At 36.8% G+C, this 57,671-nt stretch carries 51 protein-coding genes and 2 riboswitches (2 of these 53 running past the window's edge); of the genes, 7 read left to right on the forward strand and 44 right to left on the reverse strand.

Annotated elements, in window-relative coordinates; translation table 11 throughout:
• The 20 genes from BN3004_RS01140 to BN3004_RS01235 all read right to left on the reverse strand — a co-directional run.
• Nucleotides 1–545: the 5' portion of an ABC transporter permease gene (locus tag BN3004_RS01140; protein WP_058259452.1), read on the reverse strand. Its footprint begins 421 nt before the window's first position; 545 of the gene's 966 nt are visible here — the first part of the coding sequence; it begins with the start codon at nt 543–545; the stop codon falls past the left edge of the window.
• Nucleotides 526–1,596 carry an ATP-binding cassette domain-containing protein gene (locus BN3004_RS01145; RefSeq protein WP_058259453.1) on the reverse strand — a complete coding sequence of 357 codons (1,071 nt, stop codon included), beginning with the start codon at nt 1,594–1,596 and terminating at the stop codon, nt 526–528. The genes BN3004_RS01140 and BN3004_RS01145 overlap by 20 nt, the downstream gene beginning before the upstream one ends.
• On the reverse strand, nt 1,589–2,650 hold the full coding sequence (locus tag BN3004_RS01150; RefSeq protein WP_058259454.1) for a BMP family ABC transporter substrate-binding protein: 1,062 nt from the start codon (nt 2,648–2,650) through the stop codon (nt 1,589–1,591). Before BN3004_RS01150 ends, BN3004_RS01145 begins: the two co-directional genes overlap by 8 nt.
• Nucleotide 2,651: 1 nt before the next feature.
• Nucleotides 2,652–3,098: a GNAT family N-acetyltransferase gene (locus BN3004_RS01155; RefSeq protein WP_058259455.1), complete on the reverse strand. Its 447-nt coding sequence runs from the start codon at nt 3,096–3,098 to the stop codon at nt 2,652–2,654.
• Entirely contained in the window at nt 3,098–4,282 is a 1,185-nt protein-coding gene (locus BN3004_RS01160) for a cation:proton antiporter (protein ID WP_058259456.1), read from the reverse strand. The genes BN3004_RS01155 and BN3004_RS01160 overlap by 1 nt, the downstream gene beginning before the upstream one ends.
• A gap of 1 nt (nt 4,283) precedes the next feature.
• On the reverse strand, nt 4,284–4,622 hold the full coding sequence (locus tag BN3004_RS01165; RefSeq protein WP_058259457.1) for a hypothetical protein: 339 nt from the start codon (nt 4,620–4,622) through the stop codon (nt 4,284–4,286).
• A 59-nt stretch (nt 4,623–4,681) separates the two neighbouring features.
• Nucleotides 4,682–5,818 (reverse strand): D-serine ammonia-lyase, encoded by a 1,137-nt coding sequence (gene dsdA, locus BN3004_RS01170; protein WP_196792450.1) that lies wholly within the window; start codon nt 5,816–5,818, stop codon nt 4,682–4,684.
• A gap of 57 nt (nt 5,819–5,875) precedes the next feature.
• Entirely contained in the window at nt 5,876–6,976 is a 1,101-nt protein-coding gene (locus tag BN3004_RS01175; protein ID WP_058259459.1) for a hypothetical protein, read from the reverse strand.
• A gap of 11 nt (nt 6,977–6,987) precedes the next feature.
• Nucleotides 6,988–7,530 carry an ImmA/IrrE family metallo-endopeptidase gene (locus BN3004_RS01180; RefSeq protein WP_058259460.1) on the reverse strand — a complete coding sequence of 181 codons (543 nt, stop codon included), beginning with the start codon at nt 7,528–7,530 and terminating at the stop codon, nt 6,988–6,990.
• Complete coding sequence (locus tag BN3004_RS01185) at nt 7,530–7,907, reverse strand: helix-turn-helix domain-containing protein (protein ID WP_058259461.1); 378 nt, start codon at nt 7,905–7,907, stop codon at nt 7,530–7,532. The genes BN3004_RS01180 and BN3004_RS01185 overlap by 1 nt, the downstream gene beginning before the upstream one ends.
• Nucleotides 7,908–7,977: 70 nt before the next feature.
• A complete protein-coding gene (locus BN3004_RS01190; RefSeq protein WP_058259462.1) occupies nt 7,978–8,580 on the reverse strand; it encodes a ribonuclease H1 domain-containing protein in 603 nt (200 codons plus the stop codon).
• Complete coding sequence (gene hemB, locus BN3004_RS01195; RefSeq protein WP_058259463.1) at nt 8,580–9,536, reverse strand: porphobilinogen synthase; 957 nt, start codon at nt 9,534–9,536, stop codon at nt 8,580–8,582. The genes BN3004_RS01190 and hemB overlap by 1 nt, the downstream gene beginning before the upstream one ends.
• Nucleotides 9,526–11,004 (reverse strand): uroporphyrinogen-III C-methyltransferase, encoded by a 1,479-nt coding sequence (gene cobA / locus BN3004_RS01200; protein ID WP_058259464.1) that lies wholly within the window; start codon nt 11,002–11,004, stop codon nt 9,526–9,528. Before cobA ends, hemB begins: the two co-directional genes overlap by 11 nt.
• Nucleotides 10,997–11,899 carry a hydroxymethylbilane synthase gene (gene hemC, locus BN3004_RS01205; RefSeq protein WP_058259465.1) on the reverse strand — a complete coding sequence of 301 codons (903 nt, stop codon included), beginning with the start codon at nt 11,897–11,899 and terminating at the stop codon, nt 10,997–10,999. Before hemC ends, cobA begins: the two co-directional genes overlap by 8 nt.
• Nucleotides 11,868–12,461, reverse strand: a complete 594-nt coding sequence (locus BN3004_RS01210) for a precorrin-2 dehydrogenase/sirohydrochlorin ferrochelatase family protein (protein WP_058259466.1) — start codon at nt 12,459–12,461, stop codon at nt 11,868–11,870. The genes hemC and BN3004_RS01210 overlap by 32 nt, the downstream gene beginning before the upstream one ends.
• The gene (locus BN3004_RS01215) at nt 12,442–13,254 is read right to left on the reverse strand and encodes an energy-coupling factor ABC transporter ATP-binding protein (protein ID WP_058259467.1); all 813 of its coding nucleotides are present in this window, start codon (nt 13,252–13,254) and stop codon (nt 12,442–12,444) included. Before BN3004_RS01215 ends, BN3004_RS01210 begins: the two co-directional genes overlap by 20 nt.
• A 4-nt stretch (nt 13,255–13,258) precedes the next feature.
• Nucleotides 13,259–13,939, reverse strand: coding sequence for a CbiQ family ECF transporter T component (locus BN3004_RS01220; protein WP_058259468.1), 681 nt, complete (start codon nt 13,937–13,939; stop codon nt 13,259–13,261).
• Between the two features lie 15 nt (nt 13,940–13,954).
• Nucleotides 13,955–14,248, reverse strand: coding sequence for an energy-coupling factor ABC transporter substrate-binding protein (locus BN3004_RS01225; protein ID WP_058259469.1), 294 nt, complete (start codon nt 14,246–14,248; stop codon nt 13,955–13,957).
• A complete protein-coding gene (locus BN3004_RS01230; protein ID WP_058259470.1) occupies nt 14,235–14,945 on the reverse strand; it encodes an energy-coupling factor ABC transporter permease in 711 nt (236 codons plus the stop codon). The genes BN3004_RS01225 and BN3004_RS01230 overlap by 14 nt, the downstream gene beginning before the upstream one ends.
• A gap of 81 nt (nt 14,946–15,026) precedes the next feature.
• Nucleotides 15,027–15,214: riboswitch (cobalamin riboswitch) on the reverse strand.
• Nucleotides 15,215–15,321: 107 nt separating this feature from the next.
• Complete coding sequence (locus BN3004_RS01235) at nt 15,322–15,690, reverse strand: hypothetical protein (protein ID WP_058259471.1); 369 nt, start codon at nt 15,688–15,690, stop codon at nt 15,322–15,324.
• Nucleotides 15,691–16,042: 352 nt separating this feature from the next.
• Between BN3004_RS01235 and BN3004_RS01240 the strand changes: the two genes are divergently transcribed.
• Nucleotides 16,043–17,218 carry an ISL3 family transposase gene (locus tag BN3004_RS01240; RefSeq protein WP_058259271.1) on the forward strand — a complete coding sequence of 392 codons (1,176 nt, stop codon included), beginning with the start codon at nt 16,043–16,045 and terminating at the stop codon, nt 17,216–17,218.
• 308 nt (nt 17,219–17,526) lie between these two features.
• On the opposite strand, the gene tuf is transcribed toward BN3004_RS01240, so the two are convergent.
• From tuf to rpoB, 7 genes are all read right to left on the reverse strand, one after another.
• Entirely contained in the window at nt 17,527–18,720 is a 1,194-nt protein-coding gene (gene tuf, locus BN3004_RS01245) for an elongation factor Tu (protein WP_058259472.1), read from the reverse strand.
• An 18-nt stretch (nt 18,721–18,738) separates the two neighbouring features.
• Nucleotides 18,739–20,805, reverse strand: coding sequence for an elongation factor G (fusA, locus tag BN3004_RS01250; RefSeq protein ID WP_058259473.1), 2,067 nt, complete (start codon nt 20,803–20,805; stop codon nt 18,739–18,741).
• An 18-nt stretch (nt 20,806–20,823) separates the two neighbouring features.
• Entirely contained in the window at nt 20,824–21,294 is a 471-nt protein-coding gene (gene rpsG / locus BN3004_RS01255) for a 30S ribosomal protein S7 (protein ID WP_058259474.1), read from the reverse strand.
• 125 nt (nt 21,295–21,419) lie between these two features.
• Nucleotides 21,420–21,842, reverse strand: coding sequence for a 30S ribosomal protein S12 (gene rpsL / locus BN3004_RS01260; RefSeq protein WP_058259475.1), 423 nt, complete (start codon nt 21,840–21,842; stop codon nt 21,420–21,422).
• A 24-nt stretch (nt 21,843–21,866) separates the two neighbouring features.
• Nucleotides 21,867–22,109, reverse strand: a complete 243-nt coding sequence (locus BN3004_RS01265) for a ribosomal L7Ae/L30e/S12e/Gadd45 family protein (protein WP_058259476.1) — start codon at nt 22,107–22,109, stop codon at nt 21,867–21,869.
• A 148-nt stretch (nt 22,110–22,257) separates the two neighbouring features.
• On the reverse strand, nt 22,258–25,977 hold the full coding sequence (rpoC, locus tag BN3004_RS01270) for a DNA-directed RNA polymerase subunit beta' (protein WP_082244036.1): 3,720 nt from the start codon (nt 25,975–25,977) through the stop codon (nt 22,258–22,260).
• A 21-nt stretch (nt 25,978–25,998) separates the two neighbouring features.
• Entirely contained in the window at nt 25,999–29,853 is a 3,855-nt protein-coding gene (gene rpoB, locus BN3004_RS01275) for a DNA-directed RNA polymerase subunit beta (RefSeq protein ID WP_082244037.1), read from the reverse strand.
• A gap of 230 nt (nt 29,854–30,083) precedes the next feature.
• Here rpoB and BN3004_RS01280 point away from each other — a divergent pair, with 230 nt between their 5' ends.
• A complete protein-coding gene (locus tag BN3004_RS01280) occupies nt 30,084–30,749 on the forward strand; it encodes an MgtC/SapB family protein (protein ID WP_058259477.1) in 666 nt (221 codons plus the stop codon).
• A 106-nt stretch (nt 30,750–30,855) separates the two neighbouring features.
• Here the strand turns inward: BN3004_RS01280 and BN3004_RS01285 are convergent, their stop codons facing one another.
• From BN3004_RS01285 to BN3004_RS01310, 6 genes are all read right to left on the reverse strand, one after another.
• Nucleotides 30,856–33,333: a Cna B-type domain-containing protein gene (locus BN3004_RS01285; RefSeq protein ID WP_058259478.1), complete on the reverse strand. Its 2,478-nt coding sequence runs from the start codon at nt 33,331–33,333 to the stop codon at nt 30,856–30,858.
• 101 nt (nt 33,334–33,434) lie between these two features.
• Nucleotides 33,435–35,456, reverse strand: a complete 2,022-nt coding sequence (locus BN3004_RS01290; RefSeq protein WP_058259479.1) for a hypothetical protein — start codon at nt 35,454–35,456, stop codon at nt 33,435–33,437.
• 483 nt (nt 35,457–35,939) lie between these two features.
• Complete coding sequence (gene metK, locus BN3004_RS01295) at nt 35,940–37,127, reverse strand: methionine adenosyltransferase (protein ID WP_058259480.1); 1,188 nt, start codon at nt 37,125–37,127, stop codon at nt 35,940–35,942.
• A complete protein-coding gene (locus tag BN3004_RS08415; protein ID WP_196792451.1) occupies nt 37,120–37,266 on the reverse strand; it encodes a hypothetical protein in 147 nt (48 codons plus the stop codon). Before BN3004_RS08415 ends, metK begins: the two co-directional genes overlap by 8 nt.
• A riboswitch (SAM riboswitch) is annotated at nt 37,232–37,325 on the reverse strand. (Overlaps the previous gene by 35 nt.)
• A gap of 56 nt (nt 37,326–37,381) precedes the next feature.
• Entirely contained in the window at nt 37,382–38,746 is a 1,365-nt protein-coding gene (locus BN3004_RS01305) for an MATE family efflux transporter (protein ID WP_058259482.1), read from the reverse strand.
• 141 nt (nt 38,747–38,887) lie between these two features.
• Entirely contained in the window at nt 38,888–39,967 is a 1,080-nt protein-coding gene (locus BN3004_RS01310) for an IS30 family transposase (RefSeq protein ID WP_058259272.1), read from the reverse strand.
• A 200-nt stretch (nt 39,968–40,167) separates the two neighbouring features.
• Between BN3004_RS01310 and BN3004_RS01315 the strand changes: the two genes are divergently transcribed.
• Nucleotides 40,168–41,802, forward strand: a complete 1,635-nt coding sequence (locus BN3004_RS01315; RefSeq protein ID WP_058259483.1) for a putative manganese-dependent inorganic diphosphatase — start codon at nt 40,168–40,170, stop codon at nt 41,800–41,802.
• Nucleotides 41,803–41,805: 3 nt separating this feature from the next.
• On the opposite strand, the gene lepB is transcribed toward BN3004_RS01315, so the two are convergent.
• Together lepB and ymfI are read right to left on the reverse strand one after the other, a co-directional pair.
• The gene (lepB, locus tag BN3004_RS01320; RefSeq protein ID WP_058259484.1) at nt 41,806–42,312 is read right to left on the reverse strand and encodes a signal peptidase I; all 507 of its coding nucleotides are present in this window, start codon (nt 42,310–42,312) and stop codon (nt 41,806–41,808) included.
• The gene (ymfI, locus tag BN3004_RS01325) at nt 42,309–43,034 is read right to left on the reverse strand and encodes an elongation factor P 5-aminopentanone reductase (RefSeq protein ID WP_058259485.1); all 726 of its coding nucleotides are present in this window, start codon (nt 43,032–43,034) and stop codon (nt 42,309–42,311) included. Before ymfI ends, lepB begins: the two co-directional genes overlap by 4 nt.
• A gap of 81 nt (nt 43,035–43,115) precedes the next feature.
• On the opposite strand from ymfI, the gene trmB reads away from it, so the two are divergent.
• On the forward strand, nt 43,116–43,754 hold the full coding sequence (gene trmB / locus BN3004_RS01330; protein ID WP_058259486.1) for a tRNA (guanosine(46)-N7)-methyltransferase TrmB: 639 nt from the start codon (nt 43,116–43,118) through the stop codon (nt 43,752–43,754).
• Nucleotides 43,755–44,942 carry a glycoside hydrolase family 3 N-terminal domain-containing protein gene (locus BN3004_RS01335; RefSeq protein WP_058259487.1) on the forward strand — a complete coding sequence of 396 codons (1,188 nt, stop codon included), beginning with the start codon at nt 43,755–43,757 and terminating at the stop codon, nt 44,940–44,942.
• 46 nt (nt 44,943–44,988) lie between these two features.
• Here the strand turns inward: BN3004_RS01335 and BN3004_RS01340 are convergent, their stop codons facing one another.
• The 7 genes from BN3004_RS01340 to BN3004_RS01370 form a co-directional block, all read right to left on the reverse strand.
• Nucleotides 44,989–45,336 carry a Spx/MgsR family RNA polymerase-binding regulatory protein gene (locus BN3004_RS01340; protein WP_058259488.1) on the reverse strand — a complete coding sequence of 116 codons (348 nt, stop codon included), beginning with the start codon at nt 45,334–45,336 and terminating at the stop codon, nt 44,989–44,991.
• 106 nt (nt 45,337–45,442) lie between these two features.
• Nucleotides 45,443–47,371: a UvrD-helicase domain-containing protein gene (locus tag BN3004_RS01345; RefSeq protein WP_058259489.1), complete on the reverse strand. Its 1,929-nt coding sequence runs from the start codon at nt 47,369–47,371 to the stop codon at nt 45,443–45,445.
• Nucleotides 47,356–49,377, reverse strand: coding sequence for an ATP-dependent nuclease (locus BN3004_RS01350; RefSeq protein WP_082244038.1), 2,022 nt, complete (start codon nt 49,375–49,377; stop codon nt 47,356–47,358). The genes BN3004_RS01345 and BN3004_RS01350 overlap by 16 nt, the downstream gene beginning before the upstream one ends.
• Nucleotides 49,378–49,386: 9 nt before the next feature.
• Nucleotides 49,387–50,472 carry a restriction endonuclease subunit S gene (locus tag BN3004_RS01355; protein ID WP_058259490.1) on the reverse strand — a complete coding sequence of 362 codons (1,086 nt, stop codon included), beginning with the start codon at nt 50,470–50,472 and terminating at the stop codon, nt 49,387–49,389.
• Between the two features lies 1 nt (nt 50,473).
• Nucleotides 50,474–51,898 (reverse strand): HsdM family class I SAM-dependent methyltransferase, encoded by a 1,425-nt coding sequence (locus BN3004_RS01360; protein ID WP_196792452.1) that lies wholly within the window; start codon nt 51,896–51,898, stop codon nt 50,474–50,476.
• Nucleotides 51,899–51,971: 73 nt separating this feature from the next.
• Nucleotides 51,972–53,051, reverse strand: a complete 1,080-nt coding sequence (locus tag BN3004_RS01365; protein ID WP_058259272.1) for an IS30 family transposase — start codon at nt 53,049–53,051, stop codon at nt 51,972–51,974.
• Between the two features lie 86 nt (nt 53,052–53,137).
• Entirely contained in the window at nt 53,138–53,614 is a 477-nt protein-coding gene (locus BN3004_RS01370; RefSeq protein WP_058259491.1) for a hypothetical protein, read from the reverse strand.
• Nucleotides 53,615–54,116: 502 nt separating this feature from the next.
• Between BN3004_RS01370 and BN3004_RS01375 the strand changes: the two genes are divergently transcribed.
• Both BN3004_RS01375 and BN3004_RS01380 read left to right on the forward strand, forming a co-directional pair.
• On the forward strand, nt 54,117–55,475 hold the full coding sequence (locus tag BN3004_RS01375; RefSeq protein ID WP_058259492.1) for an alanine/glycine:cation symporter family protein: 1,359 nt from the start codon (nt 54,117–54,119) through the stop codon (nt 55,473–55,475).
• 9 nt (nt 55,476–55,484) lie between these two features.
• Nucleotides 55,485–56,816, forward strand: coding sequence for an alanine/glycine:cation symporter family protein (locus BN3004_RS01380; protein ID WP_058259493.1), 1,332 nt, complete (start codon nt 55,485–55,487; stop codon nt 56,814–56,816).
• A gap of 153 nt (nt 56,817–56,969) precedes the next feature.
• Here the strand turns inward: BN3004_RS01380 and BN3004_RS01385 are convergent, their stop codons facing one another.
• Together BN3004_RS01385 and gltX are read right to left on the reverse strand one after the other, a co-directional pair.
• Nucleotides 56,970–57,188, reverse strand: coding sequence for a BrnA antitoxin family protein (locus BN3004_RS01385; RefSeq protein WP_058259494.1), 219 nt, complete (start codon nt 57,186–57,188; stop codon nt 56,970–56,972).
• Nucleotides 57,189–57,350: 162 nt separating this feature from the next.
• A protein-coding gene (gene gltX, locus BN3004_RS01390; RefSeq protein WP_058259495.1) for a glutamate--tRNA ligase crosses the window boundary here: on the reverse strand, nt 57,351–57,671 show its end. 1,155 nt of this gene lie beyond the right edge of the window; the window shows 321 of its 1,476 coding nt (coding positions 1,156–1,476); its start codon lies off the right edge, out of view — the gene reads right to left on this strand; it ends in the stop codon at nt 57,351–57,353.

The following is a 57,671-nucleotide window of genomic DNA, read 5'->3' on the forward strand; positions in this document are numbered from 1 at the left end:
CTCACTACGGCTATGGCAATGCCAAGCTTTATATCAAGGGCGAAAGCAAAGTCTTTTGTAACGGCTGAAGAAATATTTTCATCTGAGAAAAATGTATAGACAAGATAATTTATCACACCTAAAATAAGGTAGTTAAAGATCAGTGATGAGATAATGAGTTTATTTCCATCGCCTCTTGAGACTTTTTTCGGCACTTGCCAAAGTAAATACAAAACTATTGGCACTAAAACTATAATTATAAAGAAATTTGCAAAGTAAATGGCTACTAGCGCCGATAAGAAGACCGCCATATGAAAGATGCCTTCAAGCGAAAAGTTCATCTCACCCATTGACAAGGAAAGATTCATCGCCACTGACAAAAGGCCGACTATGAGAAATTCTTTGATAAAACTAAGTCTATAGAATGGCGAGGCAAATGGTTTTGCGGCCGCCATGAGTATGTCATTTAGACTGATATTTGAGATTAAAGCGACTAAGACTAATGTTATAAGCATCAAAAAAGGATATAGCAAAATGAAATATCTCTTAAATGACTTTGATTTCATCTACTATATCCTCCTTTAAATCTTCGTAATCGTCCGAAACGATGTAAATGGTCTTGCCCTCGTCGCGCCTCTTAAGTATCGACTCTTGAGCAAGGGCCTTTGCTTCGAAGTCCATGCCCTTTTTGTAATTATATAAAATATATAGGTCTTCATCACGCTCTAGCTCTCTGAAAAAGACCATCTTTTGCAGATTGCCTCCCGAGAGTGTCTTTGTGATGTCACTCGTCTTGAACTTCAGTTTGTATTTTGCAATAAAGTCCTCGGCGTCTTTAGTATAATCGCGCTCTTTATTCTTTAAAATATCATATATGAAGATGTTCTTGTACGCCTCTTCGTCCATAAGCAAGGCGCTGCGCACATCTTTTGGCACGTAGGCAAAGCGCGTGAAGCCTTTTATTAGCATCTCGAGTTTTGCCTCGTCTTTTAGGTAGATGCCGATAATTTTTGAGCTGCGTGCATTTTGCTTAGGCTCAATATTTTGCCTAGGCTCAATATTTTGCTTATCGAGTAAAATCTCATTCGCATCAAAGCTTTGGATGAAGTCCTCGTCGTGCGATACCATAAGAAAGCTCTTCTCCGAGCTTTTGATGTAGGCCTTAAGCTTCTCTGTGGTCCTCGCATCAAGTGCTGCACTCACCTCGTCAAGCAGTATCAGCTTTTTATCACTTAGGCTCATTGCGATGAGCTCAACTGTCTGCCTCTCAATAGTCGTCATGTCCTTAACTTTTCTTTCAAGACCACTTATAAAAAAAGGCGAGGTCTTTACTAAGCTAAGAGCTTCTTTTTTGCTCACGTTTATGGCAGAGCTGATATTTTCAATAGCGCTTAGCTCATCAAAGAGCATAAAGCTCTGACTAAGCATATAGGCCTCGTCTGAGACTATCTCTCCACTGTAATCTTTTAAGTCTCCGTGAATGAGTTTTAATAGAGTCGTTTTGCCTGCGCCATTCTTCCCCATAAGAAAAGCAAGTCTCTCATTTATCTCTAAGCTAAAATTATCAAAGATGATCTTCTCGCCATAAGCAAAGCTTAAATTATTTATCTTAATCATTGAATTCGCTTCTGATAGTGATTTTATCAGCTTTTATCTCGTCAATAATCTCGTCTATCTTGGCTCTATCTGCTTCGCTGACTGTGTTTTTATAAAAATCGTTGTCAGCTATGCCGATGGCGTCATCTTTAACGCCTAAGATTTCTGTTGTACCGAAGATTTCTTCGCCTGCTTTGTATTTATCAATCGCTCTAAGTAAGGATGTGTCAACTCTTTTTAGTATTGAAGTCAAAATGTATTTCGCTTTTGCTTCGCCTAGTAGAGCCGCTTGGTCTGAGTCAACGCCTATGACGTAGCGCTCTGTCTCAGCTGCCGAGTCAATTATGCCAAGGCCAGCTATGGATGCGACGTTAAATATGATGTCGACGTCCTTCTCCTTGTACAAGATGTTAGCTAGATCCTTCGCCTTAATCGCGTCAGTGAAGTTACCAACGTAGCTTGTTAAGACCTCGATGTCCTTGTCAATGTATTTCGCGCCATCTTCGTAGCCAAGTAAAAAGTCCTTAACTATCTTACTGTCCATGCCGCCAATTAGGCCAATCTTCTTAGTCTTTTTGGCAAAACTATAGCCCTCACCTTGCTCAACTAATCCAGCAAGCGCTCCAGCTAAGAAGCCGCCTTCGTTTTGCTTGTAAAGAATCGAGTAGATGTTCTCATACTTTTTCTCGCCATCGTTGGCGTTATCGTCAAAAAGTATAAATTTTTGTTCTGGGTAGGCTTCGGATATCTTTTGTACCTTGTCCTTAAGCTGCCAAGTGCCCGCTACGATGATGTCGTAGGCCTTTGAAGCAACGTTTTCTTCGAGTATTGCAGCGTACTTTGTCTCGTCGGTACCCATCTCTATGGTCTTAGTAGTGATCTCTGGATACTTTTCCTTGATTAGCTCCATGCCTGCTTCAGCGCTATCGAAGAAGCTCTTGTCGCCAAGCGTGCCATTGATCAGTAAAAGTATACTTAGATCCTTTTTATCATTTTTAGCAGCATCATCAGTCCCTGCGCATCCAGTCAATGCTAAGCACAAGACCATAAGCATGATAAATATTTTCTTATACATATTAATCTTTTTTGTAAAGCATATCAACGTGCTCTATATCATCTTCAAGATAAGGCTCGGATATCTCTTTAAAACCTTTCTTCGCATAATAATTTTTCATATATGTTTGCGCTTGTATCTTGATTGTGTCCTCTTTCATATCGTCTGTGATGTAGTCGATTGCCCTTGAGAATAGCTTATCGCCGTAGCCATCTTTTCTAAAGTCCTTCTTCACAAGGAAGCGACCGATAGAAACTTCTGGGTAGCGAGTACCCTTCTCAGTGATTCTTGCGTAGGCCACTAGCTCGTCTCCCTCTATGAGCATAAGATGGACTGATACTGGATCAAACTCGTCTATATCGTGATATGGGCAGTTTTGCTCAACCACGAAGACAGCTTGTCTAAGCTTAAGTATTTCATATAGTTCTGTTGTGTTTAGCTCTTCAAAATACTTAATTTTTATGTTCATTATAAGTTCTCCTTTTTGATTTCTCCAGATCTAAGTAGCGCCATCTTTGTGATTAATGGACCTACTAGTTCGTAGATAACTGTAGCTGAAAGTATTATGTCTCTGATTACTTCTCCATGTGGTGCAGGTATGATTCTCTTTGCAATTAGTGAAAGACCTATGGCAACGCCGGCTTGTGGTATTAGGCATAAACCTAGGTTTTGTTGTACTGTGCTTGGCAAGTTGCCGATCTTTGCGCCAATGCCTGCTCCTAGTGCCTTACCTATGACTCTAGCGATAACATATGCTATACCAAGTAGACCAACTTTTGTTAAGCTTGCTAGGTTAAGGTCTGCACCGGATAATACGAAGAAGCATAGGAAGATAGCTGGCGTAATAACTTCGATTGCGTTGAAGACTTTCATTTCTTCTCTTGATGTGTTACAAATTGTTGTACCAAAAGCCATCATAGTAAGTAGACTTGATAGGTCAAAGCGTAGTGATATAGCAGCTAATAAGAATATTACACCTATAAAAGAAACTTGGATTTGTCCTTGGTTCTTCATGAATCTCATGGACTTAACCATGATGATGCCTGCTACTACACCTAGTGCAAGCGCTGCAAGTATTTGTAGAACTGGCTTTCCAACCATGTTCATCATTGAAAAAGCTCCGCCCTGTATCATGTTTTGAGCAAGTGTTGATGCAACACCAAAAGCGATGATACAAACGCCGTCATCAAGTGCAACAACTGGTATAAGTGTTCTAACTAGTGGTCCTTCGGCCTTGTATTGCTTGATGACCATAAGTGTTGCGGCTGGTGCTGTTGCGCACGCGATTGAGCCTATTGCTAGTGAGAATGGGAAACTTTGTCCAAGTAAAAGCATAACTACGGTTACTAGGAAAAAGGCAACGAGTGCTTCTAGTAAAGTAATTATAAATATCGCCTTGCCCACTCTTTTTAAATCGTCAAACTTTAGCTCGGCACCTATGGAAAAGGCGATGAAGGCTAAAGCGACTTCACTGATGATATCGAAGTTCTTAACTGCTTCTGCGGGTATTAGTCCTAAGACCGAGGGTCCTATGAGTATACCTGCTATCAAGTAGCCTGTTACCTCTGGAAATTTGAAGAGGCCAAGTATTTTTGAAACTATAAATCCAACGAGTAAGATTGTACCTAAATGTAATAAGATTTCAAAGTTCATACTATTTAGTCAATCCTTCCACGCTCTTGACATCAAGAGTAAACATAATTCCTGTATTTTCATTATTAATATTACCCATAACAGTCTTAACAACTTCCTTTGCTACGACAAGCTTTTCGTCGTCAAGCACCATAAGCAGTGTTTTGTTGAATGGTCTTTGTCCGTTAAGTATTTGTCTAAGTCCGCCGAAGGCACTAATGTCTTTGTGCCAACCAGCTAGTGTTGAGGCCATACCTTGACTGTCAAGTATAGTACCTCCTGTGATTGATTTTTTGGAAAGTTCAAGTAATAATTCATCGAGCTTATCCATTTCATTTAAAATTACAACTAATAAATTCATAATATCCCTCCAAATTTTAATTATATCACTAACAATATTATAATTCAAGACTTTAAGTGCTATTTATCAACATTTGATCCAGTGATCCATAGTATTGAGTTCTTTGGCCTATTTATTTTTTCATATGCTAATAGTGCTGCGGCGCTCGATGCTTCAACGACCTTTTCATCTATCTCTTCTATATCTTTCTTTGCTCTTAATATGCTCTCGTCATTAAAGCTGAAGAAGCCGTCGATAAGTGAGTCAACGATAGGAAAGACAAGCTTCGATGGTGCGCTGCATGCAAGACCATCGGCAATGGTTTTGCCTCCGAGACCGATATCGTTAACAGAAGCAGCCTCACCATGAACAAAGCTATATAGCATACAAGGGTACTCAGTCGGCTCTACAAAGTATATACGGACGCTGTCTTTGAAGAAGCTCCTCAAGGCAAAGGCGATGCCACCAGGTGCGCCGCCAACGCCGCATGGCAAAAATACATGAAGAGGCTCGTCATCTGATGGGATTAACCCGCTTGATGCTACTTGCTCAGCCACTTCAAAAATGGACGCTGCATATCCAAGGAAGAGCTTCTCACTCATCTCGTCGTCAACGAAGTAGCTCATATGGTTTTGCTCTGCGCTTAACCTACCCATCTTGACTGCGTATGTATAGTCGCTGTCGTATTCAATAACTTCTGCGCCCACTTCTCTAAGTAATTTTTTCTTCCAGTCCTTCGCGTCGCGGCTCATATGAACCTTGGCTTTAAAGCCAAAGGCCTTGGCACATAGGCCTATGGATAGACCTAAGTTGCCAGTTGAGCTCACTTCGATTGTATATGCCGCCATAATCTTTCGTATGTCATTAAGACTTAGCTCATCAAATTTATCTAGCATGCCGTTTTCTTTTAAAACGTCTTCGACCTTGACCATGACCTCGTTAAAGCCGCCCCTTGCCTTAACGCTATGAGCAACTTTTAGCTCCGAGTCAAGCTTTAGGTAGACATCAGCTCCAAGCTTTGACTTATATAAATCACTTTTGTAATAGCATGGCCCATTTATCTCCTCAAAGGCTTCCATGAAGAGAGGTGCAAAACGTTCGAAGCGCTTCTTTGCAAGAAAGGCGTCGTACAATGTAAAGCGCAGGTCCGTATTTCTATTTCTTTCTATAGGGTAATAAATCTCTTCTCTATTTTTAAGTTTATCAAGTATATCCACTTCTATCTCACTCCTTTTTTAGACAAAAAAATAGACGACCTAAGCCGTCTATTATTACTAATTATTATCTACAATGTAATACTCTCTTGACCATTCTCTAACTGTCTTGTCTATATCAATGGCATCGTAGTATCTGTCCTTGCCCATGTAAGTGCCGTCAGCATACTTCATGCCCCAAGAGTTAGGGTCGTTTACTATATAATAAAGTCTTCCGTCTACTACTTTATATCCATTGACAATGATGAAGTGACCGCCGCCACCTGTATAGTACTTATTAAAGTGAGAATTGTTATCTGGATTATAACGAAGTGTCGATGAATCGATACAGATGATACAGATCTTGCCTTCTCTAAGCGGTGTCAATAAGCTATCTGGGTTCTTGTAGAACTTCATTTTGTGCTTAACGCCAGAATCACTTAAGAAGTCACTAACGTCTGATGTGAACCACCAGCCGCCATCATTAACGCGAGTGTTTCTAGCAGTTTCAGCTGTGATAGCCTTGTCATATCCCTTTTGGAAATACAAGCTCATTACAGCGCAGCTTGGTCCGCAGTTATTATCAGCGTATTGACCTGTTTCTTTTTGGTCAATATACCAGTCGTAGTCCTTTTGATTAAGAACTTCTAATTCATTTTCATCTTTTTCTGCAAAAACAAATTCGCCGTTTTCAGCCTTAAAGCTAAATACTTCAGCTAGATGTTCTAGTGGATAAAAAACTGTATCATTAACTCTCTTTACTCCCTCATCAAGTGAAGCGATATCGTCCTTATAATATATAGGGAACTTAATGTCTTCCATCTTATCATAAGTTTCGCTGTCAAGTCTAAGTGCTTCTATAGGCTTTTCTGTGCTATATAGCATGCCATCGTCAAGATAATAGAAGCCATCTTCACTCTTCTTTGGCATAGGAACACCGTCAACCATCTCATAAACATTGCCCACTCTATGTATTGTTGGGTTAAGTAGCTCTAAGAATTGGTCGAAGATGACATATTCTTTGCCATCGATATCATAAGACGTTAATACGCCGTCTGTTCCTGCTGTTGTGTAATGATCCTTTATAGTAAATTTAGCAGCGTCCTTAGCTCCATCGCACGCAAATAAAAATAAGCTTGCTAGGACAAGTAATGCCACTGCGCTTAATATTTTCTTTTTCATAGTATCCTCCACTAGTCTGTTTCGTATTTTTTAGCTTGTTCTGCTAGATTTTGAAAGAACTGGCTCCTAGGAACTTCACCCAAATTGATTTTCAGTCCCCTCTTCTTCATAGACTTAAGCTTATAAAGAAGGAGGTTCTCGTCAACCATCAGTCTTTGAGCGAGCTCCATATAGCTCATGCCTTCCTCTATAGTGTTTAAAACTTCGTCTTCGTCAATAAGTAGATGCGCCGCAAAGGTATTGGCCTGGGCTTCGATTATTGAAGACTCCTGTGACAGGCCAAAATCTGCTAGCTCCGCCTCACTCGCATAATCCTTGTGATAAAGGTAGTGACCTAGCTCATGCGCCAAGACCTGTGTAATCACCTTCTCATCCGCATGAGTATTGTAGATCACATAGCTAACGCCGTCCAAAATCCTAAACATGCCTAGAAAAGCCGCACCTATGTTAATGGGTATGACTACTACGCCGAGGTTTTCAAGTATCTCGTAAGGATCATTAGTTCCGTGCTCCTCAATCAATGCAAGTGCATCATCTAAATATTTTTCGCTCACTAATTTTTACTTTCCTTATTATTATTGCCTTGATATTTTGATTTGTAGTAAGCATCTGTGATAGCTTCAACTACAGCCTTTTTGTCTTCATCGCTAAGTGTTCCACCTGCGAATAGGCCTAGCATGCCATTTACAAGCATGTCATAGTTTTGGTCCTCAACTGGAACCTTGTAGTCGTCATCATCAACCAAAAGGTATGATGCGTCAACTCTAAATATGTTAGCCATTTGGTTATAAATTTTTCTACTACGAGGTCTCATACCATTGACTTCATATCTTGATATAGTCTTAAGTGATAAACCTAGTTCTTCGGCAAGATCAGTTTGTGTCATGCCTTCTTTTTCTCTTAATCTTTTTAATTTTTGTGCAAAATCCATTTCTTCACCTTCCTAAAATATTTTCTTTGTCATTCAAGTGCCTTTATTATATACTATGGACATATAAATGTCAAGAGCTTTTTACAAGAGCTTCCTTGGCAAGTTTATCGGCCATCTCGTTGTATTTGTCGCCAGTATGCGCTTCTACCTTATGGAAATGGACTTGGACTTTATCTTTTTTCTCATCAAAAAATTTTTTATAAGCCTTAGTCGCGTCCTTATTAGTCTTCCAGTAGCCCATCGCCCAGCTGCGAATGCCTTCGTAGTCGTAGTAGATGTGGATCTCGTCGTAGCCCTCGTCAATTGCGTAGTTAATAGCGAGCATAGACGCCTTTATCTCGCCGGCGACGTTACGAATCGCCAAGTGATCCTTATCGTCATAGGCCACCGAGGCCTTGTGAATAACTTCGCCGTCCTTTACGAAGATGGCTGCCGCGGAATATTTTTTTAAGATATTACTAAAGCTGCCATCGACATAAGCAAGGAGCCTTCCATCTAGCTCGTGACTTGCCTCGGGCTCTGCGCCCTTCATGTAATTTTCTGCTTCTTCCATAGTTTTAAATGATTTATATATTGCGTTCTTAAAGCCATGGACCTGCTCTTTCGCTTCGTCCCATGTCTCGAAGATGCCAGTTTTGCGGCCTGCCTTAACCGCGTAATACTTTTTCGCCATTATAATCTTTCCGCTAAGTACTTAGCAAAGTATGTGATGATTAAATTTGCTCCCGCTCTTTTGAATGATAGCATTGTCTCCATAATTATATCTTCTTTGACAAGGCCATTCGCAACAGCGTCATAAAGCATAGCGTACTCACCACTAACTGAGTAAGCAACTATAGGTAAATTTGTTTCTTCTGATGCGAGCTTCATTATATCGCCATATGCCATAGCCGGCTTAACTATAAGCATGTCGGCGCCTTCATCTACATCTGAAAGTATTTCTCTAAGCGCTTCTTTTTTATTTCTGTAATCCATTTGATATTGCTTTCTGTCACCAAAGCTTGGTGCGCTGCCAGCTGCGTCTCTAAATGGACCGTAGTAGTTTGAAGCAAATTTCGATGCGTAGCTCATGATTGATACGTTTATGTATCCCGCCTCGTCAAGTGCTTCTCTAATCTTTGCGACACGTCCGTCCATCATATCAGATGGAGCTACTATATCAACTCCTGCTTCTGCCATTGACACGGCTATCTTTTGTAAATAGGAAACGGTTTCGTCGTTGTCTACGTAATCACCATGAAGTATGCCGCAGTGGCCGTGATCAGTGTACTCGCACATGCAGACGTCACCTATAACTATGAAGTCCTTGTCAATCTCTTTGATCTTTCTGATAGCTCTTTGAACGACGCCGTCCTTTGCATAAGCACCTGAGCCGCACGCGTCCTTGTGTTCAGGCACGCCAAATAAAATCACTGAGCGTATGCCTAAGTCTTTTAGCTCTTTGATTACTTCATCAAGCCTATCGACAGTGTATTGCTTTTGTCCCTTTAGGCTCTTTATATCTTCGACCTCATTTACCCCGTCCTTAACGAAGAGTGGATAGATAAGGTCTTCTTTTCTTAGTGATGTTTCAGCAAACACTTCTCTGATATTTGCGTTTAATCTAAGTCTTCTCATTCTATTTTTCATAATTAATCTCCTCTTTTAATAAATCTATCATGCCTTCTGAGTCATGGACTTTGGCCTCTTTATAAACTTTATAGCCCATGGCCTCTATGCTCTTTGTAGTGTATGGCCCGATTGAGTATATCCTTGCCTTTGACATTAGCTCTGGATAAAATTTATTGAAGCTAATGGCCTCCGATGACGAGAAGAAGAATATGTCATAAACCCTATCTTCTAAATACATCTTCTCATAAGCTTCGTCGCTGTTTTTATATATTTCAAAGGCATCCACATCGTAAGCCTCAAGTGCCGCTCTAATATTGCCCTTCGCCTTGTCTGAGTGCGGGTAAAGCACCTTGGCGCCCTTCTCGAACTTCGATGTGATATTCTTAATCATTTCATCTGATGTATATTTTTCCGAAACATAATCCGCTTTAAAACCATAAGTCTCAATGTCCTTCATAGTCTTTTGACCGATTGAGGCTATCTTAATATTGGCAAATCTTCTAAAGTCTATACCAAGCTCAAGCGCCCTCTTAAAGAAGAATTCTACTGCGTTTCGGCTTGTTAATATTAAATATTTATAAGCTTCGATATTTTTTAGTGCCTCATCAAAACCATGGTCATGGATGGGCGTGTACTTAATTGTCTCAAGCTCAATGAACTCGGCCTTATTCTCGATTAGAAAATCTTTAAAGTCTTGATTGAATTCTTTTTTTCTAAGCAAAATAAAGGACCTATCCTTAAGAGGTCTATCGCCAAAGAAATCTATCTCAGGTGCAAATTGAACTACATCACCAACGACAAAAACCGATGGGTTTTTGATATTGTTAATAGTTTTGCATTCATAAGCGTCCTTAAGTGTAGTAGTGAAGCTCCTTTGATCTGCTCTACTCGCCTTATATATGAAGGCTGCCTTTGTATCTGGATCTTTGCCTGCCGCGATAAGTTTATTAGCTATGGTCTTGATATTGCTCATAGCCATAAGAAAGATCAGTGTCCCTTCCATATGAGCAAGGTTCTCCCAATCAAGCTCGGCTGGGCCATCCATTGTGTGGCCAGTAAAGACGTGGAAGCTCCTTGACGTTTCTCTGTGAGTTGTTGGTATGCCCGCGTAGATAAGGCCGCCAATTGATGAGGAGATGCCAGGAACTATCTCGGATTTAATTCCGTGCTCCTTTAGAAAGAGTGCTTCTTCAGATCCGCGGCCAAAGACAAGAGGATCGCCGCCCTTTAGTCTAACTGTGATCTTGCCCTCTTCGCTCGCGCACTTAAGTAGCAAATCATTGATTGCTTCTTGCTTCCAAGAGGATTTCATCCCCTCTTTGCCTACGTAAAAAATTTTCGCATCTGCCTTTTTTTCGTTAAGTAAATTGTAATTGATGAGCCTGTCATAGATAATATAGTCGGCCTTTTGTATCAGCCTTAAGCCTTTGACAGTAATTAGGCCCTCATCACCAGGGCCCGCTCCTACTAAATATACTTTAGACATCTATATCTCCTTTAATCACTTCAGTGTTTTTCTTTACATCAGCTAAGTAATTTTCTTTATCCGTATCAAAATCTATAAATCTAGATCTCTTTAAATCGTCCGAGGCCATAAAAGCCTTTACATGTGCCTTCTTATCAACCGAATCAACATGTATACCTAAAGGCTTGTTACACGAAGCGCCTGACTCAGCTAAAAACGCTCTCTCTATGCCGACTTCGAAATCAGTTTTTTCATTTTGTATTGATTTAAGCATCTTCTTAAGCTCATGATTTTCTTTATTCACTTCAAGTGCTATGACCCCTTGACATGGCGATGGCAAAAATGCTTCTTCGTCCAAATCTATGATGCGTCCACGAAGTCCCTCACTTAAATCAAGTCTATCTATGGCCGCTCTTGAGAGTATAATCGCGTCGAAGCCCTCTGTATCGAGCTTTGCTATCCTTGACTCGATATTGCCGCGTATCTCGGCTATCTCATAAGCCTTTTCATCCATAGCTAGTAAGAACTTCCTACGAAGCGAGCCGGTTGCGACTCTCATGCCATTTTCAAGCTTGGTCTTGCCCTTGTGTTTTTCATTTAGAACAACGATGTCGTTGCGCCTAGCTCTATCACCAAAGTAGATGATCTCAAGGCCATTTTCAATCTCAGAAGTCATATCCTTTAAGGAGTGAACAGCGATATCGATCCTGCCATCCTTAAGAGCATCTTCAATCGCTCTTACGAAGACGCCTTTGCCACCCATTTGACTGATTGAGGTCTTCTTATCGATGTCACCAAGCGTGTTTATGCCAACTACTTCGTAATCAATCTCATAAAATTCTTTAAGTTTACTAAAAACAAGTTCAACCTGCTTCAGCGCAAGCCTACTCGTCCTCGTTCCTACCTTTATCTTCAAAGTCTTCAAACTCCTTTATATAGCGTAAAATTTCTTCCTTAGTATAAGTCTTTATCTTTTTTATTTCGTCTTGTTTATGGTAATGGATGTAGTACGATCTAAGCAAAGATGCTAAATCTAAGTATTCATCGTCATAAGCCTCATAGTTTTTTAAATCATCCATGATAGTTTTGTTTAAGTCGGGAAGCCTTCCTCCCGTAGATATGGAGACGTCGATGCCGCCAATTTTTTTCATGTTTATGGAGATAAAATCTGATTCATCGCTTTTGTCACATCTATTAAACAAGATGCCAAGCTCTTTTGCATCAGCCTCGGCCCTTCTGTTGACCTCTTCGTCGTCCGTTGCGATGTATAGTAAAAAGGCTCCTTCTATGTATTCTTTTTTGTAATCGTCCTTAATTAACTTTGTATTTTCGCCAACAAAGCCATCTACAAAGTCCTTAGCAACGACTGTGACTACTGCACCTTCATTTACTAATGTATTAAACTTTCTTAAAGCGACAGACCCGCCACCAATGATGGTAACAGGTCTATCCTTTATATTAAGAGCTATGCTTAGCATAATTCTTTAACTCCTCTATCATTTGATCATTATTATCAAAAAAGTCAACGCCCAAAGCATTAGCGACTCTAACGCACATAGGCAGCTCTTGATTAGCACGCTTAATGACCTCCTCATCCTTGAAGATTTCATACTTAGTGCCTTCTTTGATAATCTTAGCGTCTTTAACTACATAGATGTAGTCCGCCATTTCATAGCAAAATTCCATATCGTGAGTAGATATTAAAAGCGAGCTATCCTTGGCAATACCCGCAATAGTCTTTTTAAGTATGCCAATAGAGACAGGGTCAAGTCCAGCAGTCGGCTCATCCATGAGGATGTAATTTGCACCCAAGGCGATAGCTGAAGCGATGGCAACCCTCTTTTTTTGTCCGTAACTTAAGAAGTGAACCGGCATATCCTTTAGTTCGTATGCATTGGCACTCTTTAAGGCCTTATCAACCCTTTCCTTGACAGTATCTTCGTCAAAGCCAAGGTTTCTAAGCGTAAAAGCAGTGTCATCAAAAACATTCGAGTAAAAGATTTGATTGTCCGGGTCTTGAAAGACCATAGTAACGTTTTTTCTGTAATTCAAAAGACTTTTCTTGTCGTAGCGAAGCTCTTCACCATCGACAAGTATCTCTCCTTTGTCCTTTTTAAGTAGACCAAGGATATTTTTGAATAAAGTAGTCTTTCCCGCACCATTCTCACCTATAATCATAGTGATGGCGCCATTATTAGTAGAAAGACTTAGCCCGTCTAAAACTTTTTTTCCACTTTCATAAGTATATTCTAAATTTTTAACTTCTAACATATAATCACCTAACTGGGAACTCTCCGTTGTAAAGCTTGATATTTAGTGCATTTATCATCTCTTCGTTTCTCTTTAATATGCCCAAAACCATGTTCTCAATAAAAATCTTAATTGATTTAAATGAGGTCTTCGTATTGATAAAGCCAAATTTTATCTCAAGCGAATTGATATTGGTTTGAGCCTCTTCTATGATGATGAAGATGAAGCGATAAATCAGCATAAACAGCTCTATAAAGACATTTGGAAGATGCATGGACTTAAAAACTTTTATAATGTCGACCATGGGTGTCGTTACACTTAGGAAGATGACCGAAGAGGTCGCCGCAAGAGATCTCATGAAAACTCTGAGAAATAGCATCTCTTGCCCCTCAATCACTCCAAAGTAGCCGCCAAAAATCTTTATCGAATAGGAAAAATGATTTTCCTTTGAAAAACCTATAACCAAAAATATCGTTCCCAATAAAATGAATATTAGCGGAACTTTAATAAATGATATGACGTTTCTCAACTTAAACTTTGCGCATGTGAGCTCCAGAATTATTATTAATACAAATATGGATAAATTTACATAAATATTGTCTAGTCCTATGGCCAAAACAAGCATAAGTAAGGTGAATAAAAATTTGTATCCCGCCTTAACATGCCTTAAGCCGTTCGTATAGGCAAACTGATCAATGAGTAGCAATTTATATTAGCTCCTTTATTTATCTTTTTCCTTCTTACTTGCAGCGCCTTTCCAGCTGCCAATGATGTAGCCAATAGCTCCAGCACCGATAGCTGCTTGAAGACCAAATAACAAGGATTCAACTTCGCCCGATGGTGGTTCCCAAAGGGATTCAAACCATGGTTCATAGTCTGGATTTAGTGATTCAATTTGTTCGCTTGCTGCGTCATCAGATCCACCATATTCACCTTTAACAAAAACTAGAGGTAAAACTACTATTAAAATTGCTAATATAATTAATATCAAATTAGTCTTCTTATAGTCTTTCATTATTAAGTACCCCCTCACCTTTGTATCTAACCATAAGGTTAACAACTACAACTGTTAATAAGCCTTCAACTATCGCGATAGGAACTTGAGTAACAGCAAATATAGATAAGAACTTACCTAAAGCAGCTGCAAAGCCTATGCCTTCATGATAAACAATAGCAAGTTGAGTAGCTGTAACAACATAAGTGAATAAGTCACCAAGTGTTGCTGCACAGAAAACTGCTAAACTTCTGTTTTGTTTTTTCAATAAGTGATAGATGGCAAAAGCTAAGAAAGGTCCAGCTATAGCCATGGAGAAAGTATTAGCACCTAAAGTAGTTAGACCACCGTGAGCTAATAACAATGCTTGGAATAGTAAAACAATTAAACCTAAAACAGATGTTTGAAGTGGTCCAAATAGTATAGCACCTAGACCAGTACCTGTTGGGTGTGAGCAACTACCTACTACTGAAGGGATCTTCATAGCAGATAAGACGAAGATAAAGCCACCTGCAAGTGCAAGTAGAACCTTCTTTTCGTTTGAATCAGAGCCTTTAGCAATTTTTCTAATACCAAGTATGATAAATGGTAGTGATATTAGTCCCCAGATTATGCACCACTCTTTAGGAAGGTAACCTTCCATGATGTGCATTGCGTAAGCGTCTGCGGATAATAAAATTAGCGAAAGACCCATGAGAATGAAATTTTTCTTCCTCATAAATTATTCCTCCTTTTATTTCCTACGCAAAGACTCCTTTTAAAAATCAGATTGATTTAGAAAAGAACCTCTCTTTGCCGAAGGTATTTCTTGATAGAGTAAGGTTTTCCGGCTAGCGCTTTAAGCCCTTGTAAACGCCTTCCCATTATTAAACAAATAACAGTGACATAAGTGTTTACTCAGTGTGCGCCCACGGCAGCGGCGACTGCGTTTTTTAAACTTCCCTTAAACAATATCAATATGATTATATCACTATGAATGGCAAAATGCAAGAAGATAAGCACATATAAAACAATTTATATAAGTATAGTAGATAGGCTTTTATAAAAAAAGAAAGAGTGGCAACGAGCCACCCCTTCTTCGTACGAATCAATATTTACTTCTTTCTACTAACTGTTCCAGCGTATGTTACTAAAGTATCCTTAGTTCCATCTGCATAAGTTACTACAGATGTTCTTGCAACTCTAAGTGTTCCAGCGTAAAATTCATCTTCATAATAGTATGTGTTGTTATAGTGAGCTCCAAAAGGAACTGCTAAACTTACTACTACAGTTTTTGTTTCACCGCCTGGCATAGGTCCCATTACTTCATAATTAAGACCTCTCTTTTGATTACTTATAGAGTTAACTAGGACATCATAGTTGGCACCGTCGTGGTGATGCTTCATGCTCGCTGCATTAGCTGGGCTAATAACTGCGCTTAGTAGAAGCAATACAGTCATGACAATGGCTAGTGACTTCTTCATACTTCCACCTCCCTTTGTGTAGACAGTAATTACTATCTTTACTATAGTATATCAGATATATGATATAGAAAGAGTAACAAAAGAGTAACAAAAAAGTAACAAAAGAGTAACAATTTGTGAGAGATAAAAATACTATAATATATATTTGTAAACGTAAAGTCGATAGATATCATTTAGAAACTCGTAAAAAATCTGCCACCATTTCAGTGACAGATAATATAGGCTGTATAATATCTATTGGGGAGTAAAACCTCAATAGATATTTTTTTGATAAAATTACAAAAAAAAGTTGCACTTGCACACATTTTATCCTATACTTAAAATACCACTACAACATAGGAGGTGTGTACAAGTGCAAGAATATAATACCATAAATTTGCTAGCTTGTAAAGATGTAGTTGTTAACAATTTTAAAGAAGGTGAAAATGTAGTAGTTATAGAAGCACAGACAAAAAAGTTAAAAAGCTGCCCATACTGTGGTTCTAAACATATCTGGGTTCATGATCACAGAACTCAAAAGATAAAAGATACACAGATGCATGGTAAAAAATGCATAATAAACCTAAGAAAAACTAGGTACAACTGTAAGTGCTGCGGGAAAAGAATTGATAGCAAAACAGAACTAGTAGCAAAGAAAATGACCATGACAAAAAGACTAGTAGCATCCATAGCTAGAGAGTTTAGAGAACTTTACTCAATAAAGTCAATATCAAGAAGATACTCAGTAAGCACATCAACAGTTACAAGAGTCCTATCTTACCTATCAGTAGAGAGAAAAAGTCTTCCAAAAGTACTTTTAATAGACGAGTTTAAAGGCGACAGCGGTTCATACAAGTATCAATGCTCACTTCTAGATGGCATAACACATGAAATCATAGACATAGTTAAAAGTAGGCAAGAAAATATTTTGTTTGAATACTTTAAAAACATACCAAAAGAAGAAAGAGAAAATGTAAAGATATTTGTTAGCGATATGTCAAAAACATTTAAAAACGTTAAAAACGCATACTTTAAAAACGCAGTACACATAGCAGACAAATATCACTTCGTAAGACAAGTCTCTTGGAGCTTAGAAAACGTAAGAAAGAGAATACAAAAAGATACATCAGCAGAAATGAGAATATACCTAAAAAGAAGTAAAAGCATACTTACAAAACCAATGCCAAAACTTAATGATGATCAAAAGCGAGAAGCAGCTCTAATGCTAGAGATAAGCGAAGAGCTAAGACTAGCATATGGCTTAAAAGAATCCTTCTATCAAGAAGTTCTAGTGCAGAAAAACAAAGAACAAGCACAATACAAGGTAAACGCATGGATAGACATATGTAAAAAATCAAAACTTAAAGAGTTTAAATCATGTATAACAGCCTTTACAAACTGGTCTGATGAAATTACAAACTCATTTGACTACAAACATTCAAATGGAGCACTAGAAGGAAAACATACAAAGATAAAGACACTAAAAAGAAACAGCTTTGGTATGAGAAACTTCGAGAGGTTCAGAAAAAGAATAATGCTTTTAGACTAAAATATATATATAAACCATCATAAAAACCTAATAAGCCTATATAGGTTTATTAGTCATGCAAAAATTACATAAATTTGTGTTATTTTAAGTATATAAATTAAAAACGTGCAAATGTTAGTTTTAACATAAAAAGAGAGACTTAAATCAATAAGTCTCCCCAATATTTGACATAGAGCCAATTAAACGGCCTGTCACCTGTTGAGTACAGGTTACAAGCCGTGTAATAAACGCGGTTATTTTGTCCGGGTTTGTGGGTGCATATCACTTCCAGCTCTCTTTAAGAATTTATATAACTATATCAATCGAAATTATTCGATAATTTCAGTTACAACTCCGGCTCCTACTGTTCTACCGCCTTCTCTGATAGCGAACTTAAGTCCTTTTTCAATAGCGATAGGTGTGATAAGTTCGATGTTAAATCTAGCGTTATCACCAGGCATTACCATTTCTACTCCGTCTTCTAGTGTGATGTTACCTGTAACGTCTGTAGTTCTGAAGTAGAATTGTGGTCTGTAACCGTTGAAGAATGGAGTATGACGTCCACCTTCTTCTTTTGTTAATACGTATACTTCTGCTTTAAATTTAGTGTGTGGTTTGATTGTCTTAGGTGCAGCAAGTACTTGACCTCTTTCAATTTCGTCTCTTTGAACGCCTCTTAGTAATAGACCTACATTATCTCCAGCCTCTGCTACGTCTAGTAGTTTGTGGAACATTTCAACGCCTGTTACTACTACGTCTCTTACTTCGTTTGTTAAACCAACTAGTTCAACTGTATCTCCAACCTTAACTGTACCTCTTTCTACTCTACCTGTAGCAACTGTACCTCTACCAGTGATTGAGAAGATATCTTCTACTGGCATTAGGAATGGTTGGTCTGTAGCTCTTTCTGGTTGAGGGATGTATGCGTCAACTTCTTCCATAAGTTTAATAATCTTGTCTCCCCATTCTCCGTCTGGATCTTCTAGAGCTTTAAGTGCTGAACCTACAACGATAGGAGTGTTATCTCCGTCGAAGTCGTATTCGCTAAGTAGTTCTCTAACTTCCATTTCAACTAATTCGATTAGTTCTGGGTCGTCTACTTGGTCTTCTTTGTTTAGGAATACTGCAATCTTAGGAACACCAACTTGTCTAGCAAGTAGGATATGTTCTCTTGTTTGTGGCATTGGACCGTCTGCAGCAGATACTACTAGGATAGCGCCGTCCATTTGAGCAGCACCAGTAATCATGTTCTTAACGTAGTCGGCGTGGCCTGGGCAGTCAACGTGTGCGTAGTGTCTGTTTGGTGTTTCGTATTCAACGTGTGAAGTACTGATTGTTATACCTCTAGCTCTTTCTTCTGGAGCCTTATCGATGTTTGCGTAGTCTACGAATTCACCGCTACCGTATCTCTTGTTTAGTACTAATGTTATAGCTGCTGTTAATGTTGTTTTACCGTGGTCAACGTGACCGATTGTACCAATGTTAACATGTGGTTTTGTTCTTTCATATTTTTGTTTAGCCATTTTTTACCTCCTATAAAATTATTTATTACCAATGACTTTATCTAATATACTGTTTGGAACTGGATCGTAGTGATCGAATTGCATTGAGTAGTTAGCTCTACCTTGTGTGTTACTTCTAAGGCTTGTTGCGTATCCAAACATTTCTGAAAGTGGAACGAATGCTTTAACGTGTTGAGCTCCGTTATCAAGTTCCATACCTTCTATCCTACCTCTTCTTGAGTTCAAGTCGCCAATTACGTCTCCCATGTATTCTTCTGGTGTAGTAACTTCAACTTTCATCATAGGTTCAAGTAGTGTAGGTGTTGCTTTCTTAAGTGCATCTTTAATTGCCATAGAACCGGCAATCTTAAATGCCATTTCTGATGAGTCGACTTCGTGGTATGAACCATCGTATAGTGTAACTTTTACGTCAAGTACTGGATATCCAGCGATAACACCTGATTGTAGTGCTTCTTGTATACCTTGGTCAACTGGTCCGATGTATTCTTTTGGAATAGCTCCACCAACGATTGCGTTAACAAATTCGTAACCTTTTCCTGCTGGTTGTGGTTCGATTTTGATTCTTGCGTGACCGTATTGTCCGCGACCACCTGATTGTTTAACGTATTTACCTTCGCCTTCTGCAGCTGACTTGATTGATTCTTTGTATGCAACTTGTGGATTACCAACGTTTGCTTCTACTTTGAACTCTCTTAAAAGTCTGTCTACAATGATTTCTAGGTGAAGTTCACCCATGCCGGCGATGATTGTTTGGCCTGTTTCCTCATCTGTATATGTTCTAAATGTTGGGTCTTCTTCAGCAAGCTTTAGTAGTGCTTGTGTCATCTTATCTTGTGAAGCTTTTGTCTTTGGTTCTATCGCTACTGAGATAACTGGTTCTGGGAACTCCATATCTTCTAGTATGATTGGTTTGTCTTCAGCACATAGTGTATCACCAGTACCTGTTAGCTTCAATCCTACTATAGCAACGATGGATCCTGCATATGCTTCTTCGATTTCTTCTCTCTTATCAGCATGCATTAATACGATACGTCCGATTCTTTCTCTCTTACCCTTTGATGAGTTAAATACATAAGAACCGCTCTTTAGAACGCCTGAGTAGATTCTTGCATAAGCAAGTTTACCTACGAACGGGTCTGTAACTATCTTAAATGCTAATGCTGCTAGTGGTTCAGTATCTGATGCTGGTCTTTCAGTTATTTCTCCGTCTCTATCTGTACCAGTAACTGCTGGTATATCGATAGGTGATGGCAAATAGTCTACTATAGCATCTAGAAGGAATTGTACACCTTTGTTTTTATATGCACTACCGCATAGAACTGGTGTTACTTGGTTTGCAACGCATTCTCTTCTTAATACTTTTTTTATCATTTCGTTAGGAACGTCTTCACCGTTTAAGTAAAGTTCCATAATTTCTTCGTCGAAATCAGCGATTTCTTCGATCATTTCTTCTCTATATTTTTGAGCTGTTTCTACTAGATCTTCTGGAATATCTGATTCTTGTATTACTGTTCCTAGATCGTCTTCGTATAATTCAGCTTTCATTGCGATTAGGTCTATGATACCTCTAAATGTATCTTCTTTACCTATTGGTAATTGAACAGCTATTGGATGAGCGTTTAATCTTTCTCTCATCATCTTTAGTGTTCTGTCAAAGTTTGCACCTACGACGTCCATTTTATTAACAAATGCAAGCCTAGGTACACCGTATTTGTCTGCTTGACGCCATACAGTCTCGCTTTGAGGTTCAACTCCCCCTTTAGCGTCGTATAAAGCAACCGCACCGTCTAGAACTCTTAGGGAACGTTCAACTTCAACTGTAAAGTCAACGTGGCCCGGTGTATCTATAATATTGATTCTATGGTTTTTCCAGTAACATGTTGTTGCTGCTGAACCGATAGTGATACCTCTTTCTTGCTCTTGAACCATGAAATCCATGGTAGCAGCGCCTTCGTGAGTTTCTCCTATCTTATGAATCTTTCCTGTATAATAAAGAATTCTTTCTGTTGTGGTTGTTTTACCTGCGTCAATGTGCGCCATAATACCGATGTTTCTGACATCTTTTAGTGCAATTTCTCTTGGCACAAGTTTTCCCCCTTATTATTAATATCTATAATGTGCAAATGCTTTATTTGCTTCAGCCATTCTGTGAACTTCTTCTCTCTTCTTAACAGAAGCTCCTTGACCGTTGGCTGCGTCCATCAACTCTTTTGCTAATCTTTCAGTCATTGTCTTTTCTCCTCTTGCTCTGGAGTATTGTACAAGCCATCTTATTGCTAGAGTTTGTCTTCTTTCAGGTCTTACTTCCAATGGAACTTGGTAGTTGGCACCACCAATACGTCTTGCCTTAACTTCTAGTACTGGCATGATGTTATTCATAGCCTTGTAGAATTGTTCAAGAGCGTCTTCACCTGTCTTTTCTGCAACTATATCAAATGCCCCGTAAACTATGCTTTGAGCTAAGCCTTTTTTGCCGTCTAGCATGATTGAGTTTATTAACTTTGTTACTACAACATCATTGTATCTTGCGTCAGGCATTACTTCACGTTTAGGCACGTGTCCTTTTCTTGGCACTTTTTCTTCCCTCCTTAACTATCTTAGTAGATTCATTGGTACTCGGCAAATCTCTAAAAGCCGTCTAGCGCCAAAATGCTCTTCATCTATTTAATGCTTTGCATTTCAACGACTAAAATTGTTTTTTACTTCTTTTCTTCTTTAGGTTTCTTAGAACCGTATTTAGACCTACTTTGTCTTCTGTTTTCAACTCCGGCTGTATCTAGTGTACCTCTAATTATGTGGTAACGTACGCCGGGAAGGTCTTTTACTCTTCCACCTCTTATAAGAACAACACTGTGTTCTTGTAAGTTGTGACCAATTCCTGGAATGTAAGCTGAAACTTCATATCCATTAACTAGTCTAACTTTAGCAACTTTTCTTAAGGCAGAGTTTGGCTTCTTAGGTGTAACTGTCTTTACAGCAACACATACTCCTCTTTTTTGTGGAGCATTTACTAAAGATTGTTTCTTCTTAAGTGAGTTATAAGTTGTATCTAAAGCTGGTGATTTAGATTTGTAAACTACTTTTGATCTTCCTTTTTTAATCAATTGATTAATCGTTGGCATCAAAGCACCTCCTTACATAAAAATTTATTTTAATAAAGCAGCGGCAGCTGCATTTATCTCAATACCACAGAGTTTTCCAAGCTCTTCTTTTGTATTTATATAAACAACATCAACAGATTTTTTACTTGCCTCTTCTTCGATAAGCATCTTTATGTCCCCATCTGCATCAAGAGCGATAAAAACCTGTTTGAAGAGATCGGATTTTAGCCCCCTTGTTACCTGTTTAAAGCCTACTACACAATTCGGCCCCAAGGTGTCGGTATCCATTAAGCATCCTCCTTTAGCTCTATTAATAGCGTGAACTTTCACACATAAGAGAATTGTACCACGCATTACGGAAAAAGTCAAGATATTTTTCATTAAATTTAGGTAAAATATCTTGACTGTCTCCACTTATATTTATTTTTTAAATATACTAATTATCTTTAGAAGACTTTCTTTCTTTTTCTTCGTTAAGTAGGTCTTTGATAATCTTATCTAGTTCGATAGCATCTTGATTATCCTTTACTTCTTCCTTAACGTCTTCTTCTTTCTTAGTCTTCTTATCTTTTTCATCTTCATCAAAGTCTTTAAATAGGTTTGTGTCATCTATCTCTCTCTTCTTTCTCTTCATTTCTTCTTCCATTTGTTTCTTCAAAACTGTTTCGTCTTCTTTAACTTTGATGTTTCTATACTTAAGCATGCCTGTACCTGCTGGTATGATCTTACCTATGATAACGTTTTCCTTAAGTCCTACTAACTCATCTTTCTTGCCTCTGATAGCCGCTTCAGTTAAAACTCTTGTTGTTTCTTGGAATGAAGCTGCTGATAAGAATGAATCTGTTGCTAGTGATGACTTGGATATACCAAGTAATATTCTCTTACCTTCTGCTGGTACTTTGCCTTCTTCTTTAAGTTTTTTGTTTTCATGAATGAAGTCGTATATGTTTACAAGTGCTCCTGGTAAGAATGAAGAATCGTTTTGTGCTTCTATCCTTACTTTCTTAAGCATTTGTTTACAGATGATTTCAATGTGCTTGTCATTGATATCGATACCTGTCATTCTATATACTCTTTGTACTTCTTTTATTATATAGTCTTCAACGCCTTCTACGCCAAGAACCTTCATGATTTCTTGAGGTGATGCGTTACCTTCTGTGATTTCTTTACCTTTTTCAATGTAGTCGCCTTCATGGACTTTAAGTCTTGCCGCATAATTTACAGGGTGATCAACTGCGATGCCTTCTTTGTCATCTGTAATAACAATGACTCTTTGTTGTGGATCGTCTTCGTTGATTGATACAGTACCTGAAATTTGAGCGATTTGCGCTTGTCCTTTTGGCTTTCTAGCTTCGAAAAGTTCTTCAACTCTCGGAAGACCTTGAGTGATATCGTCTGCGTTGGCTACCCCACCCGAGTGGAAGTTTCTCATTGTAAGCTGTGTACCTGGCTCGCCTATTGATTGAGCGGCTATAATACCAACTGATTCACCAATATTTACGATATTGCCTGTTGCCAAGTTTCTTCCGTAGCACTTAGCGCAAACGCCGTGCTTAGTTTGACAAGTAAGAACGCTTCTTACCTTAACTTCTTCTATGCCTATCTCTTGAATAAAGTGAGCTGTCTCTTCATCTATAAGTTCGTCCTTCTTAACGATGATTGAACCGTCTTTAGGATTTTCTATGTCTTCAAAAGCATATCTGCCTACAAGTCTTTCTTCTAGCTCTTCAAGAATTTCTTTGCCATCTCTTATAGTTCTAACAGTATGTCCTTGATCAGTGTGGCAATCGTCTTCTGTTACAATAACGTCTTGAGATACGTCAACCAATCTTCTTGTTAGGTAACCAGAGTCCGCTGTCTTCAAGGCGATGTCTGATAGACCCTTTCTAGAACCGTGTGATGATAAGAAGAACTCTAGTACTGATAGTCCCTCTCTAAAGTTTGACTTGATAGGGATTTCTACTGTCTTACCAGTTGATGATGCCATCAGACCACGCATACCGCCTAATTGACGGATTTGGTTCTTACTACCTCTGGCTCCTGAGTCCGCCATGATGAAGATGTTGTTTAATGGGTCTAGTGACTTCATAAGTGCTTCAGTAACTTCATCAGTGATGCCGTTCCAAATATTGATAACACCTTCGTATCTTTCTTCTTCAGTCATGAAGCCGTCTCTGTAAGCTCTTTCGTACTTTTCTACTTCCTTTTGTGCCTTGTCTATAAGCTCAGTCTTTTCCTTAGGAACTACAACGTCCGCCATAGATATAGATACTGCTGAAAGTGTTGAGTGCTTGTAACCAGTTGATTTGATGTGGTCTAGTAGCTTACTAGTAACAATGTTACCGTGCTTTTGATAGCACTTATCAAGTATAGTTCCCAAAGTCTTCTTTGAAACAACTCTGTCAATTTCTAGTGAGTATGGATCTTCTTCCCTATTTACAAAACCAAGGTCTTGAGGTATCTTCTTATTAAGAATGAATCTACCAACTGTTGATTCAACAAGTTTACCTCTGTCGTCTTCATCAAGTTTTACTCTAACCTTAACTTTTGCGTGTAGGTCAATAAGTCCTAATTGATAAGCCTTTATCATCTCATCATAATCTTCGAAGATGTGGCCTGAGCCCTTGCTTCCTTCTATATCAAGTGTCATGTAATAGCAGCCTAGTACCATGTCTTGTGATGGTATTGAAATTGGCTTACCATCCTTTGGTGCCAAAATATTGTTAATTGAAAGCATTAATAATCTTGCTTCAGCTTGTGCTTCTATTGATAGTGGTAGATGCACCGCCATTTGGTCACCGTCGAAGTCCGCATTATATGCTGAACATACTAGTGGATGTAGTTTTATTGCCTTACCTTCAACTAAAACTGGTTCAAAGGCTTGAATACCAAGTCTGTGAAGAGTAGGTGCCCTGTTTAACAGTACTGGGTGATCCTTGATAACGTATTCAAGTACGTCCCAAATATCTGATTTAGCTCTCTCTACCATTCGCTTAGCGCTCTTAATGTTATGAGCCTTGCCTGTTTCAACAAGTCTTCTCATTACAAATGGCTTGAACAGTTCTAGTGCCATCATCTTAGGAAGACCGCATTGGTAGAACTTTAGCTTAGGTCCTACAACAATTACAGATCTACCTGAGTAGTCAACTCTCTTACCTAGTAAGTTTTGTCTAAATCTACCTTGTTTACCCTTTATCATATCGGATAGAGACTTAAGCGGTCTGTTACCAGGACCAGTTACCGCTCTTCCACGTCTACCGTTATCAATCAGTGCGTCAACCGCTTCTTGAAGCATTCTCTTTTCGTTTCTTGTAATGATTTCTGGTGCGTTTAGTTCAAGTAGTCTTCTAAGTCTATTGTTTCTGTTGATAACTCTTCTATATAAATCATTTAAGTCGCTTGTCGCAAATCTACCGCCATCTAATTGAACCATAGGTCTTAAATCTGGTGGTATAACTGGAAGTGCTTCGATAACCATCCACTCAGGTCTGTTGCCTGATTGTCTGAATGATTCGATAGTTTCAAGCTTTCTTAAAACTTTGATCTTCTTTTGTGTAGATGCGCCTTCAAGCTCTTCTGTTAGCTCCTGTGCTTCTTTATCTAGGTCTATGGCCTTAAGCAATTCAAGTATAGCTTCTGCGCCCATCCTAGCATCGAATGAACCGTAGCCAAACATATCTATAGCTTCTGAATATTCTTGTTCATTTAAGATTTGTTTATACTTTAAGCCAGTTTTGCCTGGATCCATAACTATATATGAAGCGAAGTAAACAACGTGTTCAAGCTCTTTTGGTGAAACGTCAAGTACTATGGCTATCCTTGAAGGTGTTCCTTTAAGGTACCAAATGTGTGTACACGGACTAGCAAGCTCTATGTGGCCCATCCTTTCACGTCTTACCTTAGCTCTTGTAATTTCAACGCCGCACTTATCGCATATCATGCCTTTGTATCTAATCTTGTTGTATTTACCGCAGTGACAAGTCCAGTCTTTTACAGGTCCAAATATCTTTTCACAGAACAAGCCTTCTGCTTCTGGCTTTAATGTTCTGTAATTTATTGTTTCTGGTTTTTTAACTTCTCCCTTAGACCACTCTCTGATGTCTTGGCTTGATGCAAGGCCTATTTGAATACTGTTAAATTTATTTAATTCGAACAAATTACCTTCCTCCTTGTCTTTCTACAAAGAACTATCGTCATCTAGATCGTCTAGGTCTTCATCGATCTCGTCGATGTCGCTGCCTATGTCTAAATCGTCGTCCATGTCCAAATCTTCTTCATCTATATCTTCAAAATCTTCGTCGATATCTTCTTCGATGTCCTCATCGTCATCTTCATCGTAGTCATCTTCATCCACATCATCTTCGTCGTAATCAATATCATCTTCATCTTCATCTGTGCCCTTGGATGATTCTTCGTCAAAGAAGTTTACAAATTCTTCATCTTCTTTATAATCAGTGTCCATGCTCTTGAAGTCGCCTGCAATGATTTCTCTTTCGTTCATGAAATCATCTTCATCATCAAGTTCCATTTCATTGTCGTCTTGGTCAAGGACCTTAACGTCAAGAAGTAAACTTTGAAGTTCCTTTACAAGTACCTTGAACGATTCAGGTATACCTGGTTCTGGAATGTTCTTTCCTTTGACGATGGCTTCATATGTCTTAACACGGCCATTGATATCGTCGGACTTAACAGTTAGTATCTCTTGAAGTACGTGACTTGCGCCATAACCTTCAAGGGCCCAAACTTCCATTTCCCCGAATCTTTGTCCACCAAATTGTGCCTTACCGCCAAGTGGTTGTTGAGTAACTAGTGAGTAAGGTCCGATGCTTCTTGCGTGAATCTTTTCGTCAACTAAGTGGTGAAGCTTAAGCATATACATGTAACCAACTGTAACTGGATTGTCGAATAATTTTCCTGTTCTTCCGTCTCTTAGATAAATCTTACCGCTCTTTGGGTATCCTGCCTTGTCAAGCGCTTCAAGTATGTCATTTTCGTTAGCACCGTCAAATACTGGTGTTGAAACGTACATACCAAGCTTTTTAGCCGCCATACCCAAGTGAACTTCAAGTACTTGTCCAAGGTTCATACGAGATGGTACACCCATTGGGTTTAGTAGGATTTGTAGTGGTGTGCCGTCTGGTAAGTATGGCATGTCCTCTTCAGGAAGTATTCTTGAGATGACACCCTTGTTACCATGTCTACCGCACATCTTGTCACCAACAGAGATCTTTCTCTTTGTAGCGATATATACTCTAACCATCCTGTTTACGCCAGGTGATAGCTCATCTGCATTTTCTCTTGTAAATTCCTTAACGTCAACAACTATACCAGCTTCGCCGTGAGGCACCTTAAGAGATGTATCTCTTACTTCTCTTGATTTTTCCCCAAATATAGCTCTTAGTAGTCTTTCTTCAGCAGGTAGATCCTTTTCTCCCTTAGGAGTAACCTTACCAACTAAGATGTCGCCAGCCTTAACTTCAGCTCCAATCCTAATGATACCGTCTTTGTCAAGGTTCTTAAGAAGCTCTTCACTAGTGTTTGGAATATCTCTAGTGATTTCTTCAGGTCCAAGCTTTGTATCTCTTGATTCTGATTCGTATTCTTCTATATGAATAGATGTCAATACATCTTCATAAACAAGTCTTTCGTTGATTAGTATCGCGTCTTCGTAGTTGTAGCCTTCCCAAGTCATAAACGCTACTAATATGTTCTTGCCTAGTGACATTTCACCAAGGTTAGTGCTTGGTCCGTCCGCAATTACATCGCCCTTCTTAACCTTTTCACCCGCTTGAACTATAGGTCTTTGGTTAATAGTAGTGCCTTGGTTAGAGCTTGTAAATTTAATTAATTTATATGAATCAATGTTCTTGTCTTTATTTTCAATAACGATGCTCTTTGCATCAACTTTTTTAACAATACCGTCGTTTTTAGCAACAACACATACACCTGAGTCCTTAGCAGCCTTGTACTCAATGCCAGTCGCAACGATAGGTGCTTCTGTCATAAGTAGTGGAACTGCTTGTCTTTGCATGTTTGAACCCATTAGCGCACGGTTCGCGTCGTCATTTTCCAAAAAAGGTATCATCGCTGTACCAACTGAAACTATTTGTCTAGGTGAAACGTCCATGTAATCGATTTCTTCTTTTCTGAACATGTCCATCAAAGTATCGTTTTCAGCCTTACTTCTAGCAACGATGATGTCATTTTTAAAGTAGCCTTTTTCGTCAATTGGTTCGTTCGCTTGAGCTATGATGCACTCATCTTCAATGTCAGCGCTGATATATTCAATCTCATCACTAACTTTTCCTGTACCTTTTTCTACCTTTCTATAAGGAGCTTCGATAAAACCATATTCATTAATCCTTGCAAATGATGCTAAGGATGTGATAAGACCGATGTTTGGTCCTTCTGGTGTTTCGATAGGGCACATTCTAGCGTATTGTGAGTTATGAATATCTCTTACTTCAAAGCCCGCTCTATCCCTTGAAAGTCCTCCAGGTCCTAAAGCAGACATCCTTCTCTTGTGAGTTAACTCACTAAGAGGGTTAGTTTGGTCCATGAATTGAGAAAGTTGTGATGAACCGAAGAACTCCTTAAGTGAGGCAACTACTGGTCTTATGTTGATAAGACTTTGAGGAGTAGCAGCTTCAGGGTCTTGAGTAGTCATTCTTTCACGAATAACTCTCTCCATTCTGGAAAGACCAATTCTGAATTGATTTTGAAGTAATTCGCCAACGCTTCTTACACGTCTGTTACCTAAGTGGTCGATGTTGTCAAATTGACCAACACCACGCATTAGGTTGAATTGGTAGTTGATGCTACTAATTATGTCATCAATTTCAATTCTCTTTGGATATATTTCTTTAATATTTTCTATGATTAAGTTTTTAAGCTCTTCGTCGTCCTTAGCTTCGTCCATAAGTTCATGCATTAGTGGTGCATATATCTTATCCTTAAGTCCAAGCTCTTCAAAATTAACCTTTGTATCAAAAGCTTCAGGATATACAAAGTTATTGCCTACAACCCTGATCTCTTCACCATTGTCCAAAACTATGTCAATGGTATTAACAAAGTTATCTTCAATCTTTTGCGCCATAGGTCTATCAAGATGAGTGCCCTTTTCATAGATTAATTCACCTGTGATAGGGTTCACCGCATCCATGGCAAGAGTGTGATTTTCTATCCTTCTTGCTATAGATAACTTCTTGTTGAACTTATATCTTCCGACTTTAGCTAAGTCGTATCTCTTAGGGTCAAAGAATAGATTATTAAGTAGTGATTTAGCGCTGTCTACGGCTTCTGGTTCGCCTGGTCTAAGTCTCTTGTAGATCTCAATTAAAGCCTCATCTTGAGTCTTTGCGGTATCCTTTTCAAGAGTTGTTAATAAATCATTAGTTTCACCTAATGTTTCAACAATTTCAAGATCAGAAACAACACCTAAAGCTCTAAGAAGTGATGTGATGATAACTTTTCTGTTCTTATCAATCTTTACATATAAAGCGCCACTCGCATCAGTTTCAAATTCTAGCCAAGCCCCACGGTTTGGTATGATAGTTGCGCTGTAATCAAGCTCACCATTCTTATTGATTTCCTTCTTGTAGTAGCAGCCTGGCGAACGAACGACTTGTGAAACAACAACCCTTTCTCCACCATTGATTATGAAAGTACCCTTATCAGTCATGATAGGTATGTCTCCCATAAATACTTCTTGCTCTTTAACCTCTCCAGTGTCTTTGTTAATTAGTCTAACCCTTGCTCTAAGAGGAGCACTGTAGTTTGTGTCCTTAATTCTGGACTCTTCTTCAGTATACTTTAGTTCCTTTCCTATAGTATAATTGACAAACTCCAATACTAAGCTACCACCATTGTCATCAATAGGTGATATGTCGTCAAAAGCTTCCTTTAAGCCGTCATGTAAAAACCAGTCAAACGATGCAGTTTGTACCTCAATAAAATTTGGCATCTCGCAAGCTTCTTTTATCCTAGAATAACTCATTCTAGTTCTTTTTCCGTTTTCAACAGGATGTAGCATCCAAATATTCACCCCTTATCAAAATAACCTACTATATGTCGTACCCTAAATTAAGATTTTGAGAATAAAAACCCATTTTAAATCCTAATTATGCAATTTATAATTATATAATAAGTCAAGACGAATGTCAAGCATTTTTTTTGCAAATAATTAAAATATTTTTACAATTTTCATATTCTTTACCTTTATATATATATTTATGTTATAATACCTAATAGGATGGTGATTTGATGGAGACATTACATATTATTGGAAGACTTTTACTTGCAGCACTACTTGGAGCCTTGATAGGCATAGAGCGTGAAAGAAAAAACAGAGCGGCTGGTCTTAGGACTCACATCATCGTCTCGCTTGCTTCTTGTTTAATCATGCTCATATCTGTCGACGGCTTTGAAGGCTTCTACGGTGACAAGGGCTGGGACGCAACGAAGTTTGCCGGACAAGCCATAAGCGGTATCGGCTTTCTTGGTGCAGGCACTATACTGCAAAAGAAGGATGTTGTTAAGGGACTAACGACTGCGGCAACTCTTTGGCTTTGTGCTGCCAATGGTCTTGCTGTCGGTATCGGCTATTACCAAGGAGCAATTATCGCAACTATCATTTGTCTAATCACTTTAGTTAATTTAAAAGGGCTAAATGATTTCCTAAATAAAAGAGAATTAATTAAGTTTTACATGCAATTTGACAGTGAGAACTTTAAAAGCAGAGAATTTAAAGAATTGTGTATGAGCGAGGGCATCGAGGTGCGCTCACTTGATATACTTGAAGAGGACTTAGAAGATTGTTCCGCAATTGAATGTACTTTGTCTCTTCCTCACAATTACAATATTGATTCTTTTCTTGATATTCTTAAAGAAAACTTAAATTTAAGACGTTCAAAAGAAAAAAGTAAATAATCTTCTCGCAAAAAAGAACTATGGGCACGCCGCTCATAGTTCTTTCTTATTATATATAAAAATATCTGCTAAGCATATCAATCGCCTAGCAGATATCTTCTAAAATCTATTTAGTTTTACCCTCATTAAGTTTTCTCTTTACAAAGAATAGTCCGACTAGAACAACTAGCGCTAAGACTATGGATAAAGTTCCTTCTTCAACACCAGTCTTTGGTATTATGTGTTTTTCAGGCTCTTTATCTTTTTCTTTTGGCTCATCATCTTTATCTTTTGATGGTTCTTCCTCCTCTTCTTTTGGAGGTTCTTCGATATTGATTATACTTATACCACTATGCATATCACCTGAGTAGCTTACAGTGAATACTCTTTCGCCAATTGTGTATTGGCCACCTGCTTCACCTACCTCCTTAACAGTGTATACATGCTTATTGCCTTTAGCATCTTCTAGATCAAGATCTGTAAAGGCACCACTCCAGCCATTAGCCTCGCTAAGTGTGATGATTTTGCCAGTAGCAGCTCCGTCCATATATAATTCTACTTGAACTGCTTCCGTCTTTCCATCAGATCTCCAAACTTTATTAACTCCAAAGTCAATCTTTTTCTTTAGTGGAGAATTTTCTTTATTTATGATTACAAATGAATGATTCATATCACCTTCGTAGCTAACGTCGTAGTCACTGCCTGATATGCTGACCCTGCTCGATGCTTCGCCAACTTCTCTTACGCTGTACTCGTATTTAACGCCCTCCGCGTCATATGCAATTAAATCTTCAAAACGTCCGCTCCAGCCATTGGCCTCGCTTAGTGTAATCACATTTCCTGTTGCTCTACCGTCTTTGTATAGCTCAACTTGAATTTCATCAACTGGTATTTTATTTGTGACGTCCCAAACTTTTCTGACTCTGATATCTCTTCTTTGAGGCTTCTTTGGAGGCTCTTCTTTATTGATTATAGTGAAGCCACTATCCATATTGCCTCTGTATATAACTTCGTAGTATTCGCCAGATATTTCTACAGTGTAGAACTTTTCGCCAATTTCTTTAACACTATAATTATAGATGTGTCCGTCATCAGAGGCTTTTTCTAAGTTCTTGAAACTTCCGCTCCAGCTATTCGCTTCACTTAAAACTAGAGTATTTCCTGTAGCTTTGCCATCTCTATATAATTCTACTTCGATGTGGCTAATAGGCTTCATGCCTCTTATATCCCAAGCTTTTTCTACACAGATGTCTCTGTATTCTTTCTTTGGTTCTTCTGGTGGATTGTAGCTATTTGTGATAGTATAGCCATCAGTAGTAGCTTTGTAACTTACTTTAAATTCTTTGCCATCGAAAGTTATTTTATTATCTTTTTCTCCGACTTCTTTCACTGTGTAAGTGATTTCTTTATCGTTTTCGTCTTTGGCGTCAAGATTTTCAAATGTACCTTGCCAATTATTATCTTCATTAAGTGTTAATGTTTTGTCTGTTTTTTCATTATTTTTATATAATTCAACAGTAATTTCTTTTGCAAAGGCTTTTTTATCACTTGTATCCCAAACTTTACTTACTTTGATTTCTTTAGTTTCTTTTTTAGGTTCTTCAGGTGTGTTTATTATAGTAAAGCCGTCTTTTTCTGAACCTGTTATTTTAGAACTATATCCAGTAACAGTTTCTTCTTTAACTGTATAAGTTATTGTATTGTTATCATTAACTGTAGGTAAATCTTTAAAAGTATGTTTCCAATTATTATCTTTGTTTAATACAACCGAATCAACTTTATATTCTTTTTTGTCATAAATAGCAATTAAGTTTACAGTAATAGATACAGGACGAACTTTCTTTTCATCATCATTGTCGTTCCATTTCTTTTCTACAGAAACTTCAGTAGTAGGAGCCTCTGTCCCAAATTTTATTGTACCGTTACTGCCAATACCTGCTCCTCTTGTAGCTGAATAATTGCCCTCAATTATTGCCTTTCCTAAGGCTTCTGTAAGATTATTGCATTTGTCATTTGAATTTAATGCTAATTCAGAATTTTCTGGCAATGTCGCTTCTAGTTCATTATCTGGCAAAGGAATTATTTCAGAGCCTATTACTTTTTTCCAATCGTATGGTGCTCCACCTAACATCCTCTTATCAAGTTTATATTCCGCTTGTCCACTATGAGACATATAAAACTTACTTGACAATAAATAAACTGTCTTTCCCTTATCATTATTTCTTCCAGCTCTAGTATTGTTGCCATATATAGCAACACCATTGTTTACATAAAATTGTGTTTTTGATATAGGGCAACCAGCAAATCCAGCTCCTTCCTTATCAGAATTATTATTTCTTATTATAGCATTTGTTAAATATAACTCGCCATTTTCTCCATAAAAATGTGTGCCAGCATAGTCCCATGAAGCAGGGAAACCATTAACATAAATACCGCCACCGCCAAAAGCCATCTCTGTCTTACCAGTGCCACTCATCTTATTATTAGTTATTTTACCAGATGAGATATAAGCAATAGATTTGCCACCATCAAGTAGTCTACATTGTATAAAAATACCTCCACCTGAAGCTCCAGCAGTATTGCCATCAATAAGTCCACCTGTCATGTAAAGCTTATTTTGTTTATCAACTTGTCTTGTTCCTAAGCTTATTCCACCGCCAACTTCATCAGCAGAGTTGTTTAAAACTTTTGCATCTCCAGAGAAGTTTATCGTGCTTGCTCCACTAGCAATGATACCCCCCCCGCCGAATAAATTGCTCCGCCATACGCGTAATCAATTACTCTTTTTGCTTCATTATTTTGAACAACGCCACCAGAAAAATTCATTGTAGATTTATATAAATAAATACCGCCACCATAAGAAGCTTGATTTTCTTCAACAGAACCACCAGTCATATTGATAGTTGCTTCAAATGCATTTACTGCGCCACCTCTTGTAGCTGTATTTTTAATATCCATGATCTTGTTATTTCTTAATACAGCACCTTCATTAATATTAAGTGTTGCTCCAGAATTAACCCTAATTAAAGATTCCTTGATGCTTTCATTTGAATTAGATCTACCATCTATAATTATCTTTGATAATGTAGCAGTTTTTCCACTTGGAACATTGAATAAAAATCCACTATACTCCTTGCTTCTACAAATTTTTGCATTTGTATCTTCAAGAGAAATATCTCCTTCAATGTCTGTTTGACCAGTTACAACTATCTCTACAATGTCATTATTGCTTTGGGCTATCTCTTTTGCTTTTGTTAATGTCTTTACAGCATTTTCTTTAGATAGTCCATCGTTTTGGTCATCTCCAGATTTGCCATTCACATATACAGTATCGCTAGGCTTAATTCCACCTAAGTCTTCTATAATATCTAAATTGGTGTCATCTAACTCAGTTGGAGTTACTTCTTTAACATTGCCATCGTCATCCTTTAGACTTACATTGCTTACTTTAAATATTTTAACTTGATTAGCATCGCCTGAATAATTATTTTTTGGAGCCAATCTAGGTACTTGAAGTACCATCTTGCCATCTTCTGACTTCTTAAGATAAAAATCATAATGTAAAAGATATGGTTTTACTAGGCTGCTATCCGCCTTTTTATAATATTGAATCTCAATGTCTTCATATGGAATTTCTATATTTCTAAACTCTATCTTTTCTGACCAACTATGCTCATCAGAATTAAAAATCATCTTTTCCTTAATTGTTTCATCAACGCCATCAATATGAAGCTCATTAATAACAGTAAAATTATTTAATCTCCACTCGTCACGGTCAAAAACATTTTGATCATCTCTCGTCATCCAATAGTTTGAATATGTTGCGATAAGGTTCTCAAAATCTGTAAAGTCATATCTACTTATATTAAAACTTAAATAATGTTTTGAATTAGGATCACCAACTACTTCACCAACTTTTTCTTCGTTTATTTCTATTGCTTCTTCAAAATTACTTTCCTTTACTCTTAGTGAATCTTCTTTTTCACCTATGCTTGGCAATTCTAAAACTGTTTTTTCTGCGTTTGTTTCTAAATACAAATCAAAATTTTCAGATTTCTCGTCAAAGCTTGATCCATCTTCTCTACTATAGTACTTTACTTCTAGTTCATTGCTTAGTGTTTCAATGCCTTCGAATTTTAGATCTCCAACAAAATCAGCTTTTTCTACTGAATAAGTGATTCTTTTTTCTATACTTTCTTCAGACTCGCCCTTTATATGAACTGTATAAGTGATATTTAAGTCCTTTACTTCTTCTGCCTTTTCTTCTTGAGAGCCTTCTCCGCCACCTGATGGCAAGACTACTGCTTCTTCATTTTCTTCTTCACTTGATTCAGCTTCGTCATTTACTTCATCTATCGGTTTTACTTCATCTACCGGCTTTGCTTCTTCAGATGAATTTTCTTCACCTTCTGTTACTTGGCTCAAGTCAACTACTGTATCATTGTCATTAACTTGATTTGCTTTGCTATTAACATCTTTATTTGCATCTGCTTCGCCATTAGCCTCTTTATCACTAGCCTTTTCATCTGTCTTTTCACTTTCGCTCTCACCCTCATCATGCTTTTGATAAATTTCGTTCAATGCGCTCGCATCTCTTTCAAGCTCGAAGCTTAAATTATATTTCGTTTCTTCGCCTTCTTCTGCACGAACAAGCAAGTTTCTTGGCACTTGGCTTAGTACTAGTACCATCAAAATCAAACAAGCTAATATTTTCCTTCCTTTTTTCATGATTCCCCTTCTTTCTTTAATTGATATTACGATTTTTAAAATAAATTAGTCCGTAAATCGTGATATTTACTAACTTTCATTAATTATCTTGCATTATATATCTTATGAATAGATATGTCAAGTAAAAGTATCACAAATATATAAATTTATTTGATTTATTTATGTATATTTTATTTTATCTTAATAAAAGTGAGTATATAAGTAAATTATATAAAATATTAATTTTTTGTAATATCTTTTGCCTTACTAATAGTTTTGCCAAAATCAAAGTTCACAAAAAACGATTTACGCAATTAACGAATCGCCCGTCATATGCCTACCTCCCGTCATATGTCTACCTCCCGGCATATGGCAATCGCTCGTCATATATCTATCGCTCGGCATATGTCTACCTCCCGGCATATGCCATCCATTTTCAAAACAAAAAAGAACTATGGACACGTCGCTCATAGTTCTCTTCCTATTATATTTATAATTTATATACTATTTAATTTTAGCAAGTTTTTTAATCTCGTCAACTTTTTCTAATCTTTCCCAAGGAAGATCTATATCGTCACGACCGAAGTGGCCGTAGTTAGTAATCTTGTGGAAGATTGGTTTTCTTAAGTCGTAGTAGTCGATGATGAAGGCTGGGCGAAGGTCGAATACTTTTTCAACTATCTCAAGTATCTTTGTCTCATCGATCTTGCCTGTTCCAAATGTATCTACGTTTATGGATATCGGCTTAGCTATGCCTATTGCGTATGAAACTTGTATTTCGCATCTATCGCAAAGGCCTGCTGCTACTAGGTTTTTCGCAACGTGTCTTACTGCGTATGAAGCGGATCTATCTACCTTTGTAGCGTCCTTTCCTGAGAAGGCTCCTCCGCCATGTCTGCAGTAGCCGCCGTACGTGTCAACGATAATCTTTCTACCTGTTAGTCCTGTGTCGCCCTTTGGTCCGCCTATAACGAAACGTCCTGTTGGGTTCACGTAGATGATAGTTTCATCATCAATTAGTTTTGGATCAACTACTGGCTTTATAACGTGCTCGATGATGTCCTTCTTTATCTTGTCAAGACTAACGCCTTCCTTATGTTGAGTAGAAACAACTATAGTGTGAACTCTCTTTGGCATGTCTGCTTCATATTCGATAGTTACTTGTGTCTTGCCATCTGGTCTTAAGTAGCTTAGTGTGCCGTCCTTACGCACTTCAGCTAGCCTTCTTGCTAGCTTATGTGATAAGTATATGGCTAGTGGCATATAAACTTCTGTCTCATTACAAGCGTAGCCAAACATCATACCTTGGTCGCCTGCACCTATTAAATCATATTTATCTTTTGATTTTTCTTTAGTCTCAAGCGCCTTGTCAACGCCTAGTGCTATATCCTTAGATTGTTCTTCGATCGATACAAGTACAGCGCAATTTTCTGCATCGAAACCGAATTTTCCTCTAGTGTAACCTATGTCAGCTATAACCCTTCTAACTACTGCTTGTATGTCAACGTAGCAGTTTGTTGTGATTTGTCCTGATACTAAAACGTAGCCAGTTGATGCAGTTGTTTCGATCGCGCATCTTGCTTCTGGATCTTTTTCTAGTATCGCATCTAGTATTGCATCTGATATTTGGTCGCAGACCTTGTCGGGATGACCTTCTGTAACCGATTCAGATGTAAATAGTTTTTTATACATAATCTTCCTCCTTAATATATTTTCTTGCAAATACAAAGCCGCAAAGATATTTTTCGCGGCGCATCTTGTAAAATAAAAAAACCTTCATAGCTGAAGGTTCATTCTTCTCATCTTTCAGCTGCGCTGTAGGATTTGGCACCTTGCTAGCAGGTTGCCGGACTTCATAGGGCCTATTCCCTCCGTCACTCTTTATGAGACTTATTAAGTTCATTAATCATTATATATATAATTTTCGTTTTTGTCAAGCGCTTAGACTAATTATTTTCTTCCAAGGCAAAACGTTCTTTAACCTTCTTCTTCACATAGATATAAGTAAAGACGTAGACTATGGTAGTCAATAACCAGGACAATGGATATGAAATATACAAAATCCATTGCTCATGATACTTTTGAAATACACTCATGATCCACAATATTCTAAAGCCGCAAATGCATACGACAGCTATGATCATAGGTGTTAGTGAGTAACCCATCGCGCGTATTACGCCTGAATAAACATCCATGATGCCGCAAAGTAAATATGTTGTCGATATGATACCTAGCCTTAGCATCGCAATCTCGATAACTTCTGGGTTTGGTGTATATAATTTTAGTAGGAATTTGCCTGCTAAGTATGCGCCTATACCTAGAACAAGGCCCACGACTGACACCATGACTATGGTTGTCTTAAGTATCTCGTCAACTCTGTCAAGCTTTTTCGCACCCATATTTTGCGAGGCAAATGATAGTGATGCTTGATAGATGGCGTCCATCGCCATAAAGACGAAGCCTTCGATGTTGCCAGCTGCAGTATTTGCAGCGACTACAAGCTTACCAAAGGAGTTGATCGATGATTGTATAAGCATATTGGATATACTAAATAGTGCCCCTGTAAAGCCTGATGGCAAACCTATCCTAAGCATTTCGCCAAACTTTTTCCAATCCATCTTTAATTTATCTAGCTTTAAGTTCAAGTAACCGTCGCTCTTCATCAAGCACAAAACTATTAGCACGGCTGAGAAAGCTTCCGAGATGATGGTAGCAAGAGCAACTCCGTCAACTGTCTTCTTCAAAACTATTACAAAGTATAAATTTAAAACTATGTTCATAACGCCTGAGATGGCTAGATAGTAAAGCGGTCTCTTTGTGTCGCCTGCTGCTCTAAGTATCGATGCGCCGAAGTTGTATATCATAAAGCCCGGCATGCCCATGAAGTAGATCTGCATATAAAGTGTCGCTAAATCAATAACTTCCTCGGGTGTTTGCATCAGTTCAAGCATTGGCCTTGCTGAAAAGTAACCGACCCCTATCATGATAAAGCCGCCAAGTAAGCCCGATAGCATCGACGTATGAAGCGTATCTTGCGCTTCCTTGTATGAGCCCTTACCTATCGCCTGACCCATAAGCACGCTCGCACCTATCGATATACCGATGAATAGATTGATGATTAGATTAATCAGTGCACCGGTCGAACCAACTGCGGCAAGTGCAGCGTCCCCTGCGTAACGTCCGACAACTATAACATCGGCGGCGTTAAAAAAGAGCTGCAAAGTGCTCGATAGCATCAAGGGTATCGAAAACTTTATTAATTTTGGAAGGAGTTTTCCCTCCGTCATATTAATTTCATAATTCTTTGACATAATTACACCATTCCTTTTATATCAATCAGTTTTACTACAATCGAAATAATTTTTCATATAAATTGCAACAATAAGTTAGCCACCCAGACATCATATAGACTAAATGTATAGTATAGCTTAAAAGTATTTATTTTTATTAAACTAGATACTTTTAAGCTGTTTTATTTCCTTTATGAACTCTTCTTTTGCAGTTTTGTAATTAAAGATTTTTCTTGGCAAATTATTCATCCACTCGTTTATTCTGTATATTTTTTCTTTTGATACTTCTTCTATTGATGTGCCTTTTTGTATAAATCTTCGTATTAATTTATGTTGACATTCACTAGTTCCTCTTTCCCATGATGTATATGGATGACAAAAATATATATCTACATATTCTGCTAATTCTGATAAGCTTGAAAATTCTGAACCATTATCTGATGTTATACTTTTAAATATTTCTTTGTTTAACTGCGCATTATCTTTTAAGAATTTAAGTCCAATGTCTACTGCATCGGGTGTTTTTCCATGTATTTTTATCAGCTTTTCATATCTTGTTTTTCTTTCTACTAATGTAAGTAGTACTGGATCTGTCTTTTTCTTTTTACCTATAACTGTATCTATTTCCCAGTGGCCGAATTCTTCTCTTGTTTGTATTTTATCTGGTCTTTCTTCTATGGATATGCCAAGCTTTTTCTTGTTTTGTCTTGTTCTTCTTGTGCTATTTTTGTTTTTTCTCTTTACTTTTTCTAGTAGATCTATATTTTTTGTTTTCATTAGTGACTTATTTATCCAGTTGTAGAGGCTTTTTGTTGATGGTATTTCTGATGATGGAAAGAGTCTATTTGCTTTTGCGTATCCAACACATACATCTGGAGACCATTTATCTTTTAACATTTTATTGTCTGCCCATTTAAGAAATTCGACTATATCTATATATTTTGGTCTTCTTCCGCAAGAAGATCTATTGTTTATATATACCTCATAATTAGTTAAGGCAAAGTATTTTTCATCGTAGTAAGTATATGTTTTGTTATTACTTTTTATTATTCTCTTTTGCTTTACTGTGCCTTTCTTTATTGCGTTGTTTATTGTCTGCGGGGCTCTATTTAGCCTTCTTGCTATCTCTCTGTTGCTATGTCCATCTATTTTCCATGCCTGTATTAATGACATTTCATGTAGTGATAGATGTGAATTTTTCTTGCGTTCTGTAAATTCTATGGTATAATTTATATGAGTCATGTGTACCTCCGTATAGTTGTTTTTTTGTTTGTTACTAATACTATACCATATGTACACATGATTTTTTTATTTGGTGGCTAAGTTAATTATACAATCTTCCAAATAATTTTTCAAGGCTTTTTGCAAAATTAATTACTAAATCCTTTATTTTTTCATCAAAATGTGTTATAGTATATGAATATAATATGGAAGGTGATTTAATGAATAAAAAAGTTTACGTCTCAGGTCATAAGGTGCCTGACACGGATTCAATCGCGAGCGCTATCTCCTACGCTTACCTTGTCAATAGTCTTGGCAAATACGATGCAAAAGCAGTTAGGCTCGGAGATTTAAATAAGGAAACAAAATTCGTTTTAAAATACTTTGGCGTAGACGAGCCAAAGCTATTAACAACGATGAAGATAAAATTAAAGGACGTTGATCTTGATGACGCCGTGCTTATAGACGAAGACGCATCTTTATACGAAGCGATTAACTTACTTCGCGAGAAAAACGCTTATGTACTCATAGTCATTGACAAGGCCGGAAAGATGAGTGGCATCATAGGTCTTAAGGACATCACAGAGATTTATACAAACATCTTTGACGACACAATCCTTAGCAAGGCTGATACGCCATTTAAAAATGTTGTTGAGGTCTTAAAGGGTACTGTAATTAACGATGGCTACAGAAAGCCCCTTGGCCGCATGGCGATCTACGCTATGGACCCAAAGATGATTGAGGATCGTATCGAAGCAGACGATGTCGTTATACTTGGCGACAGAGAGGACGCTCAAGAAGACGCGATCAAGAGAAACGTTTCTTGCATGATAGTGACTGGCGGCTTCGACATAAGCGAAAAGATCTTAAATTTGGCGAAGGAAAAAGGCATCAGCATCATATCGACTGAGTACGACTCCTTCATGGCATCGAGGGTGCTTCCCTTAAGCGTGCCCGTGTCGTACGCGATGACAAAGGATGGCATCAAGACCTTCCACATACAAGATTTTGTTTCGGACGTTAAGGCCGAGATGAACAAAAACAGGTTCCGCTGTTTCCCTGTCCTTGATAACGACGGCAAGGTCATAAACACAGTCAGCCGTTATCACTTGCTTGACGATAAGAAGAAAAACATCATCCTAGTCGATCACAACGAAAGAACTCAATCCGTCGACGACATCGAAGAAGCTGAAATCCTTGAAATCATCGACCACCACAGAGTTGCCAACGTCGAGACAAAGCTCCCACTATACTTTAGGAACGAACCACTTGGCTCGACGGCTACCATCATTACAAAGATGTTTATTGAGAATGGCGTAGTAATTCCAAAGCACATAGCAGGGCTATTGATCTCAGCCATCATCTCAGATACACTTTTATTAAAATCGCCAACAAGCACGAGGACAGACGCGAAGATGATAGAATTTCTTGCGCCAATAGCTGGCATTGATCCAGATGTCTACGCTATAGAGATGTTTACTGAAGCGGCAAGCATCAAGGACGTAGCAAGCGAAGACCTATTAAAGATGGATGTGAAGTCATTTAATATCGCGAAGAAAAAGATACGCGTCGCACAAGTCATGACCATGGATATGGATGAAGTGAAAAAGAGAAAAGATGATTTACTAAATCTGATGAAAGAAACGATAGAAAAGAATCAAGAAGACAGCTTCGTACTGATGATAACTGATATACTTAAAGAGTACTCACTAGTTTTAGTGCAAGGCTCATACAAAGAAAGCATCTCTGCAGCCTTCGATAAAGATCTTGTAGATAACGAGTTTACAGTCGATGGACTTCTTTCAAGAAAAAAACAAATGATACCCGCTATATCAAAAAAGATAGAGACTTTGTAGTCCCTATCTTTTTTTGCTACTTTTCAGTTTTAATATTATCTTATGATTTACTTCATCTATCTTAAGCGGTCCAAATGACCTCGAGTCAGTACTTATAGCTCTATTGTCACCCATTAAAAAGACTTCATCATCTGCAAGCGTCCAGCCATTGTCCCTATCTACCCAAGAAAAATCATTCATATATTTATCTCCAAGATAAGTCTCGTAAATCCTCTTGCCATTTATCAAAAGTCCTTCTTTTTTAGTGACTTCAATGTGTTCACCAGGCAGTCCCACTACCCTTTTAATCATATCCACGCCCAAGGCCTCAGATCTTGCTCCAACAATATCGCCTCTTTTGATATCACTGAATAAAGGCTTTTTAATCGCAAGAAATTTATCCCCGTCATTCGCCACAGGCGCCATGCTATCACCAGTAACGTTTACTATATTTAAAAATAAAAGAGTAAATATATTTATGGCTAATAGCAGAGCGATGATTATAATTGGAAGAGTTTTCTTCTTTTTCATATATAGAAGCCCCCGTTCACACGAAGCACTTCGCCTGTAATGAATTTCGCGTCCTGTGATGCTAAGAAAACTGCCGCCTTCGCTGCGTCCTCTGCCGTGCCGATGACCTCAAGCGGCGTTTCATCACGAAGCATATCGATTTCAGCCTCTGAATACACCTTCATCATGTCCGTTGCTATGCAGCCTAGGCTTATTGCGTTCACCCTCACGCCCGATGGTGCCGCCTCTTTCGCGACCGCCTTGGTAAAAGCGATGACAGCTCCCTTCGATGCGCTGTAAACAGTCTCCATCGCAGCTCCCGTCTCGCCCCACATGCTCGTTACGTTAATTATGCATCCCGCGCCATCATGCATCATCGGCTTAATAAAAGCCTTAGTCATGTTGAAGACGCCCTTCATGTTCGTGTTAAATACATAATCGTATTCCTCTTCGCTCGTTTCTTGCACTAGCTTAGTTAATGCCACGCCCGCATTATTCACAAGCACATCAATTTTTTTATATCTTTTAAAAATATCTTCCTTTAATTTACAAACTTCATCATAATTTGAAACGTCTGCCCCATAAACAAAGCCGTTCGAATATTTTTTTACTTCATCTAAAATTTTTATCGCTTCATCATCATGCTCATGGTAATTGATGCAGACATCGTAACCTTTTTTGGCAAACTCAATCGCTATGGCCCTGCCAATGCCTCGCGAAGCGCCACTTACAAGAGCTAACATATATAAACCCCCTTTATGTAAATATTATATCACAAACTTGCAATTTTAGCCATCATATGCTAAACTAATCTTGGTGATGAAATGAGAATGAGAAAGAAATGGTGGGCGCTGCCTGAACTTAAAGAGAGCCCCATCTTTAGATACAGACCCATGGAGAACAAGGGCAAGTGGCATGAGGACTTCGGCAACACGAATCCCATCTACCTAGAGCTTGGCTCGGGCATGGGCAGCTTTATTAATTATTTGAAAAATACATTTAAGGAGAAAAATTTCGTCGGTATCGATATGGAAGAGGGCTGCCTCGTTTATGCAAAGCGCATGCTTGAAGAAGAGGACACGTCGAACGTAAGGCTAGTGCTTGCAGACATCAGAAACGTCGATGAGTACTTCCAAGAGAACGAGGTCGAGGAGATTTATATAAACTTTCCTAATCCGTGGCCAAAAAACAAGCAGCACAAAAGACGCCTCACTTACCCCGATCAACTAAAGATGTATAAAATAATTCTTAAAAATGGTGGGACGATTAGGCTCAAGACCGACGACCAAGGTCTTTATGAGGCCTCGCTCAAGTACTTCGAGCGCGAGGGCTTCGAGATAATTTTCAAAACATACGACTTGGCTGTAGATGAGTTCCAAGACGACTTCATCAGCGAGTACGAGACAAAGTGGCGCTCTCAGGACGTCAAGATCAAGGCAATACTTGTAAGGAATGTGAAATAGATGAAAAAGAAAATTTTATTAATATTAGCCTTTATTATGGCAATGGGCGTGCTAATATCGTGTAAGGCGAAAAGCGATGCAGACTTGCAAAACAAGGCAAAAATAAATGATGAGGCAAAAGTAAATGACAAGGCAAAAGTAAATGACAAGGCAAAGCCAATAGAGGAGAAAAAACCCACAGAGAAGACAAAAGAGGAAAAGCTATTAGAAAAGATGTCTCTTGATGAAAAGATTGGCCAGATATTTATCGCGCGCTGCCCAGAAAAAGATGCGACAACACTTGTGAAAAAATATAATCTAGGCGGCTATATATTATTTGGAAGAGACTTTAAAGGCAAAACGAAAGACGCCGTAGTTAAAAATATACAAAGCTATCAAAACGCTTCGGCAATAGCTATGTTCATTGCTGTGGACGAAGAAGGCGGCACAGTCAATCGTGTGAGCACGAACAAGAATTTCAGAAAATATCCATTCGCCTCACCGCAGTATTTGTATAAGCATGGCGGCATGGAGCGAATTAAGAGTGACGCAAAAGAAAAATCGGAGCTATTAAAAAGCATAGGCATAAACCTAAACTTTGCACCAGTCGCAGACATTTCCACGAATAAAAATGACTTCATTTACAAAAGAAGCTTTGCCAAGAGTCCAAAAGAAACCGCAGACTATGTAAAAAATGTTGTAGAAATGATGAATGAAGCGCATATGGGTAGCGTTTTAAAGCACTTCCCTGGCTATGGCAATAACAAGGACACCCACACAGACCTTGTTCATGACAAAAGGCCGATGGAAAAATTTAAGAGCGAAGACTTTCTTCCATTCAAGGCAGGGATTGACGCCAAGGCATCGATGGTACTTGTCTCACACAATATAGTAGAGGCCATGGATAAGGACGCGCCGGCATCCATATCCCCAGCAGTTCATAAAATTTTGAGAGATGAACTAGGCTTTGATGGCGTCATCATCACAGACGATTTGGCAATGCAAGGCGTGAAGAAATTTGTAGGCGAGAAGAATGCCGCAGTACTTGCACTTAAGGCAGGTGCCGACATGCTTTGCTCAACAGACTTTATTAATGACATAGCGGCCGTTAAGGCAGCCGTGACAAATGGCGAGATCAAAGAAGCAGATATCGACGAACACGTTTTGCGCGTACTAAGAGCAAAAATAAATTTAGGAATAATTAAATAAACACACAAAAGCGGACTGATTTCATCTCAGTCCGCTTTTATTTTTCTTACGCTAAATATTTTTTCACATCAGGACCCACAGCCACGAATGAGCCATCGTCCTCGATAAGTATCGGTCTCTTAACAAGCATGCCATTAGTCGATAAAAGTTTGTATTTTTCATCGTCCGTCATATCACCCAGCTTGTCCTTGAGATTCATATCCCTATAAACAAGACCCGAAGTGTTGAAGAAACGCTTGATGTCAAGACCCGACGCCTTGTGCCACGCCTTTAGCTCCGCTTTAGTAGGAACATCCTTGTCAATCTCCCTGTAAGTGTATTTTATATTCTTTTCCTCAAGCATCTTCTCAATGCCCTTACATGTAGTGCATTTTTTGTATCCAATAAGAATCATATAATCAACTCCTTGATTGATATATACCCAAATATAATTATTATATATAGTTAAAATATTTTTCGTATTTAATTGCATTATATTCATACAATTGAACATGAAAAACTCAAATTATAAATTCAAATTTTATTTCTATGTCTTTTTCTTTTTGGAACTTTTCCAAACTATTTCTGATAGTTGTCTGCAAAGATTCATCTTCTAAATGAATGTAAAGTTCATTTTTTGCACGACTACAAGCTACATAAAACAAGCGTGTAAATTCATCTAAAGTTGTTTCATTAACTAATACGGGAGAAGTAAACATTTCATTCAAATTAACTCCTTCTTTTTTATCAAATGAGTTGGGATTTAAGCTTACAATTACTTTATCCCATTCTAATCCTTTAGATTGATGAACTGTCATATATTTACTATTCTCACAAAAAACCTCATTAAATAAACAATATGACGTATGCCATTTTAGACACTTTACATTTTGTTTCAAATCTTCTTTGTCATATTCTGAAAAAATATAAATTCCTATATCATTGATTCCAAACAATTTTTTTAATATAGTATTCTTCTTCTGAAAAATTAAATTATTAAATTTTTCAATTATATCCACTGTTAATGTGTCAGAGCTTACATCTATAAATAATTCTTTTAAAAATTCGTATATTGAATATATATGATTTATTTCTATCTTGGATAAAGATATTTGAAAATACTTTTGCAGTGTTAATATAATATCACCAAAAGATTTATTGTTATAACCTTCCCATAAATTAAATATAATTTTAAAAGCTTTAACCCACATCACATTATTATGTTCTCTTATTTCATCTCTGATCATAATTGGAGAATTATAATAACTGTTATAAATTCTTTTCAGAATAACAGATTGATTTTCTTCTATATCTTGAATAAATTTAAATGCATCTACCCAACTACGGGCCAGTATAACTCCATTATCGTTTAAAATAGAATAAAGCGTTCTATTTACTTCATCACTTTTACCCAGTAAGAATTTTATGCTTATTTTTTCAATAATTGTTTTGTCATCTTTATATTTCCTTATACTTGATTGAAAAATATTTTCGTCTGAACATCTAATAAAATTACAAAAATTTACAATGTTTTCTGTTGATCTACGATTACCATCAATAGAGTACTCTTCTACTTCATTATTTATATTAAACTCTAAAAAATCAGAAACCTTAGCTCCTTGAAAACTATAAATAGATTGGGCAACATCTCCAACTATTATTATTTTTGTAGATTTACTGCCTATAAGTTTTATTATTTCTGTTTGTATAGGATTGGTATCTTGAAATTCGTCTACAAAAATAAAAGGAAACTTCACTCGCAACATATATAAAGCTATTGGATTCGTTTGAATAATTCGATATCCGAAATACAAAATTTCATCATGTGTAAGCTTTCTCACTTCAGACCAAATATATTTTTTTAAAGGAACAATATCATCCACAGAAAAATTTTTTGGATTAGTTAAACTAGATTTCAAATCTTTATTTAATCTTATACAATTTATAAACTTATCAACATCTACTTGTACTTCACTCATTTTCATTTTACTATATGAATAGACATCTGAAGTATTTTTTTCTGTGTTAATGTATTTATATATGGTTTCCTTATCTATACCATGTAATAATGACAATCCCTCTACTTGTGAACTAATAGTACTTCCATTGCACACTTTTATATTAAAATCATTTTTCATTATGCTTATTAGATCAGTTTGAAATGGTTTAATAATATTTTCAATAATAAATCCGTGTATTGTATTAATTTCTATATATTCATTAATTCCTTGAAGTCTGTTAGCTATTTCATCTACAGCTTTATTTGTATAAGTTATACATAAAATCTTTCTGTTTTTTGAATTAGTAATTAATTTATTTGTCGATATTATATTCTTTATATTTTCTACAATAAAATGAGTTTTACCGGCTCCTGGTCCTGCATAAATCTTAATATGATTCAATAATTCATTTTCTGTAAGTATATCTCCTGAAGTTATTGATTTAACCATTCCAACCCCTCCATAATATACCCTGGTATGATAAGTTTGCTTATATCTTTGTCATCAAAAAAATTTTTATCTGTGATTAAACTTAAAGCCACATCACCTTTTTTATTGCTGGCATAATGTAAAAACAACTTAGAAAAAATCAATTTTTCATAAAACTCTTGATTCTCTGGATCTAATTCTATTTTTTTCTTATAACAATCTAGGTACTTTGATATTAATTTAATACTCCTTCCATCAATTAATTCTTTATTTTTAATCCAATTATCTATAGAAAATCCATTATTTTTGCAAAATTCTTTCATTGTATCACTTAGTGGTAACCCAAATAGTGATGATACAATATCTTCATTTTTAAAGTTTTCTATAAATAACTCGTCTTCAAATGTGCTTCCACCTTTTATTTGAGTGACTATTTTAAATTCATTAAACTTATAACGGCTTATTAACTTTTTAAGATGTGGAGCTTTATATTCTAAATATTCTTTAAGCAAACAATTTTCTCTATCATCATTAAACCATTTAAAATCATTGTCGGTAATACAAAGAATTTTCTTTTTTACTGGGTTATCATTAAATACTTCTATAAAATATTCAAAATGCTTTCCACCTATTTCTACAATTGATATATGGTCATCTTCATATGGATATTCTAGTTTTTCCATGAATATCGGCAATAGTATTTTTTCAGCAATACCTTCAACTAGTATTATTTTGTCAGCAAACAGCATATCAGAACGAGTAACATCTAAAAATTTATTTAAATGATTTTTAGCATCTGATTTAAAAGTGCTGTCGTCTTTATCTGTTAATTGGTGCTTCAAACTCTGTTGAAAACAATCTGAAACCTCTCCTTGTCTATCATACTGAATTATATACATAGAATCTAAGCCAGACACTGCAGTTATATTGCTTGAGTGCGTAGTTACAAAAACCTGCTGATTCAATTTATTGTTTTTATTTAAGTTGCTAATAAATTTGAACAATTTGTATTGCATTGCTGGATGTAAATGTGCCTCTGGCTCTTCAAGACACAAAATTTTAAAATCTTTCCCTTTTTTCACATCTGACAATTTAATAGACATATATATATTAACTAGATTATTATATCCCAAGCCATTATATACTAATGGCAAGTTATAATTAAATTTAGTATCCTTTACCTCTGTTATATAGGAATCCTCTGCAGATAGTTTTGAGTTTATTTGGGAAGTTATGGAAATATTGCCTTTTTCTAAGCCTATCTCATTTTTTTCATAGTTAAATAAATTTGACATCTTAGTAATAGATGGTTCAAGAAGTTCTTTTAAATTATCATTAAGTTCTGAAATAAGTGCGTCATACTCTCTCTCTTTATCACTATCATTTAATAAAGAACTGATATCTTTTTTTATTTCTTTAGCAACATCAGTACCTGTTCTTTCCGCGTTAATATATTGTATATCAAAGATTTTTTTAGCCAATTTTGAATCAATATTAGTTTCGGTTTTACCATTTGTATATATCCATAAATAATGATCATTTATGTATCTGTTGAGCATTAAAAAGTAGTCATCAAAATTACTTATGTCTTGAACCTCTTTTTTATATTCCTCAGTAAACTTACTATCTAAGCAAAATGTTGCCTGTATAGTTGCAAAAATGTTATATTTTGTGTCTTTTTCAGTGCTTATACGGCTTTCTGCCATCTTCTCCATACCTAAAAATGGTAAAAGTTTTAAAATGCTCTCATCTGTAGTATCTTCTTCAAAAATTTCGTGATGTATATCATATTCTATCCGTATAGAAGGTGCTTCATCAATATATTTCTTTTTATAATTGATAAGATTATTTTTATTAAAATCATTAATATTAATATCAGATGGTGAACTAAGCAACCTAATAGCATGTATAAGACCAGTTTTTCCTGAATTGTTTGCCCCAATGATTACATTTAATCCATCATTAAACTCCATTTCAAAATCATTAAAATTCCTATAGTTCTTTATTTTAATTTTTTTAATATACATATAAATTCCTCACTCAATCCTATCCCCATATGGTAAACTCTTTATATAGTTTTCCATCCATTTCCAATCAGGTATAAACCCAAGTTTTGAATACTTCTTTTCGCTATCTATAACATAGTCATTACCATTCATTAAAACTGGTAATTTTATTGTAAAATCTTTTCTAAAATGTGAGTTTAATTCTCTTCCAAAAGCCTGATATTTTATTTTGCATTCATTCCTTATCAGAGTCGAGATAAATAATTTTGTGTGAATACTAAGTGGTTCTTTCTCTTGCAATATACCTACATTTTGCGCTGTATAAAAAGGTTCTTTTTGTATGAAACAAGATCCTAAAAAACTACCACCTAGAGCTAATGACATGGCACCAGCAGGGAATGTCTTTTGTCCTTCAATTTCATCTACAAATCCTACAACACCGTTTCCGTTACTATCACGTGATACATAATTGTACTTTGGATTATCACTTGTTGTAGCTATTGCATCTATGCCATTACCCATAGATGTATTAAATAATTTATGCAAGTAAAACTCTTTCCAACCTTCTATATCTATATCTAAATCTACTTCATTTGTTTTGTTTATTGTTTTTAATTTAGAAGCAAATACTTCTCCCTTTTTATCCCTTTTATTATCAATAATATTTATATATTTTTCCATATATTCCCAATTAGGATTATTATAATCATCAACTGGAAGTTTTATTATCTCATTTTTAATTTTATCTAATACTCTTGCTCTACCATAATTATATTTATAATTTTCTTTATTTAATATAGTACAAATAAACATTCCAATCTCTTTATTTAAATGCCTATTTCTAAGAGTATAAATTTTCACCCCAGTAGCAAAATCTTTTTCTTGATAAAATGCATATACTCCTTCTGCTCCAATCGTAATACAATTGCCCTTGCTAATCATGGGCTCATCTACATTTACAAAACCAGCCTGACCATTATTGAACGCTGTCCTACTTACATATGGAATATCCCCATCATCAAGATCTACTTTAACTGAGCTTGGACAAGTTTTACATTCAAATATATCTTTTATTTTAAAAGACTTCCAAGTTTTTATATCTAATATATTTCCCATTTTATCTTCCTGTTCTTATAAGATATGCATAATACTCTCTTAATGTATTTTCAAAATCAGATTCTTCTAACAAAGAATAATCTGTCTCCATATAAGCCTCAGCCAACCACTCATCTTTCCAAGTAACTTTCTTCATAACAGATAATCCCGGCACTTCTTTTTTGTTTTTATATAAGTCAAGCCATTCATCTTTTGTGCTTACCCACAAACTATTCCCGTCGCTATCTGTTTTTTCAACCCTACCTAATCCTTTTCTTTTTATAAATTTATCGTCTTTAAAATATCCAAAAAAAGTTTCCTTATTAGACCTTTCATGCTTTTGAGATAAATCAAAAATCATACAGCAAGCTATAGCAGCAGCACCTGGATAAAACATTTCATTTGGCAATGAAAAAACTGCTTCTAACGTATAATTATCTAACATCATCTTTTTAAATTTTTTCACATCTCCACTGTTTCCTATAGCAGCTTGCATTGGTAATAGTACTGCTATTTTTGAGTTAGCTGGTATATGTCTTGCAACATATTCTACAAAATGAAAGCCTTTAGAAGGATCTTCTTTTTTACTAGACCCCCAAGTTTTAACATATTCTGGATCGCAGAATTTTCTAGTGGCATTGTATGGTGGATTCATTAAAACAATATTTATATTTTTATCTTTAATCCATTCTCCTCTTTCAAACATAGAAGCTTGGATAACATTTGAATTACCATCACCATGGATTAACATGTTTGTTGATGATAAACCAAACGCACCATCTTCGTATTCAATACCAAAAATTTGATTTCTTTTTACTTCTTCACGTTCTTCTTCTGTATCGCAATCATCCATTGCATCTGTCATTGCTCTTACTAAAAATGCGCCACTGCCAGAACAAGGATCTAAAATTCGTGAGTTTTTATTTACTCCTACAGCTTTACACATAAAATCACAAATGTGATCTGGTGTAAACGCCTGATTTTTATCAGATTTACCAACGTATTTATTAAATGTTGTAAAGAATAGATTTAATAAATCTTGCCCTGCAGTATTTGAATCATTAATAAAAGGAATTATATTGTTGTCTATAAATTCCAATATTTTTTGCAATTCATCATAAGTTAAACTAGCTATATCTTGATCGTCTAGCACCTTGCTACTTAACACAGATAATTTTCCAGCCTTATTTAGAGTATCCACATCATTATTTTTAGATAACAAGCCTGACAGAATATTTTTTATATCTTTTATTATTATTTTTTCTTGACTTAAATCTTTTCCAGTATTAGGATCCAATGTCGGTTTTAAATTTTTATATGAAAGTCCATTCTTTAATGCTAACAGGCAAGTGCCTACAAACTGACTTCTCAATTTCTCATTTACACCATCTGAATGTAGCATTTCATTTAAAACCTTTATTGAATCAACAACTTTTATAAATTGCAACAATAAGTTAGCCACCCAGACATCATATAGACTAAATGTATAGTATAGCTTAAAAGTATTTATTTTTATTAAACTAGATACTTTTAAGCTGTTTTATTTCCTTTATGAACTCTTCTTTTGCAGTTTTGTAATTAAAGATTTTTCTTGGCAAATTATTCATCCACTCGTTTATTCTGTATATTTTTTCTTTTGATACTTCTTCTATTGATGTGCCTTTTTGTATAAATCTTCGTATTAATTTATGTTGACATTCACTAGTTCCTCTTTCCCATGATGTATATGGATGACAAAAATATATATCTACATATTCTGCTAATTCTGATAAGCTTGAAAATTCTGAACCATTATCTGATGTTATACTTTTAAATATTTCTTTGTTTAACTGCGCATTATCTTTTAAGAATTTAAGTCCAATGTCTACTGCATCGGGTGTTTTTCCATGTATTTTTATCAGCTTTTCATATCTTGTTTTTCTTTCTACTAATGTAAGTAGTACTGGATCTGTCTTTTTCTTTTTACCTATAACTGTATCTATTTCCCAGTGGCCGAATTCTTCTCTTGTTTGTATTTTATCTGGTCTTTCTTCTATGGATATGCCAAGCTTTTTCTTGTTTTGTCTTGTTCTTCTTGTGCTATTTTTGTTTTTTCTCTTTACTTTTTCTAGTAGATCTATATTTTTTGTTTTCATTAGTGACTTATTTATCCAGTTGTAGAGGCTTTTTGTTGATGGTATTTCTGATGATGGAAAGAGTCTATTTGCTTTTGCGTATCCAACACATACATCTGGAGACCATTTATCTTTTAACATTTTATTGTCTGCCCATTTAAGAAATTCGACTATATCTATATATTTTGGTCTTCTTCCGCAAGAAGATCTATTGTTTATATATACCTCATAATTAGTTAAGGCAAAGTATTTTTCATCGTAGTAAGTATATGTTTTGTTATTACTTTTTATTATTCTCTTTTGCTTTACTGTGCCTTTCTTTATTGCGTTGTTTATTGTCTGCGGGGCTCTATTTAGCCTTCTTGCTATCTCTCTGTTGCTATGTCCATCTATTTTCCATGCCTGTATTAATGACATTTCATGTAGTGATAGATGTGAATTTTTCTTGCGTTCTGTAAATTCTATGGTATAATTTATATGAGTCATGTGTACCTCCGTATAGTTGTTTTTTTGTTTGTTACTAATACTATACCATATGTACACATGATTTTTTTATTTGGTGGCTAAGTTAATTATACAATCTTCCAATCAACAACTTTTATTTTGTCATTAACTTTTCCAAAAACTATATTCTCATATTCTTCAAAAGATTTTAAAACGGTTTCTTCTTTTTTCCTGTGTTCTTCATCAATAATAACTGATTGTCCATGCCAAACCCATATATCATCTCCATCTGTTTCTATTAGCATAGCAATTATTTTTTTATCAGAATAAACTTTTTCGTACCTTACATAGTCTTGTAATTGTTTTCTAATTTTATTATGATCCCATCTGTTAAAGCTATTTTTTGTTTCTACTAATATAACCAATCTATCATTTTCAAATCTTATATCTAAGTATTGATGGTTTGTATCTGTGTCTCCTTTTTGGTAATCTTTTATATTTTTACCAACACTTTTCAGAGCTTGAACATAACTAAATTCTCCTGATTCAGTATTCCCAATATGATACATGTTACCTATTTTTTGAATAATTTCATATCTATTCATTTTATTACCTCACATAATCCATACTATTTTAAATTTACATTCAAAAACATAAAAAATCTTCAAAATACTTTTAAACCTTTACTATTAACCTTATTATTACATTGAACAATAATTTATTTCCTTTGAAGATTTTCAGCAAAATATATATATTTTAACTATAATCCTGCCATAGTTTTACATAAGCTTATCTTTAATGAAATTTATAATTTTTACTCTATTTATCTTTATTATACCATATTAAAATATATATTGCATATAAAAACTATCTATACTAATACTATTTACTATAAGTAAGATATATCACACCCACTGACTCTTAATCAGTTGCTCTCTTCACATCTCCATCCATTCCCCAAAATTATTTCGTTTGACTAAGTAATTTTTTTATTATATAATATTAATTAATACTTACTCATCTATATATAAGTAAAGTTTATACTTATGAATTGAGTGATTGATTAAATAGATATTTTTACTTAGAAGGAATCAGATTGGAGGTATCATGGATTTTATTATTCATATTAAGGACTTCTTGTGGGACTATGTAATCATTTTCCTGCTTGTCTTTGCTGGATTATTTTTTACGATTAAATTAAAATTTCCGCAATTCACTAAGCTTGGTCTTGCTGTGAAGTCTACTTTAGGAAATGTTTTTAAAAAGGATGACGGACCTAAGAAGGAGGGCGAGGTTAGCTCGTTCCAAGCGCTTGCAACGGCTGTTGCAGCTCAGCTTGGTACTGGATCGGTTGGCGGTGTGGCTTCGGCCATCATGGCTGGTGGACCGGGTGCTGTATTTTGGATGTGGATCTCGGGTCTACTTGGCATGTCGACGATCTTTGCTGAGGCGATTTTGGCTCAAGTCTTCAGACAAAAGAAGGACGGCGAAGTTTATGGCGGACCTGCGTACTACATAAGTCAAGGCGTGAAGAACAAGCGCTTTGCGAAGGTCTTGTCTATAGTTTTCGCAATATTTTTAATTCTTGCCTTGGGCTTCGCGGGCAACATGGTTCAGTCAAACTCCATCGCTCTATCGATGCAAGAGGGCTTCGGCATCAAACCTGCTTACACCGGCATTATCCTTGCGGTTCTAGTCAGTATGATAGTTATGGGTGGTGTGCAAAGAATTTCTAAGATTGCTGAGATGATAGTGCCTGTTATGGCTGCTGTCTTCATCTTATCTGGTCTTGTTATTCTTGTTATGTTTAGACAAAATATCATCCCTGTATTTAAACTAATATTTCAAAGTGCTTTCAGTACCTCGGCTGTCTTTGGTGGCGCTGTTGGTATCAGTGTTCAGCATGCAATCAAGATGGGTCTTGCGCGCGGGCTATTCGCGAATGAAGCTGGGATGGGCTCTACGCCTCATGCTCACGCTGTAGCAACTGTTGATAAGCCAGCGGACCAAGGTCTATCTGCCATCTTCGGTGTATTAACTGGAATCATCATCTGTACTGTAACTGCTATGATTATCTTGTTAACTAACGCTCATATATATTCTTTTGAGCATGGTCTTGACTCGGTTGCTGTTACGCAAAAGGGTTTCGAGATTGCTTTTGGCAAGCCGGGCGTAATATTCTTAGCGATAAGTCTCTTCTTCTTCGCTTTTTCGACCATTGTCGGTTGGTACTACTTTGGCGAGTCGAACATCGTTTACTTGTTCGGGCAAAAGGCTGTTTTGGTGTATAGACTTCTTGTCGTAATCGCTGTAATCGTTGGTACAGTCGTATCTGTTGACTTTGTATGGGTGCTTTCGGACACGTTTAACGCCCTCATGGTTATACCGAATGTCATAGGTCTAGTTTTACTATCGAATATAGTTTCGAAGGAAGCTCGCAGTTTGGACGAGCCAAAGCTTAAGTAAGGAGGAAATATGGATACAATATTATTGATCAAAGATTTTATATGGGACTATTTATTAGTTTTCTTGCTTGTCTTTGCTGGTCTTTACTTAACTGTAAAGCTTGGCTTTATTCAATTTACTAAGCTTGGACAAGGTTTTAAAGAGCTTAAGAAGTCTAAAAGAGACGCTGCGAATGGCCTAGTAACGCCTCTTGAAGCGTTCTACACTTCACTTGCCGCACAAATAGGTACTGGTAACATCGCAGGTGTTGCTGCTGCCATCATGCTTGGCGGCTCTGGAAGTATATTCTGGATGTGGGTTTCGGGCTTTTTAGGCATGGCAATCATTTATTCGGAAACAGTTTTAGCTATTCTATGTAGAGAGAAAAAAGGTGACGACTACTTCGGCGGACCTGCCTACTATTTATCAAGAGGCATCAAGAACAAGGCTCTCGGTAAATTTTTAGCAGCTGTCTTTGCCATATTCATAATCATCGCACTAGCCTTCGCTGGAAACATGGTTCAATCGAACTCGGTTGCAAGCGTTATTGAAAGCTCATTTAATATCGCGCCTGTATATACTGGTGCCTTCATCGCAGTATTATTATCATTTATAATTATAGGTGGGGCAAAATCCATCGCAAAGGTAGCGACTAAGGTCGTTCCATTCATGATAGCGATGTTCCTTTTACATGGTTTAGTAATTTTACTAAAGTACTCGGCAAACATTGGCCCAGTTTTTAAAAGTATATTCGCAAACGCATTTACATGGAAGGCGGCTGCTGGCGGTGCTGTAGGTTTCAGCATCAAAGAGGCTCTTAAGCATGGTATGGTGCGCGGACTATTCTCAAATGAAGCGGGTATGGGCTCAACTCCTCATGCAAACGCCATCGCTGACGTTGATCACGCGTCTAAGCAAGGCTGCATCTCGATGATAACCGTCATAATCGACACTTTCGTCGTATGCACTATATCGGCGCTAATCATCTTAGTGACTGGCGCAAATGAGATTGAGGGAGCGCACTTCGCAGGCGTTTTGCAAAACGGCTTTGACATCGCTCTAGGCGGATCGGGCTCGGTCTTCTACGCGATATCGGTCTTCTTCTTCGGCTTCACGACTATACTTGGCTGGTACTACTACGGCGAATCGAACGTTATGTACCTATTCGGTGAGGACGCAATCAACTACTACAAGATCTTCGCCATCATCGCTGTGGTTGGCGGAACTATAGTAAGTGTCGACGCTATATACAATGTAAGTGACCTTTTGAATGGTCTTATGGTTATACCTAACATAATTGGTATCTTGATCTTAAACACTGTGGTTAAGAAGAATAAAAACGAAATTAATAAATTGAAGTAAAGTAAATAAAGCAATAAAAAAGTTTTAGCCTAGGGTCAATTGATCCACAGCTAAAACTTTTTCTTTTATGCAAATGTATTGTATATATATTTCTTTCATAAATCTTACAAAAAAGAAGTAGAGTCTCCCCTACTTCTTTGTATAATTTAATATTTACTTCCAAGTCATTTTTAAGCTTTTATTATTTGCGACACAATCTTCAAGATATAAATTGATTAAAGTTTGATATGGTATACCTGTGCTTTTAGCTTGGTCTTTAAAATAACTGATAACTGTTTCATTTAGATTGATTGTTATTTGCTTTTTTGCAATTTGTTCAGCATAAATGTTTTCTCTTGGATTTAAATTTTTTATATCGTATTCTTCTCTCATTTTATACCTCCTAAATACCATTAATATATATCATTCGTTCATTCTTTGTAGCTTTTCTTGCGGATATAATTATATTATAATTGTTTTATATTTATTTATCAAGCCCACCGCCATAAAAATGGGCTCTGCATCGCGCAAAGCCCATAATCTTTTTCCATTATCTTATTTGAATTTATCTAATCTCTTGAATATCTTTTCCTTACCTAATAAGTAAAGTATCCTATCCATTTCTGGTCCGTGTACTGAGAAGGAAATCATCGCTCTAACTGGCATATAAAGGTTTTTGCCTTTGATGCCTGTCTTCTTTTGTATGCTCTTCATGAATGTTTTGGCGTAATCAAGTGTGATTTCGTCTACTGATGCAAGCTCTTCTTCTATTGCGTTTGCAAGTACTTTTGCGTTTTCTGCATTTTCTCCTTCTAAGAATTCTTTTGTTTCATCTGCAAGTGGAAGCTCTTCGAAGATGAATCTTGCCTTTTCTGG

This window comes from Fenollaria timonensis (genome assembly GCF_001457835.1).
GTDB classification, from domain to species: domain Bacteria; phylum Bacillota; class Clostridia; order Tissierellales; family Peptoniphilaceae; genus Fenollaria; species Fenollaria timonensis.

What these genes read in the sequence shown, in the direction of transcription:
- BN3004_RS01385 (WP_058259494.1), bottom strand. Translation starts at nt 57,188, where the DNA reads ATGAGAGAAGAATACGATATAAAAAATTTAAATCCAAGAGAAAACATT.
- trmB (WP_058259486.1), top strand. Translation starts at nt 43,116, where the DNA reads ATGAGAATGAGAAAGAAATGGTGGGCGCTGCCTGAACTTAAAGAGAGC.
- BN3004_RS01315 (WP_058259483.1), top strand. Translation starts at nt 40,168, where the DNA reads ATGAATAAAAAAGTTTACGTCTCAGGTCATAAGGTGCCTGACACGGAT.
- cobA (WP_058259464.1), bottom strand. Translation starts at nt 11,004, where the DNA reads ATGTCTAAAGTATATTTAGTAGGAGCGGGCCCTGGTGATGAGGGCCTA.
- BN3004_RS01230 (WP_058259470.1), bottom strand. Translation starts at nt 14,945, where the DNA reads ATGAGGAAGAAAAATTTCATTCTCATGGGTCTTTCGCTAATTTTATTA.
- hemB (WP_058259463.1), bottom strand. Translation starts at nt 9,536, where the DNA reads ATGAAAAATAGAATGAGAAGACTTAGATTAAACGCAAATATCAGAGAA.
- BN3004_RS01380 (WP_058259493.1), top strand. Translation starts at nt 55,485, where the DNA reads ATGGATACAATATTATTGATCAAAGATTTTATATGGGACTATTTATTA.
- BN3004_RS01225 (WP_058259469.1), bottom strand. Translation starts at nt 14,248, where the DNA reads ATGAAAGACTATAAGAAGACTAATTTGATATTAATTATATTAGCAATT.
- BN3004_RS01150 (WP_058259454.1), bottom strand. Translation starts at nt 2,650, where the DNA reads ATGTATAAGAAAATATTTATCATGCTTATGGTCTTGTGCTTAGCATTG.
- BN3004_RS01190 (WP_058259462.1), bottom strand. Translation starts at nt 8,580, where the DNA reads ATGGCGAAAAAGTATTACGCGGTTAAGGCAGGCCGCAAAACTGGCATC.
- BN3004_RS01215 (WP_058259467.1), bottom strand. Translation starts at nt 13,254, where the DNA reads ATGTTAGAAGTTAAAAATTTAGAATATACTTATGAAAGTGGAAAAAAA.
- BN3004_RS01160 (WP_058259456.1), bottom strand. Translation starts at nt 4,282, where the DNA reads ATGAACTTTGAAATCTTATTACATTTAGGTACAATCTTACTCGTTGGA.
- BN3004_RS01175 (WP_058259459.1), bottom strand. Translation starts at nt 6,976, where the DNA reads ATGAAAAAGAAAATATTAAGCGCAGTGGCATTACTTGTCCTAGCAAGC.
- BN3004_RS01210 (WP_058259466.1), bottom strand. Translation starts at nt 12,461, where the DNA reads ATGCTAAGCATAGCTCTTAATATAAAGGATAGACCTGTTACCATCATT.
- BN3004_RS01145 (WP_058259453.1), bottom strand. Translation starts at nt 1,596, where the DNA reads ATGATTAAGATAAATAATTTAAGCTTTGCTTATGGCGAGAAGATCATC.
- BN3004_RS01305 (WP_058259482.1), bottom strand. Translation starts at nt 38,746, where the DNA reads ATGTCAAAGAATTATGAAATTAATATGACGGAGGGAAAACTCCTTCCA.
- BN3004_RS01280 (WP_058259477.1), top strand. Translation starts at nt 30,084, where the DNA reads ATGGAGACATTACATATTATTGGAAGACTTTTACTTGCAGCACTACTT.
- BN3004_RS01345 (WP_058259489.1), bottom strand. Translation starts at nt 47,371, where the DNA reads ATGGTTAAATCAATAACTTCAGGAGATATACTTACAGAAAATGAATTA.
- BN3004_RS01185 (WP_058259461.1), bottom strand. Translation starts at nt 7,907, where the DNA reads ATGGATTTTGCACAAAAATTAAAAAGATTAAGAGAAAAAGAAGGCATG.
- BN3004_RS01375 (WP_058259492.1), top strand. Translation starts at nt 54,117, where the DNA reads ATGGATTTTATTATTCATATTAAGGACTTCTTGTGGGACTATGTAATC.
- BN3004_RS01165 (WP_058259457.1), bottom strand. Translation starts at nt 4,622, where the DNA reads ATGAATTTATTAGTTGTAATTTTAAATGAAATGGATAAGCTCGATGAA.
- tuf (WP_058259472.1), bottom strand. Translation starts at nt 18,720, where the DNA reads ATGGCTAAACAAAAATATGAAAGAACAAAACCACATGTTAACATTGGT.
- BN3004_RS01155 (WP_058259455.1), bottom strand. Translation starts at nt 3,098, where the DNA reads ATGAACATAAAAATTAAGTATTTTGAAGAGCTAAACACAACAGAACTA.
- BN3004_RS01265 (WP_058259476.1), bottom strand. Translation starts at nt 22,109, where the DNA reads ATGGATACCGACACCTTGGGGCCGAATTGTGTAGTAGGCTTTAAACAG.
- lepB (WP_058259484.1), bottom strand. Translation starts at nt 42,312, where the DNA reads ATGAAAAAGAAGAAAACTCTTCCAATTATAATCATCGCTCTGCTATTA.
- metK (WP_058259480.1), bottom strand. Translation starts at nt 37,127, where the DNA reads ATGTATAAAAAACTATTTACATCTGAATCGGTTACAGAAGGTCATCCC.
- BN3004_RS01235 (WP_058259471.1), bottom strand. Translation starts at nt 15,690, where the DNA reads ATGAAGAAGTCACTAGCCATTGTCATGACTGTATTGCTTCTACTAAGC.
- rpoB (WP_082244037.1), bottom strand. Translation starts at nt 29,853, where the DNA reads ATGCTACATCCTGTTGAAAACGGAAAAAGAACTAGAATGAGTTATTCT.
- BN3004_RS01310 (WP_058259272.1), bottom strand. Translation starts at nt 39,967, where the DNA reads ATGACTCATATAAATTATACCATAGAATTTACAGAACGCAAGAAAAAT.
- ymfI (WP_058259485.1), bottom strand. Translation starts at nt 43,034, where the DNA reads ATGTTAGCTCTTGTAAGTGGCGCTTCGCGAGGCATTGGCAGGGCCATA.
- BN3004_RS01350 (WP_082244038.1), bottom strand. Translation starts at nt 49,377, where the DNA reads ATGTATATTAAAAAAATTAAAATAAAGAACTATAGGAATTTTAATGAT.
- BN3004_RS01340 (WP_058259488.1), bottom strand. Translation starts at nt 45,336, where the DNA reads ATGATTCTTATTGGATACAAAAAATGCACTACATGTAAGGGCATTGAG.
- BN3004_RS01285 (WP_058259478.1), bottom strand. Translation starts at nt 33,333, where the DNA reads ATGACAGGTGGACTTATTGATGGCAATACTGCTGGAGCTTCAGGTGGA.
- rpsL (WP_058259475.1), bottom strand. Translation starts at nt 21,842, where the DNA reads ATGCCAACGATTAATCAATTGATTAAAAAAGGAAGATCAAAAGTAGTT.
- BN3004_RS01355 (WP_058259490.1), bottom strand. Translation starts at nt 50,472, where the DNA reads ATGGGAAATATATTAGATATAAAAACTTGGAAGTCTTTTAAAATAAAA.
- BN3004_RS01290 (WP_058259479.1), bottom strand. Translation starts at nt 35,456, where the DNA reads ATGAAAAAAGGAAGGAAAATATTAGCTTGTTTGATTTTGATGGTACTA.
- BN3004_RS01370 (WP_058259491.1), bottom strand. Translation starts at nt 53,614, where the DNA reads ATGAATAGATATGAAATTATTCAAAAAATAGGTAACATGTATCATATT.
- BN3004_RS01365 (WP_058259272.1), bottom strand. Translation starts at nt 53,051, where the DNA reads ATGACTCATATAAATTATACCATAGAATTTACAGAACGCAAGAAAAAT.
- BN3004_RS01335 (WP_058259487.1), top strand. Translation starts at nt 43,755, where the DNA reads ATGAAAAAGAAAATTTTATTAATATTAGCCTTTATTATGGCAATGGGC.